The sequence below is a fragment of the Polyangium jinanense genome (assembly GCF_028435365.1).
Genome location: NZ_JAGTJJ010000006.1, coordinates 286,492 through 344,162 on the forward strand (window position 1 = coordinate 286,492; position 57,671 = coordinate 344,162).

General features: G+C 68.7%; 43 protein-coding genes and 1 pseudogene (2 of these 44 only partly in view). 33 read left to right on the forward strand and 11 right to left on the reverse strand.

What is annotated here, in order from left to right; all coding sequences use genetic code 11:
- Positions 1 to 253 carry the beginning of a PEGA domain-containing protein gene (locus KEG57_RS16230; protein ID WP_272418722.1) on the reverse strand. Its footprint begins 743 nt before the window's first position, so the window shows 253 of its 996 coding nt (coding positions 1–253); the start codon lies at positions 251 to 253; the stop codon falls past the left edge of the window.
- Between the two features lie 191 nt (positions 254 to 444).
- A complete protein-coding gene (locus KEG57_RS16235; RefSeq protein WP_272418721.1) occupies positions 445 to 1,644 on the reverse strand; it encodes a glycosyltransferase in 1,200 nt (399 codons plus the stop codon).
- Between the two features lie 141 nt (positions 1,645 to 1,785).
- Here KEG57_RS16235 and KEG57_RS16240 point away from each other — a divergent pair, with 141 nt between their 5' ends.
- From KEG57_RS16240 to KEG57_RS16260, 5 genes are all read left to right on the forward strand, one after another.
- Positions 1,786 to 2,601, forward strand: coding sequence for a metallophosphoesterase family protein (locus tag KEG57_RS16240; protein WP_272418720.1), 816 nt, complete (start codon positions 1,786 to 1,788; stop codon positions 2,599 to 2,601).
- Positions 2,602 to 2,755: 154 nt separating this feature from the next.
- Positions 2,756 to 3,967, forward strand: a complete 1,212-nt coding sequence (locus KEG57_RS16245; RefSeq protein WP_272418719.1) for a glycerophosphodiester phosphodiesterase — start codon at positions 2,756 to 2,758, stop codon at positions 3,965 to 3,967.
- A gap of 74 nt (positions 3,968 to 4,041) precedes the next feature.
- Positions 4,042 to 4,557, forward strand: a complete 516-nt coding sequence (locus tag KEG57_RS16250; protein ID WP_272418717.1) for a hypothetical protein — start codon at positions 4,042 to 4,044, stop codon at positions 4,555 to 4,557.
- A gap of 18 nt (positions 4,558 to 4,575) precedes the next feature.
- Positions 4,576 to 5,490 (forward strand): STAS domain-containing protein, encoded by a 915-nt coding sequence (locus KEG57_RS16255; protein WP_272418716.1) that lies wholly within the window; start codon positions 4,576 to 4,578, stop codon positions 5,488 to 5,490.
- Positions 5,491 to 5,536: 46 nt separating this feature from the next.
- The gene (locus KEG57_RS16260; protein ID WP_272418715.1) at positions 5,537 to 7,594 is read left to right on the forward strand and encodes a sensor histidine kinase; all 2,058 of its coding nucleotides are present in this window, start codon (positions 5,537 to 5,539) and stop codon (positions 7,592 to 7,594) included.
- A gap of 2 nt (positions 7,595 to 7,596) precedes the next feature.
- Here the strand turns inward: KEG57_RS16260 and KEG57_RS16265 are convergent, their stop codons facing one another.
- Entirely contained in the window at positions 7,597 to 8,964 is a 1,368-nt protein-coding gene (locus KEG57_RS16265) for a cytochrome P450 family protein (RefSeq protein WP_272418714.1), read from the reverse strand.
- Between the two features lie 14 nt (positions 8,965 to 8,978).
- Positions 8,979 to 9,632, reverse strand: coding sequence for a TetR/AcrR family transcriptional regulator (locus KEG57_RS16270; RefSeq protein WP_272457971.1), 654 nt, complete (start codon positions 9,630 to 9,632; stop codon positions 8,979 to 8,981).
- 124 nt (positions 9,633 to 9,756) lie between these two features.
- Here KEG57_RS16270 and KEG57_RS16275 point away from each other — a divergent pair, with 124 nt between their 5' ends.
- The 7 genes from KEG57_RS16275 to KEG57_RS16305 all read left to right on the forward strand — a co-directional run bounded on the left by KEG57_RS16275 (position 9,757) and on the right by KEG57_RS16305 (position 17,874).
- Positions 9,757 to 11,001, forward strand: a complete 1,245-nt coding sequence (locus tag KEG57_RS16275) for an HlyD family secretion protein (RefSeq protein ID WP_272418712.1) — start codon at positions 9,757 to 9,759, stop codon at positions 10,999 to 11,001.
- Between the two features lie 10 nt (positions 11,002 to 11,011).
- A complete protein-coding gene (locus KEG57_RS16280) occupies positions 11,012 to 12,595 on the forward strand; it encodes a DHA2 family efflux MFS transporter permease subunit (RefSeq protein WP_272418711.1) in 1,584 nt (527 codons plus the stop codon).
- Entirely contained in the window at positions 12,592 to 13,380 is a 789-nt protein-coding gene (locus KEG57_RS16285) for a sigma-70 family RNA polymerase sigma factor (RefSeq protein ID WP_272418710.1), read from the forward strand. Before KEG57_RS16280 ends, KEG57_RS16285 begins: the two co-directional genes overlap by 4 nt.
- A gap of 80 nt (positions 13,381 to 13,460) precedes the next feature.
- On the forward strand, positions 13,461 to 14,705 hold the full coding sequence (locus KEG57_RS16290) for an NAD(P)/FAD-dependent oxidoreductase (protein WP_272418709.1): 1,245 nt from the start codon (positions 13,461 to 13,463) through the stop codon (positions 14,703 to 14,705).
- A 30-nt stretch (positions 14,706 to 14,735) separates the two neighbouring features.
- Complete coding sequence (locus KEG57_RS16295) at positions 14,736 to 15,065, forward strand: 2Fe-2S iron-sulfur cluster-binding protein (RefSeq protein WP_272457972.1); 330 nt, start codon at positions 14,736 to 14,738, stop codon at positions 15,063 to 15,065.
- Positions 15,066 to 15,117: 52 nt separating this feature from the next.
- Entirely contained in the window at positions 15,118 to 16,353 is a 1,236-nt protein-coding gene (locus KEG57_RS16300) for a cytochrome P450 (RefSeq protein WP_272418707.1), read from the forward strand.
- Positions 16,354 to 16,437: 84 nt separating this feature from the next.
- Positions 16,438 to 17,874: a WD40 repeat domain-containing protein gene (locus KEG57_RS16305; protein WP_272418706.1), complete on the forward strand. Its 1,437-nt coding sequence runs from the start codon at positions 16,438 to 16,440 to the stop codon at positions 17,872 to 17,874.
- Between the two features lie 734 nt (positions 17,875 to 18,608).
- On the opposite strand, the gene KEG57_RS16310 is transcribed toward KEG57_RS16305, so the two are convergent.
- Together KEG57_RS16310 and KEG57_RS16315 are read right to left on the reverse strand one after the other, a co-directional pair.
- Positions 18,609 to 19,118 carry a DUF488 domain-containing protein gene (locus tag KEG57_RS16310; RefSeq protein ID WP_272418705.1) on the reverse strand — a complete coding sequence of 170 codons (510 nt, stop codon included), beginning with the start codon at positions 19,116 to 19,118 and terminating at the stop codon, positions 18,609 to 18,611.
- A gap of 54 nt (positions 19,119 to 19,172) precedes the next feature.
- Entirely contained in the window at positions 19,173 to 20,885 is a 1,713-nt protein-coding gene (locus KEG57_RS16315) for an HAD hydrolase family protein (protein WP_272457973.1), read from the reverse strand.
- Between the two features lie 598 nt (positions 20,886 to 21,483).
- Here KEG57_RS16315 and KEG57_RS16320 point away from each other — a divergent pair.
- Genes KEG57_RS16320 through KEG57_RS16365 form a run of 10 tightly spaced genes read left to right on the forward strand, consistent with a single transcriptional unit; the run spans position 21,484 to position 38,785 of the window.
- Positions 21,484 to 24,117, forward strand: coding sequence for a hypothetical protein (locus tag KEG57_RS16320; protein WP_272418703.1), 2,634 nt, complete (start codon positions 21,484 to 21,486; stop codon positions 24,115 to 24,117).
- A 60-nt stretch (positions 24,118 to 24,177) separates the two neighbouring features.
- Positions 24,178 to 25,266, forward strand: coding sequence for a DUF2169 domain-containing protein (locus tag KEG57_RS16325; protein ID WP_272418702.1), 1,089 nt, complete (start codon positions 24,178 to 24,180; stop codon positions 25,264 to 25,266).
- Positions 25,267 to 25,269: 3 nt separating this feature from the next.
- Positions 25,270 to 27,483 (forward strand): type VI secretion system Vgr family protein, encoded by a 2,214-nt coding sequence (locus tag KEG57_RS16330; protein WP_272418701.1) that lies wholly within the window; start codon positions 25,270 to 25,272, stop codon positions 27,481 to 27,483.
- Between the two features lie 13 nt (positions 27,484 to 27,496).
- A complete protein-coding gene (locus tag KEG57_RS16335; protein ID WP_272418700.1) occupies positions 27,497 to 29,677 on the forward strand; it encodes a type VI secretion system Vgr family protein in 2,181 nt (726 codons plus the stop codon).
- A gap of 10 nt (positions 29,678 to 29,687) precedes the next feature.
- Positions 29,688 to 31,898: a type VI secretion system Vgr family protein gene (locus tag KEG57_RS16340; RefSeq protein ID WP_272418699.1), complete on the forward strand. Its 2,211-nt coding sequence runs from the start codon at positions 29,688 to 29,690 to the stop codon at positions 31,896 to 31,898.
- Positions 31,899 to 31,906: 8 nt separating this feature from the next.
- Positions 31,907 to 32,668: a hypothetical protein gene (locus KEG57_RS16345; protein WP_272418698.1), complete on the forward strand. Its 762-nt coding sequence runs from the start codon at positions 31,907 to 31,909 to the stop codon at positions 32,666 to 32,668.
- A 33-nt stretch (positions 32,669 to 32,701) separates the two neighbouring features.
- Complete coding sequence (locus KEG57_RS16350; protein WP_272418697.1) at positions 32,702 to 34,495, forward strand: PAAR-like domain-containing protein; 1,794 nt, start codon at positions 32,702 to 32,704, stop codon at positions 34,493 to 34,495.
- Entirely contained in the window at positions 34,495 to 36,012 is a 1,518-nt protein-coding gene (locus KEG57_RS16355) for a hypothetical protein (protein ID WP_272418696.1), read from the forward strand. The genes KEG57_RS16350 and KEG57_RS16355 overlap by 1 nt, the downstream gene beginning before the upstream one ends.
- Positions 36,009 to 37,013 (forward strand): hypothetical protein, encoded by a 1,005-nt coding sequence (locus tag KEG57_RS16360; protein ID WP_272418695.1) that lies wholly within the window; start codon positions 36,009 to 36,011, stop codon positions 37,011 to 37,013. The genes KEG57_RS16355 and KEG57_RS16360 overlap by 4 nt, the downstream gene beginning before the upstream one ends.
- A complete protein-coding gene (locus KEG57_RS16365) occupies positions 37,010 to 38,785 on the forward strand; it encodes a HEAT repeat domain-containing protein (RefSeq protein WP_272418694.1) in 1,776 nt (591 codons plus the stop codon). The genes KEG57_RS16360 and KEG57_RS16365 overlap by 4 nt, the downstream gene beginning before the upstream one ends.
- Here KEG57_RS16365 and KEG57_RS16370 read toward each other — a convergent pair whose 3' ends face one another.
- Both KEG57_RS16370 and KEG57_RS16375 read right to left on the reverse strand, forming a co-directional pair.
- On the reverse strand, positions 38,786 to 39,283 hold the full coding sequence (locus tag KEG57_RS16370; RefSeq protein ID WP_272418693.1) for a hypothetical protein: 498 nt from the start codon (positions 39,281 to 39,283) through the stop codon (positions 38,786 to 38,788).
- A gap of 64 nt (positions 39,284 to 39,347) precedes the next feature.
- Positions 39,348 to 41,540, reverse strand: a complete 2,193-nt coding sequence (locus KEG57_RS16375; RefSeq protein WP_272457974.1) for a DUF2169 family type VI secretion system accessory protein — start codon at positions 41,538 to 41,540, stop codon at positions 39,348 to 39,350.
- A gap of 122 nt (positions 41,541 to 41,662) precedes the next feature.
- On the opposite strand from KEG57_RS16375, the gene kamD reads away from it, so the two are divergent.
- The 3 genes from kamD to KEG57_RS16390 all read left to right on the forward strand — a co-directional run bounded on the left by kamD (position 41,663) and on the right by KEG57_RS16390 (position 45,182).
- The gene (gene kamD, locus KEG57_RS16380) at positions 41,663 to 43,213 is read left to right on the forward strand and encodes a lysine 5,6-aminomutase subunit alpha (RefSeq protein ID WP_272457975.1); all 1,551 of its coding nucleotides are present in this window, start codon (positions 41,663 to 41,665) and stop codon (positions 43,211 to 43,213) included.
- Between the two features lie 2 nt (positions 43,214 to 43,215).
- On the forward strand, positions 43,216 to 43,971 hold the full coding sequence (gene kamE, locus KEG57_RS16385; protein ID WP_272418690.1) for a lysine 5,6-aminomutase subunit beta: 756 nt from the start codon (positions 43,216 to 43,218) through the stop codon (positions 43,969 to 43,971).
- Between the two features lie 203 nt (positions 43,972 to 44,174).
- A complete protein-coding gene (locus KEG57_RS16390; RefSeq protein ID WP_272457976.1) occupies positions 44,175 to 45,182 on the forward strand; it encodes a hypothetical protein in 1,008 nt (335 codons plus the stop codon).
- A gap of 24 nt (positions 45,183 to 45,206) precedes the next feature.
- On the opposite strand, the gene fghA is transcribed toward KEG57_RS16390, so the two are convergent.
- From fghA to KEG57_RS16405, 3 genes are all read right to left on the reverse strand, one after another.
- Positions 45,207 to 46,049 (reverse strand): S-formylglutathione hydrolase, encoded by an 843-nt coding sequence (fghA, locus tag KEG57_RS16395; protein WP_272418688.1) that lies wholly within the window; start codon positions 46,047 to 46,049, stop codon positions 45,207 to 45,209.
- Positions 46,050 to 46,090: 41 nt separating this feature from the next.
- A complete protein-coding gene (locus KEG57_RS16400; RefSeq protein ID WP_272418687.1) occupies positions 46,091 to 47,179 on the reverse strand; it encodes an aldo/keto reductase in 1,089 nt (362 codons plus the stop codon).
- A gap of 79 nt (positions 47,180 to 47,258) precedes the next feature.
- Positions 47,259 to 47,903 carry a class I SAM-dependent methyltransferase gene (locus tag KEG57_RS16405; RefSeq protein ID WP_272418686.1) on the reverse strand — a complete coding sequence of 215 codons (645 nt, stop codon included), beginning with the start codon at positions 47,901 to 47,903 and terminating at the stop codon, positions 47,259 to 47,261.
- A 190-nt stretch (positions 47,904 to 48,093) separates the two neighbouring features.
- On the opposite strand from KEG57_RS16405, the gene KEG57_RS16410 reads away from it, so the two are divergent.
- The 8 genes and pseudogenes from KEG57_RS16410 to KEG57_RS16445 form a co-directional block, all read left to right on the forward strand.
- Positions 48,094 to 49,023, forward strand: coding sequence for a hypothetical protein (locus KEG57_RS16410; RefSeq protein WP_272418685.1), 930 nt, complete (start codon positions 48,094 to 48,096; stop codon positions 49,021 to 49,023).
- A gap of 93 nt (positions 49,024 to 49,116) precedes the next feature.
- Entirely contained in the window at positions 49,117 to 50,394 is a 1,278-nt protein-coding gene (locus KEG57_RS16415) for a DUF1552 domain-containing protein (RefSeq protein ID WP_272418684.1), read from the forward strand.
- A gap of 32 nt (positions 50,395 to 50,426) precedes the next feature.
- The gene (locus KEG57_RS16420; RefSeq protein ID WP_272457978.1) at positions 50,427 to 52,799 is read left to right on the forward strand and encodes a DUF1592 domain-containing protein; all 2,373 of its coding nucleotides are present in this window, start codon (positions 50,427 to 50,429) and stop codon (positions 52,797 to 52,799) included.
- 57 nt (positions 52,800 to 52,856) lie between these two features.
- Positions 52,857 to 54,419, forward strand: a complete 1,563-nt coding sequence (locus KEG57_RS16425) for a glycoside hydrolase 5 family protein (RefSeq protein WP_272418682.1) — start codon at positions 52,857 to 52,859, stop codon at positions 54,417 to 54,419.
- Between the two features lie 255 nt (positions 54,420 to 54,674).
- Positions 54,675 to 55,961, forward strand: a pseudogene (locus KEG57_RS16430) (MEDS domain-containing protein); the annotation flags it as partial.
- Between the two features lie 12 nt (positions 55,962 to 55,973).
- Positions 55,974 to 56,525, forward strand: coding sequence for a sensor histidine kinase (locus KEG57_RS16435; RefSeq protein ID WP_372518168.1), 552 nt, complete (start codon positions 55,974 to 55,976; stop codon positions 56,523 to 56,525).
- Positions 56,526 to 56,546: 21 nt separating this feature from the next.
- On the forward strand, positions 56,547 to 57,341 hold the full coding sequence (locus tag KEG57_RS16440; RefSeq protein WP_272418681.1) for a PhzF family phenazine biosynthesis protein: 795 nt from the start codon (positions 56,547 to 56,549) through the stop codon (positions 57,339 to 57,341).
- A gap of 46 nt (positions 57,342 to 57,387) precedes the next feature.
- Positions 57,388 to 57,671 carry the beginning of a serine/threonine-protein kinase gene (locus KEG57_RS16445; RefSeq protein WP_272418680.1) on the forward strand. It continues 1,843 nt past the right edge of the window, so 284 of the gene's 2,127 nt are visible here — the first part of the coding sequence; its start codon is at positions 57,388 to 57,390; its stop codon lies off the right edge, out of view.

Sequence of the window (57,671 nt, forward strand, 5' to 3'; positions counted from 1 at the left end):
GCTGATAACAGATCTGCCCGATGTCGAAGAGGAGCTTGTAGCTCGGCGCGAGCTCGTACGCGCGGCGGATCTCGACGAGCGCGGCCGTGAAGTCGTTGTCCTCGTAAAGCTCGCGACCACGCTGGTAGCGACGCTGCGCTTCCTGCATTTCCTCCTTGGTGGGCTGCTTTTTCGGGCCGGCGGCGAGCGCGGACGGGGCCGCGAGCGCGACGCAGAGGGCGCAGGAGAGGGCAAGGAGAATGGAGGATCGCATCGAGGTCCAGGGTACGCAGGCAAGCTTCTGCGGTGGTTTGTTCAGGGTAGATGAACGACCGCGGAAACTTCAACCCGAGCCCCCTGCCCTGGGCCGGCTTTCACATGATTGTCACCCCATCGTTGCAGGGCCGTTTCATTCGAGGCTCGTCGGGGTTCGGGCCCACGGCAGGCGCCCCACACCGACGCGGATCACGCGGCCCATCGTTGATCGACGATCGTGGCGACCTCCGCTTGCTCGCTCACGTTCACAGCTCCGTGGATCGGTTCGAGCCGCGTGCCCTCGCCGATACGCATCCGGTTGCCCCGCCAATCCACCGTGCGCCGAAGTCCCCCGACGACCCACGTCCACGTGGCCAGCACATCCTTGAAGGGCACGAGGAAGGCACACCGCCATGACATACCCTCGCCACGCATTCGTGACCAGAGCGCCGCATCCAGGGCGACCTTCAGCGCGACGCCGAGCAGCGCGGTCCACGCGAGCGCGCCGCCGGCCACGATGGAAAGCAAGAGGAGAAGCGGGACGGGATTGAAGAGCGGCTCGACCAGATATGAACCGAGGTGCACGCGCCTTCGCATTTGGGTCCAGCGGACATGCCGACTCACGAACCGATCGAGGCGCCAGCGCTCGTTCACGGTGCGCACCGGCTCCGTCGACACGGCGACGCGAAAGCCCGCCTCCTGGAACGCTTTTCCGAGCAGATAATCCTCGGCGAGTACGTCGCGCACCGAGGCGAACCCGCCCACCGCGGCGAGATCACCGAGCCGCAAGAGCATCGATTTCCCGATGACGCACGCGTGCCCGATGAAGACGTTCGCCGCGAGCGTCGAGCGCACGATGAACGAGTTGAGGTGCAAGTTCTCGAGCGCGGCCCCGAGGGTTCGTTCCGCCGTGCCCACGATGATGCTCGTCACGAGGCCGACGCGTGGATCCGCGAGCTCGGCAGCCATCGCGGTCAAATAGCCCGGCCCCACACGCACGTTCGAATCCGAGATGAGGACGTGCTCGTGGCGCGCGCGGGCCGCGAGCGCTTCGAGGATGCTGACCTTGGGATTCATGCCCGTCCGGCGCGGGCAATGGATGATCCGGAACGGCGCATGGGGAACACGCGCCATCACCTCGCGCGCCGCGGCGAGCGCCGGGTCCTCCGCGTCTTCCGCGCCGAGCAGGACTTCGTATGTGGGGTATTCCTGGGACGCGAAGGAGAGCAGGTTGTCCAGTAGCCCATCGTCCACGCCCTTCAGCGGTTTCAGGATCGTGATCGGCGGCGTCGGCCGTTCCCCGGATGGGACCCGACCCAGAATCCGCAGCGCGGCCCATTGCGAGGCCACGGTCATCCCGATCGACGAGAGGGCTCCCCCCGCGAGGAGCGCCACCAGTGTGCTCTTCATCGTTTCACCTCGGGAGGGCACGCTAGCGGTCGTTCGTCACATTCCGGTGTCTGCTCGTGTGACAATCGGCGACGGAGCTTTCGCCGAGGTTTTTCGTGGCCGTCGCAGGAATGTCAACTTGGCCGTGCATGCTCGCGCGCCATGACGCGGATTGCTCATGTGACGGATCTGCATTTGCTGGAAGATCGCCACGACAGCCGCAGCGGTATGGAGCGGTGGAGGCTGCGTTATTTGACGTTCGGTCGATCGCCCTGCGCGCGTCGGCGGCGCGAGCGCGCGCTGGACGCGCTCGTACGCGCGCGCATGACGGACGCGGATCACGTGATCGTGACGGGGGACCTCACCGAGGATGGCGTGTCGGCGCAGTTCGAGGTGCTTTCGGAGGTGCTCGCCGAAAGCAAGCTCTCGCCGGAGCGTGTGACGCTCGTCCCCGGCAATCACGATCTCTACGACGATGGGCGGGCCTTCGCGCGTGCCCTCGAAGGCCCCCTCCGCGCCTATGCAACGACGAGCCGGCGAGGCGCCATGACCGAGCTCCGGGACGCGTTGATCGTACCCGTATCGACCGCCGTGCCCTTGCCCGTGACGCGATCGAGTGGCCTCATCGAGCAGGACACCCTCGAGCGGCTCGGCAAGCTCGCGGAGGATCCTCATTTCACCTGGAAGGTGGTCCTCTCGGCGCAACATCATCCTCCGGGGCGGCACGCGATCGCGGCATGGCACTGGGTCGACGGATTGCAGGCGCACGAGGCGATGGACACGCTGCTCGCGCGCTGCGAGCGGCTCTACGTGGCGCATGGACATGCGCATCGATCAGAGAATCGATCGATCCGGGCGGGCGCATCGCCGCGTGTTTTTGGTGCGGAAGCCGTGGTGGATGGGGAGACCACGGTGCGTCTGTATCGGGCGACGCACGGGCGGCTCTTGCCCGAGATGGATGTAGCGCTGGCGGCTTGACGCCGCTCAGGCGTTCCTGAAGCGCGCAGGCTCTCCGCGTCGCGCTCGCGAAGCCACCGTGACTTCGGCGTGAAGCGCCTTGCCATCGCCCCCGCATCGCGAGACCATCGGCGCGGCGGCGCTCCGCCGCCTGCAATCCACGGCGAGGATTCTCATGAAAACGAATTGCGTCGAAGCGAGGACGGCCGTCCTCGGCGTGCTCCTTTTGGCCTTCCTGGTCGGCTGCGGCAATGGGACGAGCAGCGGGGGTCCGGATGCGACCCCGCCCGAGGTCTGGAAGACGTTGAACGGCAAGGAACCGCTCGTCACCGGCCATCGCGGGGCCTCCGGGTACCTGCCCGAGCACACGCTCGCGAGCTACACGCTCGCCATCGAGCAAGGCGCCGATTTCATCGAGCCGGACCTCGTGGCCACGAAGGACGGTCACCTCATCGCCCGCCACGAGCCCGAAATCTCGACGACGACCGACGTCGGGTCGAAGCCCGAGTTCGCGGATCGGAAGACGACGAAAACCGTCGACGGCGCCCCCGTCGAAGGGTTTTTCGCGAGCGATTTCACCTTGGCGGAGATCAAGCAGCTCCGCGCCGTCCAGCCGCGGAGCTACAGGCCGCAGGAGCACAATGGCAAGTACGAGATCCCGACACTCGAAGAAATCATCGCGCTCGCCAAGCAGAAGTCGGAGGAAACCGGGCGCGTGATCGGCATCTACCCGGAGACGAAGCACCCGACCTACCACGCGGACCTCGGCCTGCCGCTCGAGGACAAACTCCTCGCGGCGCTCGAGCAGGCCGGGCTCACGGGCGAAGGCGCGAAGGTGATCATCCAGTCGTTCGAGGTCGGAAATCTGCAATACCTGCGGCAAAAGACGTCGCTCCCGCTCGTGCAGCTCGTCGACGCGGACGGCGTCGCGCTCGACGGGAAAATCAAGCTCGCGCCGCCTCACGACAAACCGTACGATTTCGCGAAGCAGAACGATCCGCGTACGTTCGCCGATCTGCTCACCGATGAGGGGCTCACGTTCGTCGCGACATACGCGGACGGTGTGTCGCCGTGGAAGCGGTACATCGTGTCCGTGGAGGGCGTCGACGCGAACGGCGACGGCGAAGCGGACGACGTCAATGGCGACGGGACCGTGGACGACGCGGATCGAAAGGCGCTCGCGCCGACGGATCTCGTCACGCGCGCGCACGCGAAAGGCCTGTTCGTCCATACGTGGACTTTCCGTAGCGAAGGAATGTTCCTCGCCGAAGACTACGGCGCGACCCCGGCGGCCGAGTACGAGGTCTTCTACCGCCTCGGCATCGACGGGGTGTTCAGCGATTTTCCCGACGAAGCCGTGAAGGCGCGCGCCCGTTTGGGCCTTTGAGAACTCCGCCCACCGGGATAGGATGGCGCCGGGGGGAATGAAGGGGCGCCACGCGGCATCCCGGGGGGAGTCACATGAACAAGTACGAGGGGGAATACCGGGGCGCTGCTCTGCAGTCGCTCCTGCTTGCGCTCGGCCATTCGGAAGCGCTCGTCGAGAAGATCCTGAAGAGCTGCGGCGTCGACCGCATCGAGCCCGACCGCTGGTACGATCTTCATTGGGGCTGCAACGTCGTCTACGGCGAGGTCGTCGCGCGGATCGGGCCGAGCGCCATCCTCGCGGTCGGCAAGAAGATGATCGAGGCGGCCGTGTTCCCGCCGGGCCTCGACGACGTCCGCAGCATGCTGTCGGGCCTCGACGCGGCATACCGCCTGAATGCGCGCGGGCCGAGCATCGGCGGGATCACGTGCACGTTCGACGACGACCGCAGCGCCACGCTCGACTGGACGGCGGCGGGTCCTTGCGCGCTCAACATCGGCATCATCCAGGGCTGCTGCAGCCGCGTCGGCGCACGTCCCCTCGTCGAGCACGGCGCGACGGGGTGCATGGAGCACGGCGCGCCCTCCTGCATTTACCGCGTGAGCTGGTGATCGACGCGAGGGACCACGATGAGCGCCACCTTGCTCGCACGGCTCGATCGCTCGGCCGACGCGCTCACGCAGGATCTGTCGTCGCGCCTCGTTTCGCGCGCTGGCACGATCTTCCGGGCCATCGGCCCGGACGCGACGCGCGATGCCGTGTCGCGCCTCCTCACGGCCCTCCGCAAGGACCTCGCGGCCGAGGGCGACGGGGAGGGACGCGACGTCCTCGGTAGCTTGATCGAGGACCTCGCTCCGAAAGGGCTCGGACATTACGATCTGCGCCTGCTCACGACCTCGCTGCGCAGCGCCCTGCTCGCGGCGATGGCAGAGGCCCCCGACGTGGATGCGAAAAGCAGGGGCCTCGTCGAATCATGGCTTTTCCAGGTCGCGCTCTCCGGCCCGATGTATCTCCTGGTCCAGCGCGAGCGGGTGTTCCAGGAACAGACCGTCGAAATCGAGGTGCGGCAAATGAAAGCGCAGCTCGACGAGCTCCAGGCGGCCTACGCGGACAAGACGCAGCTGCTCGAGCAGATCCGTCAAGCCTCGACGCCCATCGCGACCGTCCACGAGGGGATTCTCGTCGTGCCGCTCGTCGGGATCGTCGACGAGAATCGCGCGCAGGCGCTCACCGAAAAGCTCCTCGATAGCATCGTCGCGGAGCAGGCCCGGGTGGTGATCGTCGATATCTCGGGCGTCGGGGTGTTCGACGCGGCGACGGCAGAACACGTCCTCAATACCGCAAAGGCCACGAGGCTGCTCGGCGCCGAGCTCGTCCTCGTCGGGCTCTCGCCCGCGGTCGCACGGACCGTCCTCGCGCTCGGCGTGGATCTTTCGGGTTTGTCGACGCGGAGCAGCCTCGCAGCCGGGCTCGCGCGCGCCCTCGGGAAGCTCGGCTTGCGAATCGCGCCCACGGCTCCTCCGCGCGCATCGAGCGGGCGGTGAGTTTCACGCCTCGACGGTTGCCCTCGGGCGTACCAAGAGCTGCTGCATGATCGTGGAGTCCTTGCTCCCCTGGCCAATGATGAGGCTGACCAGCACGGGTGAGGTCCTGGCGAGCGCGTCCTTGAGCGAGCTCCTGGAGATGGAGTCACCGACCCCGGAACGGCTGTCGGAGCGCTTCGAGGTATCCCGGCTCGGCAGCCGGGCGGTCCTCCCCGAGAAAGAGTTGCCGTGGCGGCGTGCCCTTCGCGGCGAGTCCTTCAGCGACGAGGAGGTCTGGTACGATCAACAGACCGCCCGCCGTCTCCTGCTCCTGGTGCGCTGCCGCGCGGCGGCCGGCGAGGCGCTGCTCGCGTTCGAAAACGTCGCCGACGAGCCCTTCGCGATCCGGCTCGCCGACCTCGTGGCCAGCATCGGCGCCGCGCTTCTCAGCGCGGACGAACCCTCGGCCCTGGCCCATGGGCTGCTCGACGAGGTGGCCGCCGCCGTTCGCTCCGATGCCGTGTTTCTCATCGCCACCGAGGGCGGTGAACGTCTCAGGCTGGTCGCCTCGGTCGGGGTTCCCGCGGCATTCGCGCAAGATTACAATCTGAACCTGGCGACCACCGTCGCGGGGCTGGCAGCCGAGACCGGCGACATCCAGGAGATCGCGCGCATCGAGGATCTGCCGGAGGGCACCTTCCGCGGCACCCTGCGCCTGCTCGAGCTCGGGCTCCACGCGGTCTCGGCGTTCCCCCTGAACGCAGGGGGCGAGCTGGTCGGGGTGCTGGGGCTCGCGCGGCGGCAGCCGGGGAAGCTCAGCCCGATCGAGCGCCGCTTGCTCCGGGGCGTGGCGGGCGCCTGTGCTCTCGGGCTGCGGCAAGCCCGGCAGCGCGATGCCGAACGCCGCGAGGCCCGCCGGTTGCGCTTGCTCCGCGACGTGGCCATGGCCATCGAGGCCGCCATACCCCTGCGCGAGCTGCTGCGCCGCCTGGTGGAGCAGGCCTGCGAGCTGACCCGCGCCCGTTATGGCGCCCTGGGAGTGCTCGACGCCAAGGGCACCGGCCTTTCCGACTTTGTTTACGTGGGCGTCTCCGAAAAGGTCGCCCGCGACATCGGCAGTTTACCCGAGGGCCGAGGGCTTTTGCGCGCGCTCATCAACGAACCGCGGCCCAGCCGGGTGGCGGATATCCACGCCGATCCGCGGTCGGTCGGCTTCCCCGCGCATCACCCCGCGATGACGTCTTTCCTGGGCGTCCCGCTGCTCATCGGGCAAAAGGTGTTCGGAAACTTCTACCTTTGCGACAAGGACGGCGGCGTCGAGTTCACGGAGGAGGACGAGCGTATGGTCCGGCTCTTCGCCGCGCAATCGGCGCTGGCCATCGCCTACGCCCAGCAATTCGAGAGCACGCAGGAGGCCCATCGCGAAATGGACCGCCTGCGAGACGAGTTCGCCGCCGTCATCGCTCATGATCTCCGCAACCCCGTCGCGGCCATGACGCTGATTCTGGACGCGCTGCTCGCAAAACCCGAGAACGATTCGGTCGTCGTATCGGTGCAGCAACTCCAACGTTTGCGTCGAATCGGCAGCCGGATCTCGCGCATGACGCAGGACCTGCTCGACGTCTCTCGCATCGAGCTCAGGCGGCTATCTCTCGATCGCCTGCCCGTGTCGCTGGAGGAGGCGACGCGTTCGCTGCTCGCAGAAATCGAGCCGACCCTCGGACAGCACCCGGTGACCCTTCATGTGGAGGACTGTGTGCCCGAGGTTTTCGTGGACCCGGCCCGGCTGGCGCAGATCCTCACGAACCTGCTCGACAACGCCGCCAAGTACTCGGGCGCCGGCGCGCCGATCCGGGTGACCATCCGACCGGAGGCAGGAGGCGCGGGGCTCTCGGTCGAGGATCGCGGCCCGGGTATCTCGGCGGCGGATTTAGGCAGGCTGTTCGACCGTTTCTCTCAGGCCCAGCGAGCGCGCGAGAAAAACACGGGGCTCGGCCTGGGTCTCTACATCACGAAGGGGCTGATGGAGGCGCACGGCGGCACCATTGCCGTGGAGAGCGCGCAGGGCCAGGGCTCGACCTTCCGGCTGTGGTTTCCGGCGGCTCCATCCGCGCAGGCGGCGTAGGACTAGAACAGCACCGGCAGCTCCCGGAACCCGCGGAGCCCCGCGGCGCCGCCCCAGCGCAGCGTCTCGGCCGGTACGGCGAGGCGTAGATCGGGGAAACGTCGGAACAGCGTCTCGAAGGCGATCTGCCCCTCGATGCGCGCGAGCGGCGCGCCGAGGCAGAGGTGAATGCCTTTGCCGAAGGCGATGTGACGGTGGGCATCGGCGCGCGAGATATCGTACGTCTCGGGATGATCGAATTGCGCGGGATCCCGATTGGCCGAGCCGAGGCCGAGCATCACCTGCCCTCCCTTCGGGATCGACACCCCGGCGATCTCCATGTCCTCCTTGGCGGTGCGCACGGCGCCCAGGTAATCGACCGGCCCCCAGTACCGGAGCGTCTCCTCGACGACGCCTTTGGCGAGGCCCGCCGGATCCGCCTTGAAGCGGGCATGCTGCTCAGGGTGGGTCAAGAGCGCGACGACCCCGTTGCCGATGAGGTTCACCGTCGTCACGTGCCCGGCCAAATAGAGGAGGAACACCATCGAGAGCAGCTCTCTGTCATTGAGCTTGTCGCCGTCCTCCTGGGCCTGGATCATCTGGCTTATCATGTCGTCCGCCGGCGCGCGCCGCTTCCGCTCGAACAGCTCGACGAGGTAGTGGCTGAACTGCACGAGCTGCTTGCGCGTCTCCTGCATGGCCACGGGGTCCCGGTTTTCGATGCGGAGCTCCCCCAGGCGACTGACGGTCTCGCGATCCTCCTCCGGGATACCGAGCATGTCGCTGATCACCGTCACCGGCAGCGGGAACGCGAATGCCTTGATCAGATCCATCCGCCGCTCTGGCCCCGACTCGCCGCGCGCGGCGGCTTCTCGCTCGGCTTTGTCGAGCAGATCGTCGGTGAGGCGCTGGATGCGGGGCCGGAGCGCCTCCATCACGCGGGCATTGAAGCTCGGCTGGACCAGCTTGCGCAGCCGCGTGTGGTCGGGCGGATCGAGCATGAGGAGCGAGTAAACGATGGGCCGGAGCTCCTCCGGCACCGGCGGCATGTGCGCCCGCTGCTCCGGCGTCATCCGCGCGTAGGGGTCGGACGCGAGGCGATCGTCGAGCAGCGCGCCCGCCGCCTCTTGGTAATGGCTCACGAAGAGCACGTCGCCGACCGGGCGATGGCCCGAAGCGACGCTCTTGCGCTCTTCTTCGTCTCGGGGGAAGGGATAATGACGGGCGCGCACGACGGGCCCCTTGGCCCGCGCCTCCGCGTAGATCTCGGGAGATCGGGCGAGAAATTCGGGATCGGATCGGTCGAGCACCACGGACTCCAGCACGGGCACTTCCTTCGTGTCCGGTTTGCCCGCGTGCTCTGCGCTCGTTTCGTTCGATGACGTGGTCATATCGTCCTCTCTGGCTACTTCTGCTGCTGTGACTCGTTCGAAAGGCGCGCCGCACCTGCGCATGCGCCCGCGATCACGGTGTCGATGGCCGCGGCGGCGTAGTCCTCGCTGACGTCCTCGCCGCGATGGATGAGGCGCGTATAGATCCCCCCGAAGATCAGGTCGATGATGAGCTCCGTATTCACGCCCGCGGGCAATTCGCCGCGCGCGATGCCGCGCTCGAGCAAGGCCGTGTTACGCCGCCGGCGTTGATCGCGCAGGATCCTCGAGAGGGCCTCGACCTCCGGATCCGCGCGCTCCATCTGCATCATCCGCACGATGCCCCGGCCCGTGGGCGTCTGGCACGTCCGCACGGTCCTCATCACCACGGTCAGGAGATCCCCGCGCAGCGTGCCCGTATCGAGGAACTCCTCCTCCTCGGCGGCCGCACGCATGGATGCTGCGACGAGCTCCGCCTTCGTCGGCCAGCGCCGGTAGATCGTCGTCTTGTTCACCCCTGAGCGCGCCGCGACATCCTCGATGCGCAGCGCGCCGTAGCCCACACGCCCGAGCTCCTCGTGCGTCGCGGTCAGCACGGCCGACACCACGCGCTCCGCGCGTCCACGGACGCGGGTGCCCTCGGTTCGACGGGTTCGTTGAGCGGGCGGGGGGGTGCTGTCGTGACGCATGGGCTGAGTCTACCGAACGGTTCCTCCAGAACTTTCGCGCTGTTCCGCCACAAAGGCAACTTGTTGTTGCCATGCACTCACAGATGGGTACTATGGCAACAACAAGTTGCCTTGAGGGTCACGCATGAGCACCGCGACATCCCCTTCCGACGTCGTTCCCCAAGCCCCTGCCGTGCAGGGAAGCGCTGCTGCGGGCGCCTCCGCAAAGCCGAAGAGCAAAGGGCGCGCGCTCCTGTTCGTCCTGCTGTTCGTCGCCGTCCTCGGCGGAGGGGGGTACGGGTGGACGCACCGCACCCTGGAGAGCACGGACAACGCGCAGGTGGACGGCGAGGTGATCGCGGTCCCGGCGCGCACGGGCGGGACGATCGCGCAGGTGCTCTTCACCGAGAACCAAGCGGTCAAGGCCGGCGATACGCTGGCCGTGCTCGACGACGAGAGCGCCAAGGCGAAGCTCGCGCAAGCCGAGGCAAACGTGGAAGCCGCCGAGGCGGCGGCCGAGGCGGCCGAAGCCGACGCGCGCGTGGCCGAGATCAACGCCCTCGGCAACAAGTCCGTCGCGGAGGCGTCGCTGCAGACGGCGCAGGGCGGCGTGGTGTCGGCGGCCGATCAGCGCAAGGAGGCCGAGGCGTCGGTCAAGTCCGCGGAGACGGCCTTCAAGCAAGCCGAGGCCGATCTCAACCGCAACCGCAAGCTGCTCGAGCAGGGCGCGCTTCCGCAAGCCTCGTTCGAAAAGGAGGAGACGAGCTTCGCCGTGGCGCAGGCGAACCTGGAGGCGGCGAAGGCGCGGCTCGCGACGCTGCGGGCAAACATCGCCGTGGCGCAGAGCCGCACGACGGAAGCCTCGGCAAAACTGAAGCAATCGAGCAACGTCGACGCGCTCGTGGCGCAAGCGCATGCGCGGGCCAAGACGGCGCGCGCGCAGGTGGCCATCGCCAAGGCGACGCGTGATCTCGCGAAGCTCGAGCTTTCGTACACGCGCATCGTGGCCCCCGCGGACGGCGTGGCCTCGAAGAAGACGATTGCCGTGGGGCAACAGGTCGCGGCGGGGCAGGCCATCGTGCAGCTCGTGACGCCGCTCCTTTGGGTCACGGCGAACTTCAAGGAGACCCAGGTCGCGAAGATGCACGCGGGCCAGCCGGCGCGAATGGTGGTCGACGCTCTGCCCGGCGTCACATTGCACGGCGAGCTCGAGAGTTTGTCCGGCGCGACCGGCTCGCGCTTCACGCTGCTGCCGCCGGACAACGCGAGCGGCAACTACACGAAAGTGGTGCAGCGCGTGCCGGTACGCGTGAAATTGCGTGACGTGCCGCAGGGCCTCGTGCTCCGGCCGGGCATGAGCGTCGAGCTGTCCATCGATACCCGCGGATAGGAGGTTCGTCGTGGCCCAGCTCGCTGTTGCAACGCCCGCGCTCACCGCCGCCGCGCCCAAGAACAACAAGTGGGCCGTGGCCATCGCGGTGGCCATTGGCGCGCTGCTCGAGGTGATCGACACGAGCATCGTCAACGTCGGGCTCGCCGACATGCAGACCTCGCTCGGCGCGTCGCTCAGCCAGGCGAGCTGGATCGTGTCGAGTTACGCCGTCGCGAACGTCATCATCCTGCCCCTCGCCGCGTGGCTCGGGCACAGGTTTGGCAAGAAAAATTATTTCCTCTTCTCGCTCGTGGGCTTCACGATCGCCTCGATCATGTGCGGGCTCGCGACGAGCCTGCCGATGCTGGTCATCGCTCGTGTTTTGCAGGGGATCACGGGCGGCGGCCTCATGGCCAAGGCGCAGTCGATCCTCTTCGAGACGTTCCCCAAGGAGGAGCAGGCCACGGCGCAATCGTTCTTCGGGGCCATCGTCATCGCGGGCCCCGCGATCGGCCCCACGCTGGGCGGGTACATCGTGACGAACATCGGCTGGCGGTGGATCTTCTTCATCAACCTGCCGCTCGGCGTGCTCGCCGTGATCCTCTGCCTCTCGGCGCTCCCGCCCGACGAGCCGCATCAAACGCCTCCGAAGAGCATCGACTGGGCCTCCATTGCCATGCTGGCCCTCGGGCTCGGTTGCCTGCAGACGTTCCTCGAGGAGGGAAACTCCCACGACTGGTTCGATGATCCGATGATCGTCGTCCTGTGCGTCACGTCGATCGTGTCGCTCGTGCTCTTCGTGCGTCGCGCGCTCGCCTCGGACGAGCCCGTCGTGGACCTGCGCGTGCTCCGGTACCGCTCGTTATGGGCAGGCAGCATCCTCTCGGTGGTCGTGGGCATGGCCCTGTACGGCGGGCTCTTCGCCGTGCCGATCTTCGCGCAATCGATCCTGCGTTACACGTCGCAACAGACGGGCCTCATGATGCTGCCCGGCGCGCTGGCCACGGCGGTGATGATGCAATTCGCGGGGAGGCTCGCGCGCAAGATGGATCCGCGGCTCATGCTGGTGATCGGGGCGCTCATCCTGGCGAGCTCGCTCGTGATGTTCTCCACGATGAACCCGATGACGAGCGGCGACGATCTCTTCTGGCCGCTCATCGTGCGCTCCCTGGGCACCGTGTTCATGTTCTTGCCGCTTTCGATGGCCTCGCTCGGCCCCATTCCCCGCAAGGACGTCGCCTCGGCGACGGGGTTCTTCAATTTGACGCGCATGCTCGGGGGCAGCGTCGGCGTCGCGCTGCTCTCGATGATGCTGACCCGGCGGCAGGCGTTTCACATGGCCGTGGTCGCGGAAAAGCTCGTGTCGAACGATCCCGTGACGATCGAGCGGGTCAACATGCTGACGGGCGCGATGATGGCCAAAGGCGCGTCGGCGGCGGAGGCCAAGCAGCGCGCACTTTCGCTGCTCTCCGGGACGGTGGCGCAGCAGGGCTCGATCATGTCGTTCGCGGACACGTTCTGGCTCGCGGGCATGCTCATCGTGCTGTTTTTGCCCCTGGTGATGCTGCTCGGAAAACCGCAGCAAGGGGTCAAGGTGGAGGCAGGGCATTGAACGCACAACCCGACGCGTTGTCGATGTACCGCGCGGAGATCGCGAGGCGGCGAATCCTCTCCGCGGAGGTCGAGCGGGAGCTCGCGATCCGCTGGAAAGCGGGCGATCGTGAGGCCGGGCGGCTGCTCATCGAGGCGTGCCTGTCGTACGTGATGACGATCGCCCGCGAATATCGGCAGTGGGGCGCGCCGTTCGAGGACCTCGTGCAGCAGGGCAACATCGGCCTGCTCCAGGCGGCCCAGCGCTTCGATCCGACGCGCGGATATCGGCTCGCGACGTTCGCGAATTACTGGATCCGCGCGGAGATCCGCGATTACGTGACGCGGAACTACCGGATCGTGCGCCTGGGCACGTCGAAGGCGGAGCGGCGCGCGGTGCGCTTCTTCCGCCGGGCATTCGTGAGGGATGCGGCGACGCTCGCCGCGAGGACGGGTTTGTCCGAGCAGCGCGCCCACGAATTGATCCCGCTCCTCGCGGGGCCCGACGCGCCGATCGACACCGGGGCCCAGAGCGACGGTCCTGCGGACAGCGCGCTCTCGCCCGAGGCGGAGGTTTGTCGGGCCGACGAGCGCGCGCAGATCACGCGCGCCGTGAAGTCCGCGCTTTCGGAGCTCTCGCCCCGGGAGCAGCAGGTGCTCGAACGCCGCATCATGTCGGACGAACCCGCGACATTGGCGGAGCTCGGGGCGGCGTTCGGCGTGAGCAAGGAGCGCGTTCGGCAGGTCGAAGAGCAAGCCAAACAGCGCATGCGTGGTCACCTGCGCACGCTCGCGGGGAGCCTCTGAGCGGCTGCATTCGAAGGTGATCGGAGCATCGAGCGGAATCCCCGGAATCCCGGGCGCACGGAGAGAGGAGCGTCGCGGTCATGGAAGAGCGCATCGTCATCGTGGGAGCCGGCCAGGCCGGTGGCGAGCTTGCGGCTGGATTACGAAAGCAGGGCCATCAAGGGCGTATCGTCCTGCTGGGAGACGAGCCGCATCCGCCCTACCAGCGCCCCCCGCTCTCGAAAGGATTTTTGCAGGGAAAGGTGGCGCTGAGCGACCTCTACCTGAAACCGCTTTCGACCTATGAACGCTTCGACATCGAGCTCAGGCTCGGCACGCGCGTCGAGGCCATCGATCGCTCCGCGCGGGAGCTCTCCCTGCAGGATGGGAGCCGGCTCGGCTATGACAAACTCGTTCTGGCCACGGGCGGCCGGGCGCGTCGCTTGAGCCTTCCCGGAATGGAGACGGCAGAGCTCGAGAACCTGTTCTCGGTGCGATCGATCTCCGATATCGAGACGATGCGCGCGAAGTTCGTCGCGGGCAACCGGCTCCTCATCATCGGCGGCGGCTACATCGGGCTCGAGGTCGCGGCTGTGGCCGTGCAGCTCGGGTTGCAGGTGACGGTGCTGGAGGCGGCGCCGCGCCTGCTTTCCCGCGTGACGGGTCCGGAGGTGTCCACGTTCATCGAAGAGCTTCACCACGAGCGAGGCGTGGAGTTCCGGCTCTCCTGCGAGGCGCGGGGCCTCGAGCTCGACGAGGCGCGGCAAAAGGTGCGCGGCGTCCACGTCGCTCGTCACGGCGTGCCCGAGCGGCTCGATGCGGATCTCGTGCTGGTGGGAATCGGCCTCGTCCCGAACACGGAGCTCGCCTCCGGGGCAGGCCTGGCCGTCGACGACGGCATTGTCGTCGACGAATACGCATGTTCGGCCGATCCGGCCATCCTCGCCATCGGGGATTGCGCGAATCAGCCCAGCGCCTACATGGGCGGACGTATCCGGCTCGAGTCCGTGCCCAATGCCATCGAGCACGCACGCGTCGCGGCCGCCACCCTGATGGGCAAGCGGGAGCCTTATGCCGCCATTCCCTGGTTCTGGTCGGACCAGTACGGCTTGAAGCTGCAGATGGTGGGGCTCTCCGCCGGCTACGAGCAATGCATCACGCGAGGCTCCGCCGGGGGCAAGGAATTCTCGGCGTTTTATCTCAAGGACAAACGCGTCATCGCCGCGGACGTCATCGGCCGCCCCGCGGATTTCATGGCCGCGAAACGGCTGGTTTCGAGCCGGGCGCAGGTGGAAGTCACCCGCCTGGGCGACGCGGCCGTCCCGCTCGCGAGCCTCGCCGCTTGAAGACAATCCATCACCCAAATCCAGGAGGACATGATGCCGAAGATCAAATTCATCGAGGCGGATGGGAAGGAGTACGAGGTCGAGGCAGAGGAGGGACAATCCGTCATGCAGGCGGCGATGGACAACCTCGTGCCCGGAATCGTCGCCGAGTGCGGAGGTTTCGCCAGCTGCGCGACCTGCCACGGCTACGTCGACGAGGCCTGGCTGAAGGAGGTCCCCCCGCCCGATGCGGCGGAAGAGGGAATGATCGCGTGCGCCTATCACGTCCGGCCCAATAGCCGTCTGACCTGTCAGCTCAAGGTGACGCCCGCGCTCGATGGTCTCGTGGTCCGTCTGCCCGTCTCGCAGACGAGCGATTGAGAACCTGGTAGGCCGCCTCCTTTTTTCTCCAACCCCCGAAAGAGGTTCGAACATGCCCCCGTTCAGCGGACAGAAATTGGACACGATTCCCGCGCACGTCCCCCCGGAGCTGGTCTACGAATACGACAGCACCAAAGATCCGCGGATGCTCGAGGATCCGCACGCCCGGATGCGCTCCCTCATCCTCGAGGCCCCGCCCATCTTTTTCTCTCCCCACAATGGGGGGCATTGGTTCGTGACCCGGAAGCAGGCCATCGTGGACATCACGATGAACCCGGAGGTCTATAGCAACGCCCTCTTCGGTGCCTCGGAGGCACATGGAGGCGAACACGAGGCGCCGAAGCCGGCCTTCATGATGCTGCCCATTGCGGTGGATCCGCCGCAGCACACGGCGTACCGCGCACCGCTCAACCAGCCGCTGGCGGCCAAATCCGTCGCCGGGCTCGAGACGGCGATTCGGACCATGACGAACGAGCTCATCGACAAGGTGCTCGACGCGGGACGCTGCGATTTCCTCTCGGACATCGCCGAGCCGCTGCCCGTCACGCTGTTCATGAAGCTGGCCGGCATGCCGACCAACCGCCTCGCCGAGTTCCGTGAGCTCGCCACGCAGGCCACGTCCGCCGCGGTGGATCACGCGACCCGCGAGGGGATCTTCAAACAAATTGCGGGGATCCTGGCGGAGTCCATCAAGGCCCGGCAGGAGAAACGCGAGGATGACCTGATCAGCCGGCTGCTCGACGCGAACATCCAGGGCCGCAACCCCACGTTCCCGGAGATGTTGGGCTACAGCATCACCCTGTTCCTCGGGGGGCTCGACACCGTGGTGAATGCCCTGAGCTTCGGCGTCCGGCACCTGGCGCGTGATCAGGAATTGCAGGCGAAGCTCCGGGCCGACCCGAGCCTCCTGCCGGGAGCCATCGAGGAGCTCTTGCGTCTCTATGGCGTCGCGTGCACGCCCCGGCGGGTGACGCGTGACGTGGTTTGTCACGGCGTGAACCTCAAGCAAGGCGACGCGCTCTTGTTGCTCCTGCCGGCGGCCAACTACGACGACGCGGCGTTCCCGAACCCCGAGCAGTTCATCATGGGCCGGACCGAGCAACACATGACGTTCAACACGGGCCCGCACCGGTGCGTCGGTCTGAATCTGGCCCGCCTGGAGATGAAGGTGTTCTACCAGGAGTGGTTGAAGCGCGTTCCGCCGTTCCGGCTCGACCCCCAGGCGCCGCCGCGGTTCACGGGTGGCTTCAACCTGGCGGTCACGAGCCTGCCGCTCGTCTGGGATTGAGCAGCGCGGGCAGCGCGGCGGGCCGGATCCGCGGTTTGGGCTTGACGCGAGAGGCGGGTGCGCACCCAATCCCACGCGATTTCGATGAAGAAGTACCTTCACAGACCGGGCACGAAGCTCACCGGCCATTCCACGCCCATCCTCGCCGCGGACTTCACCCGAGACGCGTCGCGGCTCGTCTCGGCGGCGTCGAAGGACCCCACGGTTCGCGTGTGGGACGTCGATTCCGCGCGGACCATATCGAAGCTCGAGATCGCGAAGGGCGTCAACCAGGCTTGCCTGTTCCCGACCGGGGACCGGCTGGCCGCCACGTTCGACGATCGGGTCGTTCGTGTATACGCGCTTGAAAGCGGCGAGGAGCTCGCGCGCGCGCGCCAGATGATGCGCCATCCCCGGGCGCTTTGCGTGTCTCCGGGCGGCGGGGTGTACTGGGCGGGCTTCGGCGACGACAACACCGTCGTCTGGTCGTGGCGCCCCGGCGAGGACCCGAAGCCGCTCCTCCGGGACATTCCCTCCTTCGAGCCCGAATGCAGTTTGTCGCTCGCCCGGGATGGCGAGGAGCTGTGGTGCTTCTTCGAGTGGGATCTCGTGGGCTTCGACACGCGGACGGGCGCGGAGATCGCGCGGTTCAAGGAAGACCGAGACGTGGCCCTCGGGGAAGGCTTCGTGCTCTCTCCCGAGCGATGCGCCGTGGCCGTGAAATCATCGCTCAACCGTGATGACGATCCGGTCCGGCCGCGCCTCTACAAGTGGGACCTCGATTCCGACGTGCATTGCTGGGACACGGAAATCCTGGGATATCCCTATGGCGACAAACCGCTGCTGACGATGGCCCGGAGCAAGCGCTGGGTCGCGAGCGTCGGCAAAGCTTCCGTGATGTTTCATTCGCTTCGCAGCGGGCGAGCGCTCGGGATGCTGCCCTGCGAGGTGCCAGCGGCGACCCTTTCCTGCCAGCGTTTGTCTCCGGACGACCGCCTCCTCGCGGTCGGTGCTTCGAACGGCGACCTTTTCCTCTACGACCTCGGCGATTCCTTGCTCGAACCGAGCGTGGCGGCGTCGCACATCGCCACGCGCTCTCGTCAGGGCAGCCCGCTCCTCTTGCGACTGCAGAAACGGCCGGGGCTCTGGCTACGGGTGCACGAGGACGGCAGTCTCGAGCGGGCCGAAGGCGATGCCCGCGCCGACGCGCTCATCACGCCGCTGGCCGGCCAGGCCAGCCATGGAAAGAACGTGGCGGTTCATCCCCTCCGCCTTCGCTGGGAGCTTCGCAGGCGCCTCTGGCAGCACGACCTCACGAAGCCCTCGCCCTTTCACGCGTCTCGTCCCGTGCAGGTCTTCCTCGGAGCCGACCTGATCGTCGAGGGCTACCTCGGCGTCGGGCGTGACCCGGGAGCGGGGCAAGACATCCTCGGCGTCGACAGCGACCCCGACGGCGTCGGAGAGCGGGTCGCCGGAGAACTCGGCGCCCGGACGATCCTCGCCGGCATCGACGACCTCTTGGCGTTGCTCCCGACCGACTGACCGCGCGGAGGTTCGTCGCGCCGCGGAGGTGATCCGGCCCGCTCCCGCTCCCACGGAAGCTTCCTGCCCGTCCACCACTTCCTACCTCTCCGGCGCCCGCTTCCGGTACACTCGCGCCCATGGTGGCCCCCTCCCCGTAGCCCGCCGTCGAAGCGGCGATTTGGCTCGCCTTCGCTCCCGGCGGCGGCCATTTCACCGCCGTCGCGATCGGCCCCCACCACCTCCTCACCGTCGCGCGCGTCTGCGAGAACGCGCCTTACGTAGCCGAAGCGCACGGGCGCTTGCCACAGCCGTCGCCGAGGGCAGAGCCGGATCGTCGCGCACCGATGGCGGTAGGCTTTGGCTGCTTCACGCAAGCGCCCCGCGGCGCGCTCGCGGTCCCCGAGCTTGAAACCGTAGCTCCACGTCCGCCGAGGATGACCCGTCCGAATGAAGGCTCAACGGTCGAGTAAAGCGAACCATGAAGAGAGGCACGCAGGTGGCTTGCGATGGTGTCCGCAGACAGCAGGCTTCCCGCCCATGGCGCACATTCTCGCACTCGTCGATCATGGCCCCGGCGTGCTCGAGGCCGACGCTCCGCCGGAATCGGCACAGCAGCGGCTGACAAAGCCGAGGAGCGTCGGCAGCTCGTCCGGTCCGCGAGAATCCGGAGACATCTTGGAGCGGGTGGATCGAGAGTCCGATCAATCGTTTCCCGCAAGCGATCCGCCGGGCTGGATACCCTCGTGGACTGGCTAGAGACGGGTCGACGCCTTGCGCGAAGCCGTGGAGGCGCCGGACGACGTCGACCTCACACCGGGCCCCGACGAACGCGACGCGGCCTTGACGGTCCCGCGGAACATCCGAGCGATCACGCCGTGGAGGACGACCGCCTGGTTGTGGTGCTCGTCCTTGGCCCCGAAGACGAGCGTCACCGTCCCCCGCTTTGCCCGCTCCACGAGCTCGTCCACGAGCCTCGCAGCCGGCTGCTGGCGGAGCTCGGCGCGATAACGCACCGCGAACTCCTCCCATCGGGCCTCATCGTGACCGAACCAGCGCCGAAGCTCGGCGCTCGGCGCGATTTCCTTCATCCAGGCATCGATCGCAAGCGCATCCTTGCGCACGCCCCGCGGCCATAGGCGGTCCACGAGCACCCGGTACCCGTCGGCCGCTTCAGGTTCCTCGTATGCCCGCTTGAGCCGGACCGCGCAGATCGTATTGCCGCCGCCTCGTGCCTGTCGCGTTCCGCCCCGTGGACCGGTCATGATCAAAACCTTCCTCGACGAAACATGAGAACGAAACATGGGAGACTTGCACGACTACGGCCTGGCAGGCAGCGTGTAGCGGGTCGTGATGGCTTCGGAGATCAACGCGCGGCTCTGCCGGGGCGTGAGATCCGTGCGCGCGGCGATCTCCGCGGCCGTCGCTGACAAGGCAGGGTCCTTGACCGCTTCGGCAAACCAACGCGTGTAATCGCCCTGCGCGAGGTGGTAGAGCCACGTCTCGTCGTCGACCCCGTCTGCGATCTCGACGAATACGGCCAGGTTACGGGCACGAAGGTTCAGCCGTTCGTCCGGGCCCCGGAAATAAAAGCTCTTTTCGCGAAGGTTGCCCTCGGCGTACTTCCGAAGGTGCCTCAGGTGCTCCCCCCGCCCTGGCGCCGGCGTCACCCAGCGCGGCTTTTGACCCGCGCCGCGATTCCATACGAGCACGTCCCCGGGGCGCGGAGGCTCGGTCACCGGAGGCGGTGGGACTCCGATCGCCACGCTGAAGGCCACGAGCTCCGGTTCAGGCATCGGCCCGACCGAGATCACGACGTCGATACGCTCGAGGATCGGGACGGCAATCTCGTCGGCATGGAGGGTGACGAGGACGAGCTCGCCCACCTCCTGCGGAAACGTGAGGGACACGGGTCCCCAAGCGGACGGCCAGACATGATGCGCCTCGTCTATCAGGATCCAGTGGGGTCGACCCGTCCGCGCGCGCATCGATTGCAGCCGGGGGAAGAGCTGCTCGAGGAACGCAGGCCTGTCGCCGAGCGCGATTGCAAGGAGATTGACCGACACGTCCGTGTCGGGGTTGTCGAGCACGCGCAGAATTTCGTCGATGCTCGGCGGACGACGCATGTCCCCGAGCTCGATGGCGTCTTCGAATCGAGAATAGTCACCCTCGGGATCGATGGCGATGAACTGGTACGATTGCTCCGCCAGCCGTTCGAGCAGCGCCATTGCGAATGTCGTCTTGCCGCTGCCGGACGGGCCCACCACGAGGACGTTGCCTCCGTACGGAGGGATGAGCAGCGGCTGGCCGTCGTCCGTCGTACCGAGCAGCGCGTGCCGGCGCGTCAGGCGGGGCTCGACGTGGCGCAGGTCGTCGTCGAGGAGCCCGTCGACGAGCTCGATGACCCCCCGCCCGTTTTCGCCTTTCGTTACGAGGTCCGCGCGCTCCCTGAGCGATGGAACGGCGTCGGCCGTGGCCGCGGAGCACTCGCAGAGCGCGAGGAAGGCGTGATCGTTCTCGGCATTGCCGATGCCTACGACCTCGTGCGGCGACATTCCGAGCTCTTGCAAGGCGACGCGGAGACCGCTGCCTTTGCCGACCTCCGCAGGGAGCACCATCAGTGCGTCCTGGTTATACACCATCCGTAACTCCAGGCCGCTCTGTCGAATCACGTCGAGCACCGCACGATCCTGCGAGGCATGCGTCGCCACGATGGCGCGACCCACAGAGAGAGGACCCACTCCCGTTTCGCGAAGCCTATCGACGAACCACGGCGGCGGTGCTTCCGCGAGGACGCGTTCCTCGCGCCCGATGGGACGATAAAGGACGGCGCCGTTCTCGGCGACGATGCGATCAAAAAGCTCGGGGCGAGGGAGAATGGCCAACAAGTCGCCGAGGACGCGTCCGGTCACGAGCACCACCTTCCGGCCGGTCGCGCGCAGGCGCTCCAGCGCTGCGAAGGTCTCGTCGGTGACCGCGCCGTGCTTGGCGAGCGTGCCGTCATAGTCGCACGTGAGCGCGAGGTATCGCATGCGCGCTCTCTTGCGCGGCACCGGAGGACGTCAATCGGTGGCGCATGGCAACGCAGGTATGACAACACCCATCAACTCGACCGGTAACGCTCATGTTTCGAGCTCGTCCGCCCGGCGCTGGAGCGCGGTTGAGTTGACATCGACCCCCAGCCGGAGACCACTGCGAGGTCGGCAAGCCGACATCGACCCCCAGCCGGAGACCACTGCGAGGTCGGCAAGCCGACATCGACCCCCAGCCGGAGACCACTGCGAGGTCGGCAAGCCGACATCAACCCCCAGCCGGAAGGCTCGGGAAGGTCCGCGTGTCGGCATCGATATCGCGCCGATGACCTTCGGGAGGTCTCCGAGGAGGGGTCAAGTACGAGCTTTCGGCCTGGAGGTGGCTTCCGCGCGGGTAACTCCACCCGCTCTTGAACCTCTTGCAGGATTCCCCGTGGGTTCTTTCCATGACCACGCACCCGCTTGCGCTGCCGGCGGCGGTCGTGGCGTACGACGAGCGTCGCGAAGGTGATCTCTCCCGCTCCCGCTCCCACGCCCGCTTCCTGCCCGTCCATCACTTCCTACCTCTCCGGGGCCCGCTTCCGGTACACTCGCGCCCATGGTGGCCCCCTCCCCGCAGCCCGCCGTCGAGGCGGCGATTTGGCTCGCCTTCGCTCCCGGCGGCGGCCACTTCACCGCCGTCGCGGTCGGCCCCCACCACCTCCTCACGGTCGGGCGCGTCTGCGAGAACGCCCCTTACGTAAAACTCCTCCGCGCCGGCGAGCAGGTCCGCACCGCCGAGATCGTGCAGGTCCTGCCGCCCGAAGAGGGCGACCTCGCCATCCTCCGTTGCGCCGAGGAGCTGCCGCACGTCCTGCGGCTCATGCCGGCCGACGAGTTCAAGGACTTCGACCTCGACACCCCAGTCACCCTCGTCGGCTTCCGCGACAGCGTCGAGAACGCCCTCGCCAAGCGCGCCGTCGTCCTGCACTGGAGCAGCGTCTCGCTCATCGCCGGCGAACCCGAAGAGCCGCCGCCTCGCAAGTCCCAGCCCGACACCCTCCCGCCCCTGCCGCGCCTCCTCCAGGTCGTCCACGAAAACGAGGCCGGCGGGCCCCTCCTCGACAGCCGCCAGCGCCTCATCGGCATCGCGGGCCGCCACGAGGGCGAGGGCGGCACCGAGGGCATCGTCACCACCATCGACCGCTTCTACGAGCACAACCGCAAGTGGAAGATCCTCCTCGGCCCGCCGGCCGCCACGCGCGTCGCGAAGGCGCCGACCATGGCGCAGTCGTTCGTCCTCATGCACCTCGTCGCGGCCCAGCACGAGGAGCACGAGGGCACGAATCCCGCCACGCTCGTCGAGCACTACCGCGCCGCCCTGCGCCTCGACGCCTCCTCCGGCGCCGCGCACCTCGGCCTCGCTCACGCCAAGAGCGTCGCCGGCGAGATCGACGAGGACGTCTTCCGCAGCATCGGCCGCGCCTGCGGGCTCCTCCCGGCCTCCGAGTGGTCGCCCGAGTGCGCCGACGCGCGCCTCGCGAACCTCCTGCGCTCCTCGAAGCACCTGCACGGCGTCGTCACCGCCCTCCGCGCCGACCTCAAGAAGGGCCGTCCCCTCGCCGAGTGGGCCGCGCTCGGTCGCGCCGTCGCCGACCTCGTCCACGCCCCGCCGCCCGACTCCGAGGACCCGAACCGCCCGCGCCCGCCCGAAAAAGCCGCCGGTCGCCTCCTCCTCTGGGCCGGCCAGCCTCGCAGCGTCATCGCCATCCCCTCGCGCGAGCAGCCCGACATCCTCCGCGCGGCCGCCTTCCTCCTCGTCAACCACGCCGAGCAGGCCCTCTTCTGGCTCGACGATCCTCAGGAGGACGAGGAGGTCGAGTCGAGCCGCATGGAGACGACCCAGCAGCTCGTCCTCGCGCTCCGCTGGATCGCTCGCTGCCGCGAGGGCACGTACGACGGACTCCTCTCGCGCGAGGTCGCCGAGAAACACGGCGCCATCCTCGGCAAGCTCATGCCCGGCGGCGACGTCTTCTCCTGGCACGCGCACGCCGTCGCCAAGGCGTACCACGGCGAGATCGAGAGCGGCCTCGAGGATCTCGACCGCGCCATGCGCCTCCTCTCGCCGATGGCCCTGCCGGGCCGCTGGTCGCGTGAGTTCCCCGGCCTGCTCCCCACGCCCGCGCAGCTCGCCGCCGTCTTCGGCCGCGTCGTGCTCGATCAAGGTAAGCCCGAGCTCGCCCGCAAGGCGCTCGAAAAGCTGCCGATGCCGGGCTCGGACGACGCCCACGGCGCCGAGCTCACGAGCATCGAGAAGAAGCTCCGCGCCCTCGCCGGCGTCGACGCCGAGGTCGAGGTCTCGCCCGACCGCGCCCTCCTCAAGGCCAGCCGCAAGGATCCACGCGCCGTGCGCCTCGCCCGCGTGCTCGCGTTCTTCGCCGAGGCGGACCTGCCGCGCGAGCGCCTCGGCGATCTCGGCGAGGCCCTGCCGGTCCTGCTCAAGCTCGGCTTCTTGCGCGAGGAGGCCGATGTCGTCTCCTACGAGCCCACGTTCCGGGCACGCGTGCGCGACTTGCTCTCGCCCGATCAGCGCATCGCGGCCCTGCACGAGGCGCTCGACCTCCTGCTCATGGCCTACCTCGAGGCGAGCGCGCGCGAGCGCACCGAGCTCTGGCCGCACGTCCAGGAGACCACGAAGGCCGCGGTCGAGCACCAGATCGAGTTCGTCCCCGCGGCCGAGCTCCTCGCCCGCGTGGGCAACCAGCGCGCGCGCGAGCTCTCGTATGCCGAGGCGCGCGAGCTGCTCGAACAAGCCCACGACCTCGGGAGCCGCGGCTCGGCGCCCGCCGATCTCTGCGCCGAGATCGACATGGATCTCGGCTGGGTCGAGGTCCTCTCGGGCACGACGCCGCGTTCGCAGGAGCGGCTCGAGCGGGCTTTGAACTTTTACAACGAAATGGCCATGACCTCGACCGGCGCGACCCCGCACCGTCGAATGGCGCGTATCCATTACAGCCTCGCGCGACTCGCCGTGAGCAAGAGTGATCGCGACGCCGCATACATGAACGCGTGCCGCGCGCTGGAGGAGGCCGATCGCGGCTTCGAGCCGGGCACGCGCAAGGCCGCGCAGATCTATACGAGCCTCGCCCACCTCTTCCTCGACCTCGGCGATCACCTGCGCGCGCGCAAAGCCACGGCGCGGATCTCGCCGCGCGAGCGCGAGACCCGCACCGATCTCGCGTTCGATTCCTGATTCGTTCACGCCCGGAACGCTTGTGGCGCGGCGCCTTCCGCGTTTACCATCCGTTCCGCAATGAATTTCGAAACGCTCGTCGAGAACATCAGCTGGGCGAGCGTAGACGGCGAGACGATGATGGACCGTCACGGCCGTGACGTCGCCGTCGTCGTCGCCAAGGTCGCCTACAAGGTGAGCCGCGAGGGCGCGCCGAGGCTCGCGCTCGCGCCGGTGCGTCGCGTGGACGAGGGGGACGGCGGCGGGGGCGTGCGTTTTCCCGCGGATCTCGTGGCCGACGAGAAACCCGGCACCGACGTCGGCCTCGTGGGCGTCGCGTATCCGCCGCCGCGCTCAGCCGGGACCAAGGGGCGCGTTTATGCGTGGCTCCAGGTCGGCACGCTGCGCAAGGTCGTCGTCGTGCACGGGCCGCGCGTGCACGTGAAGAACTGGCGCGGCGCCGTCGCTCCCTCGGATCCCGCGCCGTTCGTCGAGCCCGTGCCGCTCCGCTTCGACAAGTGTCACGGCGGCCTCGACCCCATCACGGGCGCGTTCGAGCCTGCGAATCCCATCGGGATGGGTTTTTCAAGCCAGCCCACCCGCCTCCTCGGCGAGCCCGCGCCGCCGCTCGAACCGGCTTCGATCGAGGAAGGCGGCGCCCCGTGTCACGCCTCGTACGGCGCCTTCGCGCCGATCCCGGCGCACTGGGAGCCGCGGCGCTCGCGCATCGGCACGCACGACGCGGCGTGGTCGAAGAGCCGCGCGCCCGTGCGGCCGCGCGATTTTGATCCGATGCACCACACCTGGTCGGTCCCGGGTTTGCACAGCGGAACGCCGCTCCTCGGCGACGAGCCGGTCGAGGTGGGCGGCGTCTTGCCGGACGGCGTCTGGCGCTTCCGTTTGCCCCGGTACGCCGTGCAGTTCGGCAGCCAGATCGACGGCAAGAAGGTCGCGTACGAGACGCACCTCGACGGGTTTCTGATCGATACCGAGACCCGCGCCGTGGAGCTCACGTGGCGGGCGTCGATCGTGCTGCCGCGAAAATGGGAGCGGCTCGAGCGGATCTACGTGCTCGGGGTGGGCACGCTCCCGGAGGACGTGATCCGCGACCCGAGCCGGAGCGTAGGGGCGGGACGGGCCGCGGATCCGACGCGCGCGAGGAGTGTGTAGGCCATGAGCAAGAAAGCGTTGCGGATCGAAGTCTTCTTGAGCATCGGCGACGCCTCCTGGCCGGCGCTCCGGCTGCGCGTGGACGAGGGCATGAGCGAGCTCGGCGGGGCCTGGGTCGAGGTCGCGGTGGGCTCGGATCTCGACGTCGAGGGGCTGCTCGAAGAGCCGGCGACGGTCGTGATCTTCTGGGACGGGCAGGAGAAGCGGCGGTTCTCCATGCAGCTCGCGCGGGGCCGCTTCCTCGACGAGAAGGACGGCCACCTGCACTACGAGCTCGAGCTCCGGCCCTCGCTCTGGTTCCTCGGCCTCGACAAGAACACGCGCAAGTGGCGCGACCAGCCCGCCGAGCCGATCGTCTCGAAGGTCCTCGGCGAGGGCTCGGTCAAACACGCGTGGCGCACCACGCGGCAATCGGCGTCGCAGCCGTACTGCGTGCAGTATCGCGAGACAAACCTCGCATTCGTGTCGCGGATGCTGGAGTTCGAGGGTTTTTATTACACGTTCGATCCCGACGGCACGATGATCGTCGGCGACGCGTCCTCGGCCTCGCCCGAGGTCGAGGGCGGCGCGGAGTTCGAGCTCATCGATTCGGCGGGCGCGCTCTCGCATGGCGACTTCGGCGTCACCTCGTTCGAGCGCGGCGCGGTCGTGGGATCCGGCAAGGCCACGGTCAACGACCACAACTGGAAGACGCCGGCCCTGTCACTCCTCGCCTCGGCCACGGGCGCGAAGGACACGCACCTCGAGGTGTACGATTACCCCGTCGGGTATCGTGATCCGGCGGCGGGCGAGGTTTTGGCCAAGCTCCGCGTCGAGGCGCTCTGCGCGGAAAAGCGCTTCGTGGAGGGCACGAGCACGGTCTTTTCGTTCGCGCCGGCGCGCATCTTCTCGTTCACGCACGAGGAGGGCGCGAGCTTCAGCGGCCGCTACCTGCTCGTGCACGTGGAGCACGAGTATCGCGAGGAGGCGGGCGTCGCGCACTACGAGAACCGCTTCCGGGCCATCCCCGCGGACGTCCCGTTCCGCCCGGCGGTCCGGACGGAGCGCCCGGAGATCGAGGGCAACCACACGGCGATGGTGCGTGGCCCCGCGGGCGAGGAGATCCACACGGACGCCTACGGCCGCGCGAAGGTGCAGTTCCACTGGGATCGCGAGGCCAAGGGCACGGACGAGGACTCGCGCTGGATCCGCATGACGCAGGAGATCTCGACCTCGATCGCGCTCGCGCGTGTCGGCTGGGAGATCAGCGTCGGCTACATCGACGGCGATCCGACGCGCCCCGTGGGCCTCGCGCGGCAGATCAACGGGCAGATGGTCCCGATGTACAACCAGCCCTCGTTCCGCAACCGGATGACGATCCGCACGGAGACGTACCCGGGCAAGGCCGGGTTCAACGAGCTGCGCCTGGAGGACTCGGCCGGCTCGATGCACATGGACTGGCACGCCCAGAAGGACTTCAAGACCCTCGTCCAGCACGACCGGACCGAGACGATCGGCAACAACCAGACGGTGCTCATCGAGAGCAACTCGACGCGTACGGTCGAGAAAAACCAGACGATCGACATCGGCGGCAATCAGACGCGGACCGTGGGCCGGCACGTCGTGCACAAGGTCAACGTGGACCGGGACCACACGATCGGCGGGGAGGAGACCATCGACGTCACGCTCGGCGTCGAGACCTCCGTGATGGAGAACGACGTCGAGACGGTGGGCGGGACCCGCTACACGCGCTCGGGCAACGACGAGACCGGCTCGATCGATCGCTCGATCCAGAAGACGCTGACGCGCATCGTGGGCGGCTCGTCGATCTCGATGGCGGGCGGCTCGGTGGCCCACGAGGGCGGCGAGATGCTCTTCGAGTACGCCGGCGGGTCGAAGATCACGATCGGCATGGAGGAGAGCGTCAAGGAGGCGGTGGCCGAGAACCTCGGCACGTTCGTGAGCGGGTTCGTCCTGCGCAAGTCGAAGAGCGACATGAGCGTGTCGGCGAAAGAGACGAAGGTGAACGTGGGCGGCTCGGCGCTCTTCCGATCGGCGGAGCGCATGGAGCTCCGGAGCCGCGTGATCGAGCTCGTCTCGTCGGCCTCGATCGCGCTCCGCGCCGGGGCGCTCTCGATCGAGATGACGCCCGGGAACGTGACCATCACCGGGCCGCTCAAGCAGGAGAGCGAGACGAAGATCACCCTGCGTGGCAACCCCGAGAAGCTGACGCCCTGAAGGAGAACGCGCGATGGAACTTGCATTCGCCGAGGTCGTCGTCACGGGGATCGAGGTGCGCCGCGTGCTCTCGCTCCGCGGAGAGGAGGCGCTCTCGACCCTCTTCCGGTACGAGGTCGAGGTCGAGGTCGAGCTGCCGCTGCCCGACGTCGACGTGGTGATCGGCGCGGAGGCGACGCTGACCCTGCGGGATCAGGCGCACAAGGAGCGCGTGGTCACGGGCGTGGTGGCCGAGGCGAGCGCACGGGCGCTCGATAGCGAGCGCGGGCGGGCGACGCTCGTCCTCCGGCCGATGATGTGGCGGCAGTCGCTCGGGCGTGACTGCTACGCGTCGCAGGACGTCCGTGTGCAAGACGTGGTCGACGATGTGCTCGCCGACTACACCGGAAAATACCGCTGGGCGCTCACGCGCAGCTACCCGCGCTACCCCTACCGCGCGCAGTACCGCGAGGACGACTGGACCTACGTGAGCCGCCTCCTCGAGGAGGAGGGGATTTACTACTGGTTCGATCACGACGCGGGCTCGATCACCGTCTTCTCGGACAACTCGACGGCCGCGCCGGAGATGCCGGGCGGCGCGCTCCTGCCGTGGGTGCGCGAGAGCGCGCTCCAGCCGAAGCAGGACGCCGTGACGCAGCTCGGCTCGGTGAGCGCGGCTTCGACGGGTCGGTTCGCGGCGAAGTCGTACGACCTCAAACGTCCGCTCGTGCCGATCAAGGCGCAGGCCGGCGCGGGCCGGCACGAGGTGTACGACGCGCCGGGCGGGGGCACGGGGATGGAGGCGATCCTCGCGGTGCGGGTGCGAGATCAGCGCGACGCGGCCGTGGCCGCGCGGGCGGGCGTGATGGGTTTGTCGACGAGCGTGCGCCCCTACCCCGGCGTCACGCTCGAGATCGACGGGCACCCGGTCGGCAAGCTGAACGGGCGTTACCTCGTGACGCGCGTCGAGGTCGACGGCGACGAGCATCAGCCGTGCGACACGCGCTTCTGGGCGATCCGGGCCGAGGTCGCGTTCCGGCCCGAGCGAGCGACGCCGGAGGCGAAGCAGGCGGGGCTCCAGCTCGGGCAGGTGATCGGGCCCGACGGGCAGGAGGTGCATCCGGACGAGCTCGCGCGGGTGCGGACGATCCTGCACTGGGATCGGCTCGGCCCGCGCAACGAGAAGGGCGGCACGTGGATGCGCGTGGCGCAGCGCGCGGCCCCTGGATCGATGCTGTTTCCGCGCATGGGCTGGAACGTCGCGACCTTCAACGAGGAGGGCGGCGTCGACGCGCCGAGCGTGATCTGGCGCATCCACGACGGCCAGCGCCTGCCCGAGTACAAGCTGCCCGGCAACATGACACGCGTCGTGTGGAAGACGGCGACGGTGCCCGCGGACGGCACGGCGAACGAGATCTACTTCGAGGACCGGATGGGCGCCGAGGAGATGTTCATCAACGCCTCGCGCGACATGAACTACATCGTCCTCGATTCGCGCTGGGAGAGCATCCAGAACGACTCCACGCGCACGGTCGCGGCAAACCACGACCTGACGATCCACGCCTCCCAGGAGGAGCGCGTGATCCGCGATCAGCAGATCCGGATCGGCGGCAACGAGACGCTGACGGTCTCGGGCCTGCGCATCAAGTCGGTCTCGGGCAACGAGACGGAGACCGTGGGCGGCTCGCGGACGATCCGCGTGGGCGACGCGCACCGAACGTCCGTGAAGGGGGATCGCACGCTCTCCGTCGGCGGGTCGCTGATCGAGATCACGCCGAACAACATCAACCGGACCTCGCGCGACATGGTGACGGTCGTCGGCGGCAGCGTCGTGAAGATCGCGGGCGAGGACGTCTCCGAGGTCGCGCGCAAGGACTCGGTGCAGGTCATCGCCGGCTCGAAGATCGAGGTGGCGAAGAAGGACCGCGCCCTCGACGTGAACAAGGTGTGGAACGAGGAGGTCGGCGGCTCGATCGTCTGCGTCTCGAACGAGAAGTACCTCGACAACGCCGACACGACGTCGACGTGGAAGGTCACGTCGTCGGTCCTCGGCAGCGCGCCCGTCGTGCACATCGAGGCGGTCGAGAGCATCCGGTTTTCGTGCGGATCGAGCGTGCTCACGATGACCACGGAAGCGATCACGATCACGACCCCGAGCCTCGATCTGTCGGGCGCGACGTTCGACGCCGACAGCGGGATCATCGAGCACAACTGAGGAGGACGCCGTGGCAACCGAGGATCCGCTTCGTTATTTCATCGAGCTCGGCGGCGCGACGTACCCCGTCAAGACGATCACGGGCGAGGAGGCGCTCTCGCGGCCGTACCGCTTCGAGATCACGCTCCAGGTCGAGCCCACCGATGCGCTGGATCCGGACGCGCTCATCTTCACGGACGCCACGGTCACGCTGACGCGCGCCGCCGACGAGCGGCGGATCCAGGGCGTGGTGACCCAGATCAAGCGCGCCGCGACGCGCAAGGGCAACGCGGGCACGGGCAAGGTGACGCTCGTGCTCGAACCGCGCCTCGCGACCGCGCGGCACCGCGTCGACATCCGGATCTTCCGCGACAAATCCGCGCCCGAGATCGTGGCCGAGGTGATCGGCGCGCACGGCGTGACCGTGGAACCGCGGCTCGTGGGCTCGTACGTCAAGCGCCCGTACTGCGTGCAGATGCGCGAGTCGGACCTCGATTTCGCGGCGCGGCTGCTCGAGGACGAGGGGATCTTCTACGTGGTCGACGACGAGGGCCGCATGGTCCTCGGCGATTTCACGAGCGCGTATGTCGAGGGCCCGGGGACGCTCGCGTTCCACCATGACTCGGGGCTGCACGAGAACCGCGACGCGATCTTCGAGGTCGGCTGGGCGGGCCGCGCGACGGCGGGCAAGGTCTCGCTGCGCGACTTCAACCCGGAGCGGCCGCGCCTCGACATGGACGTCTCGGCCAAGGGCCCGACGGCGTGGGGACCCGAGTGGTACGACTATCCGGGCGAGTACGAGCTGCCCGCGCAGGGCCAGGCCAAGGCGAACCTCCGGGCCGCGGCGCTCGCCTGCGTGAAGCGCCGCCTCGCGGGTCGATCGACGGCGGGGCGCATGGCGACGGGCACGATCTTCTCGCTCCTCGACGCGCCCTCGGGGGTCGCGGACGGCGCGTACGTCCTGACGAAGGTCGTGCATGCGTGGGATCGGACCGCGTCGTCGTTCTCGGTCGCGTTCGAGGCGCTGCCCGCGGACGTCGTGTATCGCCCGCTCTGCGAGACGCACGTGCCGACCTTGCCGAACCCGCTCACGGGCTTCGTGACGGGCCCCGCGGGCGCGGACATCCACACGGACGCGTGGGGCCGCGTGAAGGTGCATTTCCCGTGGGATCGGCTGCAGCCCAAGGACGACACCTGCTCGCACTGGATCCCCGTTTTGCAGGACAACACGGGTCGATCGTCGGCGATGCCGCGCATCGGCTGGGAGGTGCTCTGCCAGTTCCTGGAGGGGGATCCGGACAGACCCGTCATCCTCGGACGTGTCTTCAACGCGGCGGATCCCTTCCTCGAGGAGCTGCCGATCCGCAAGATGCGCACCTCGCTCCACTCGCTGACCTCGCCGCGCTCGACGGACAAACCCTCGGGCTACAACATGATCCGCTTCGACGACCTGGCCGGCGCGCAGGAGATCCACGTCCACGCGCAGAAGGATCAGAACATCGTCGTCGCGAACAACCAAGACGAGAAGGTCGGCAACGTCGAGCAGCGGACCGTCAAGGGCAACGAGGCGATCCGGATTGGCGCGAACGAGACCATCAACGTGACGGACGACAGCGCGTCGAAGGTCGACGGCAACCTGACCGTGAACATCGGCGGCAACCGTACCGCGACCATTTCGGCCTCGCAGACGGACACGGTCCACAAGGACCACACGATCTCGATCGGCGGCTCGCACCTGCGCGACACGCACGCGGACGACAACGTCGCGGTCGAGCAGAACATGACGGAGCTCATCGCCGGGCACGTCTTCGAGCAGTCCGGGCACACGAACGCGGTCACGGCCGGCAAGACCTCGACGCTCGTCGTGGGCGGCTCGATCGTCGAGATCGGCAAGCTCAACAAGGCCGAGAACACGGAGAAGGTCCGGAACGAGACCGTGAGCGGCCTCGTCTTCAGCAAGGCCGACGAGAAGCACGCGTCGCGCGCCGAGGAGTCGCGCACGACGACCGTGGCGGGCGACTACATCGGCGTGTCGCTGAAGGAGCTCTTGCTCGCGGGCCTCGAACGGCTCCGCATCGAGTCCACGAGCACGACCCTCTCCGCGCCCGAGATCACGCTGAAGGTCGGCGACACCGAGATCCACCTGAAGAGCGGCCGGATCGACATGAAGGCGCCGAGCGAGATCACGATCGACACGCAGCAGGCCAATAACCTCGCATCGACGACGTCGTCGCAGAACTGAGGAAGGCGATGGCCCACACGAACTACCTCTATCGCATCTTCCACAGGCCGGCGTCGCACGCGCGTGCCCTCATCAACGGCATCCCGATCTACGACCGGATCGTCCCCGACAACGTCGCGCCGGTCGGCCCCGTCACGCACTGGCTGGTCCGCGGCGAGAACACGATCACGGTGGAGCTCTCGCCCTCGCCGCGCTCGCCCCTCACGCCGGATCTCGGGCCGCATTTCGAGATCTCCGTGCGGCTCGCGGAGGACATCGATCACGCCATCTTCACCTGGGACTACCCGAAAAGCGTCGCTGCGCTGGGCCTGCCGATCGATCTGCCGCTCGTGGGCGGCGGCGTGCTCCGCATCGACGACGACCTGCCCGATCCCGTGTATCGGCGCGGCTCGCGCGAGGAGTTCCCGGTCGAGGGCACCCTCGATCAACGCGCGGCCGTGCAGGAGCTCTACGACGCGTTCGCGACGCGCGACGCCGGGCGCTTCGAGACGGCGATGGACCTGAAGGTGCGCGAGTTCGAGCGTTATTACGGCCCGCAGCCCCTCTCGCGCGCCGAGGCCTTGAAGCGGATGAACGAGCCATGGCTCATGGAGCCCTTCGACGCGCACGACCTGCGCTTCGACCGCTACGCCGACGGCCGCGTCGCCTACGTGCGCCGCGCCTCCGGCAAGCCCGCCGTGCGCGCGCAGCACCGCGACGAACCCACGCTCGGCTGGGGCTCGAACTTCTACATGACGCGTCTCGATGGGCGCTGGCGCATTTTCTGTTGACGGACCGATCTCGAGGCGACGGAGGAACGAGCGATGGGCGCGACCGTTACGAACGAAGACCGCGGCGTCACGACGAAGACCAGCGAGCACACCGCGATGACGATCGGCCCGACGGACGTCTGCTTCGATCCGCCGAAGCAGAAGCCCGTGCCGCACATCAACCACGTGACGACGGACAAGGCCGTCGAGCACACGTCCGGAAAAACGCTCTTCCAGAACGGCAACGTCGTGCGCGTGGGCGAGGCGATCACGCCGAGCGATCCCGCGCACGGGGACTCGGGCGGCGGCGTCGTCAGCGGCACGTACCGCGAGGAGGCGCGGGCCACGGCCGGCTCGCCCGACGTCCGCGCCGAGGGCAAACCGCCCGCGCGGACCGATGATCCCACGACGCAGAACCACTCGAACACGACGGGCAAGATCCTGCAGGACGTGCCGCCGGAGTTGCTCACGGACAACCCCGAGGAGTTCTTCAAGCGCTGCTCCTACGACACGTCGGAGATCAAGGGCGGAGACGAGGAAGCCCCGTTCGTCGGCAACATGCCGCAGATCGACATCAAGCGCGGCGACGAGATCAAGATCGTCGCGAAGCGGAAAAACGCGAAGGTGCCCGACGCGCCGCCGGATTGTGTTCAGCCGCCGCACATGAAGTGGCTGCTCACCCGATCGGGCGGCCTCACCGCGCTCGGCGCGGCGATCCCCGAGAAGACGGGCGAGATGGAGGGCGACGAGATCACGCTCGGCGAGGATTGGAACCCGCCGTATGGCGGCCCGATCGAGTTCTCCGGCGAAATTTCGCAGAACGATTCGGACGCGACGAAGCGCCGGCGGATCAACGACAAGAACCGCTACGCGCAGCAGAACGCGGCGGCGCGTGGCTCGTCGCGGGTCGAGAACCAGGACGGGCGGCAGGCGTACCAGCAGGTCCAGCGCGACAAACAGCTCGAGGAAGCGGCGCTGAACAACCTGCGCACGCTGGCCGAGTTCCTCTGGGCCTGGCGCGCGTACCAGAACCCGGTGCGGATCCTGATCACCGGCCGCGCGTGCAGCGGCGGGGTCAGCTACGAGGTGCACTGTTATCCCGAGGGGGAGTTCACGTTCGAGCTCCCGCTCGAGCCCATCATTCGCGTGGGCCGCTGGATCAACCGCAGCCTCGAAACCGTCCAGCAGTTCGCGCGCCTCGGCAGGGTCGAGACCGAGGGCAGCATCAAGGCCCCCGGCGACGACTTCAAGGTCGAGATCCAGTTCAAGTGGGAGCCGGGCGAGGACGCGGATCTCTACCGGATGGTGCGCACCGCGGAGGTCAGCGTCAGCGGCCTCCTCTTCGAGCTCACGTTCGAGGCGAGCTGCCCGCTCACGAACTTCCTCGCCATCGTCCCGTTCGTCGGCGGCGTCGCGGCGAGCGCGGTCGGCTGGATCATCCAGCGCATGGGCGCCGAGGCGAGCATCGGGTTCGGCGTCGAGGTGAGCATCTCCGCCGCGGCGTACATCTCGTTCAAATGGACGAAGGCGCGCGGCTGGCAATGGGACACGGCGGGGGTGAAGCTGCCGGTCGAGGTCAAGATCTACGCCTTCATCCGCGTCCAGGTGCGTGATTGGCTTCAGATCGAGGGCCGCATCCAGGTCCAGGCGGAATGGGCGCTGCTGCTCGAGGCGAGCGACGCCGGCCTCGCGCTCAAGTCGGACGACGGCGAGCTCAAGGCGGGGCTCACGGGTCTCATCAAGATCGACGTCTGGTTCTACAGCTACGAGCAGACCGGTGAGTGGTGGCCCGATTGCCTCAAGACCGAGTTCAAGAAGACGGACCTCGCAACCCTCATCAGCAACTGATGCCCAAGGCCGAGCCTTTTCGCCGCATCCTCGTCGCGGAGTCGCCGGTTCGTCCCGCCGGAGAGCGCCACGCCAAACCCCTGCCTTGTCACGTCGGCGTCTTGCCCTGGGCCGTCGATCGGAACTGGCTCACGATCTTCGTCGTCGCCACGTTCCGCTTCGATCGGAGCGCGACGCATCGGTCGATCCCGCTCGAACCCGCGCCGCCGCGGCGCCTGCACGCAGGTCCGAGCGCGCCCGGTGAGCCCGTGCGGATCGACGATTTCGTTCCCTTGCGCCTCGCGGTCGATCTGACGCTCGCGGGGCACGTGGAGATCGTCCCCATGCCTTCGGGCACGCTCGGGCCGAGCGCGCTGCCGCGCCTCGCCGAGGTGGGCCTCGGGGCGCGGCGCCTTCCCTTCCTGGTGCAAGCGGACAAACCCGGGCGGATCCCGCTCCGGCCGCCGTATACGCGGACGCCGCACGGCCGTGAGATCGATCTCGGGCCGGAGGCCTGTCACGACGGATCGAGGCACGATTTCCTGCACCCGGAGAAGTTCGACCTGAGCGTCTACCAGGCGGGGACGCCGGAGATTTCGTACGAGGTCGAAGAAGTGACCTCGATCTACCTCGCGGGGCTCGGGCCGGATCCCGCGGCGACGTGGGAGATCGCGCTGCCGGCGTACGTGCCGCGCGCGCTCGTGGACTACAGCTCCGCCCGCGTGCGCCGCGGGGACGTGCAGCTCTTCCTCGACGGCGTCGCGATCGACCTGGATCAATCGACGGTGGACGTGACCTTTCGCGGGCTCGTCGAGACCACGGACAAACCACACCTCGACGTGGACCGGATCGTGATCGGCTGGGCCCCTCCCCGGCGCTGGAGCGAGGACGCGGCGGGCGCGTGGGACGATGTTTTGCGGGAGCTGCCGCGCGGGCGGTTCCGCTTCGCGGTGGAGCGCGAGGATGTGCTGAAGGGCGAGGATCCGCCCGCCCTGCGGCAGGAGGAGCTCCTGATGGCTCGCTACGAAACGTGGGGACACCCGAACGCCGCCGAGCCGGAGATGCAGCCGCACGAGGCCGCGCAGGTCGCGGCGGAGCTCGCCGAGCAGCGATGGCCTCGCGGCGAGGTGCTCGCGAAGCACAGGATCGACGAGTACACCTGGGGGATCGAGGAACGCGCGTGGGCGCAGCGGCTCGCGAGCGTGCGCGAGGAGGCCGACGGCGGGCCGAGCGGGGAGTACGTCCGGGCCTACCGGCGCGCCTCGCAGGCGCTCGCGACGCCGCGGGAGGCCGCGATCACGCCCAAGGAATTCGTGGCGATCGCGGCGAAGATGAAGCGCGAGGATCCGACGCAGGTGCTCGCGAAGGCGGGGCTCGGGATCGCGGCCTTCGGGCGGCTCGAATGGCGCTTCCGCGAGAAGGCGGCCGAGGACAAGGCGTTCGCCGCGGAGCTCGCGCGCCTCATGGCGGAGGAAGAGACACCGCGCGAAGGGCCGAAGCTCGGTGAAGGCGGGGCGCGTGAGGAGGGCGGTCGATGACCACGATGGGCCTCGTCGCGGGCGTGGGGATGTCAACGCCGCTCGGGCTCGACGCGCGGCAGTCGGCGCTCATGCTGCGCGCGCGCAAGCTCTCGCCCGGGAAAACCGGGCACCGGGATCGGCGCGGAAACTCCATCGGAGACGTGCGCGCGATCCGCATCGACGACGCCTGCAAGGGGCGCGAGCGGCTGATCGAGCTCGCGGCGCCGGCGCTCGTGGAGGCGACGCGCGGGATCGGCGCGGCGAAAGGGCCGATCCCGCTGTTCCTCTCGCTGCCGCCGCGACGCGCGGAGGAGGAGGAGCCGCTCGGGCCGGACTTCCTCGACGTCCTCGGCAAACGCGCGGGCGTGGCCGTCGCGCTCGCGGCCTCGGAGGCCGTGGTGCTGGGGCACGCGGGTTTCGCCGCGGCGCTCGCGCGGGGCCTCGCGGCGCTCGCGGCGCCGGGAGCGGGCCCGTGCGTGGTCGTGGGCGGCGTCGACAGCCACCATGATCCGGCCGTGCTCGCGGCGCTCGACAAGGAGCGGCGGCTGCACGCCGAGGGGGCGTGGAACGGCTTCATCCCGTCGGAGGCCGCGGCGTTCGTGGTGCTCGCGCGGCAGGATGCGGCCCCGCCGATCGCGCGCGTGCTCGCAGTCGCGACGGGGATGGAGCGCGAGGACGGGACGGAGATCGGCGAGGCCGCGACAGAGGTCGCGCTCCGCGTCGCCGGGGCGATGCGCGCGCCCGTGCCGTGGGTCCTGCCGGACGTGAACGGGGAGCGGCACCGCGTGAAAGAGTGGAGCTTCGTGCGCATCCGGAACCGATCGGCCTTCGACGAGGCCAAGACGATCGAGACGCGCCTCTACGACGAGCTCGGCGACGTGGGCGCGGCGAGCGGTGCCGTGCACGCAGCGTACGCGTGCATGGCGTTTCGCCTGGGGTTCGCCCCGGCACCGGAGGCGCTCGTCACGCTCGCGTCCGAGGGCCCCGCCCGCGGCGCCTTCGCCCTGGGGGCGCCATGATGCTGCAAGGTTTGCCCGGAACGACATCGACGCGCCCGCTGCTCGAAGGCGTGCGGTCCGCGCTCGAAGACAGCCTGCTCGCGATCGCCGATCGATCGGACACGGCCGAGCTCGCCGAGGCGCTCCGCGAGGGGATCGCGCTCCTGACCCGCCTCGTCGCGGACGAACCGCGCGACCTGGACGCGCTCGAAGCCCTGTCGCGCACCTCAACCGCGCTGAAGGCGGCGCGCGAGCGGATCTCGCTCGACGAGGTGGTGGCAAACCGCATCGAGGGCGCGGCGCGCTGGCTCGCAGACGCGAGCGAGCGGCTGCGCGGACGGCTGCCGGCGCGGGCCCTGGGGGCGGCCGCGGAAGCCACGCAGAACGAGGAGATCGTCGCGAGCGTGGGCGTCCCGCGGGCACATCCGGTCGTCGTGCCGCCGCCGCGGGTGCTCTCGCGCGAGGAGGCGACGGCCGCCGAAGGGGCACGCGGGCGGGCCCTGCTCGCAGCGTCGCGGGGCGCCGCGGGGGAGCTCGCGCAGATCCGCGCCCTCGCGCGCGACTGCTTCGAGGACATCGCAAGCCTCGGCAGCCTGCGCAGGCTCTACGATCACGAGCCCTGGGTCGACGCCGGCCCCTTCGAGCAGCGCCTGCTCGACAACCTCGACGCGCTCGTCGCGCTCGAACGGCCGCTCGATCCAGCCGCGCCCTCGCTCGGGCTCGTGGAGTCGCTCTTCGCATACGCCATCGAGTGGGTCGTGCCCGATTTCGGCCGGACCTTCGCGCTCGCCTTCACGCTCTCCTGTCTCGCCTCGGAGACGGCGATGCGCTGGGTCGTGCTGGCACTGCGCCGCTCGCACCCACGGACGTACCCGGCATTCGTCGATGCATTCGCGCTCGGCTCGAACGAGGCGATCGATCGCACCCTCGTCGAGCTCTGTCGCGAGGACGATCCCGCGCTCGTCGAGGTCGCGCTCTCCGCGATGGCGCGGCGCGGCCGCGTGGACATGGCGAGCGCGGTGCTGCTCCTCATGCGGCCCTCACCTTCGCCGGCCGTGCTCGACAAGGCGATCGACCTCGCGGCGCGTTTGCCCGCACAGGCGGCCACGCCGCTGCTCGCGCGCCTGCTCGACAGCCCGGACCCCGACACCGGCGCAAGCGCCGCCGCGGCCCTCACCACGCTCGGCGACGCCCGCGGCCCGAAGCACCTCCGCGCCTTGCTCCAGCGTCCCCGCACGGACGACGTCGCGGCCTTGCGCGCACGCCGCATCGCCCTCGAAGCCCTGTGCCTCCTCGGCAGCCCCTTCGATCGGAACCTCCTCGGCACCGAAGCGAGCCTCGATCGCGAGGGTTTGCCCTGGCTCGGCTGGCACGGGCACCCCGACCACGTGCCCGTTCTCATCGAAGGCATCCGCCGCGCAGCCGCGAACGGGGCATTCGACGAGGCAGATCGAATCGGGCAGGCCCTTGAGCGAATCGGCGGCGGCTCGGCACCACGCCCCGGCGCGCTCGCGGGCGGCGACTTCGAGGAGCGGCTCGCAGCATGGCTACGCGCGTTCGAGGAGCGACGGCCCCTCGACAACCCCCGCATGCGATTTGGCCAGCCGTGGACGCCGTCCGCGATCCTCACCGAGCTCACGGCGCGCGGAACGCGCCAAGGCGAACGGCCGATCCTCGCACGCGAGCTCGCGCTCGTGACCCGCAGAGCGGTGCACCTCGACGTCGCGGGCTGGATCGTCGTCCAGGAGCGCGCGCTCGCGGCGGCCCGCGATGCATTGCCCCGGCAAACCTGATCAATTCAAGCGCAGCATGCGCCCGACGATCTTGTGCACGCCTTCCGCGCGCGACAGGATCCGCTCGGCGTACGTCTCGACCTCGCCGATCGCGCGCAGCACGACGGCTGCGGTCTGCGCCGAGAGCGAGAGCTCCTCGCCGGCGTCGAGCGCGATCCGCTTCGCCTTGATGGTGTAGCTCTCGGCCGCGTCTACGCCGGGCGTCGGCTGCGTGCGTAGCGCGCCGATCACGACGAGCGTGCCGTCCGCGCCTTCCTCGACGAGCACGCGCTCGCATCGCGCGCGGGCGCCTTCGATCACGGTTGGGTGGACCGACGGATCGAGCTTTGCGGGTGCGGTCGTGGAGCCGATTCCGAGCACGACGCCGTCCTCGCGGAGTGCGTGCACCTCGGCCGTGAACAATGCCGGACGCCGGGCCGGCCCCGGCACGGGCTGGAGCCGCGGCCCCCGTTTCGCCGACGCTGCTTCGATCCCGCGCACGTTGGTGGCACGCTTCATGGCTCCTCCAGAGGCCTCGGATTCTATACGAGTCCGCGGCGCGTGCGGATCGCTTCCTCGCGCATCACGCGATCCCGCCGAGGGGTGGCGGCGCGACGCCTGGGGCCTTTGCGGCCTCGAACGCGGCGCAGAGCGCGAGGGCGAGGTCACAGCGGCCCTCGCGCGCCTCGCCCGCGAGTGCTTCTGCTTGCTGCCGCTCGTGCACGCGCCACGCGACCTCGTCGATTCCGTAGCGCGAAAGCACCTCGTGCAGCGCGTCGCGCGCGCCCCAGAGATCGACCTTGATCCGCGCATATCGCTCGATCGAGAGCTCCCCGCGCGGCGCGGCTGCGCTCGGGGAGGTGACCATGGCTCCGGACGGCGTGACCATGGCTCCCGACGGCGTAACCATGGCTCCCGAAGGCGTAACCATGGCTCCCGACGGCGTGACCATGGCTCCCGACGGCGTAACCATGGCTCCCGACGGCGTAACCATGGCTCCCGACGGCGTGACCATGGCTCCCGACGGCGTAACCATAGCTCCCGACGGCGTAACCATGGCTCCCGACGGCGTAACCATGGCTCCCGACGGCGTAACCATGGCTCCCGACGGCGTGACCATGGCTCCCGGCGCCGAGAGGACGAAGAGCGGCGTCGCCGTGGGGCTCGGTTTTCCGAACGGCAGCGCTGCATCGGGCGGAATCTTCGGCTTTCGCTCGGTCTCCGGCTCGGGCTCGTCCGCCGCCGGGGCCGGCGTGGCTGGGCGAAAGGGCAGCGCGGGCGACGCCGCGGGCTTCGCCGTGGGGACGAGCGTCCGCGTGCCATCGTCGTCCGGATCGATTGCGCCCGCCGCGACGAATGGCAGCGGCGCGGCCGCCACGGCCCTCGCCTCCGGGACACGCGTCTCGGTCCCATCGTCGTCCGGATCGATCAGCGGCAGGGTCTTCGCCACGGCGGGCGCGGGCGCCGGATGGCTCTCCGGGAGCGGGCGCAGCGGCGAGCGCTGGAACGGCAGGGTCGAAAACCCCTCGGGTTTGCTCACGTTTCCGGTCAGCGTCGGCTCGTCGTCGTCCCGCGTGAACGACACGGGCGGGCGTTCACGCCGCGGCTCGGGCGGAGGCATCGCCGGCGTGCTCGAGGGCGTGAAGGGAAGCGCGGCCGCAGGCTTCGGGGCCGTGTCGGTCAGCATCGTGATCGTGCGTGGGCCGCGAGGCCTCTCGGGCATCGCCGGGGCCTGCGGGACACTCGGCGGAACGCTTGGCGGGACGCTCGGCGCCGGGCTCGGCACGACACTCGGCACGACACTCGCCGCCGCGGTCCCCCGCGTCGGCGCAACCACCACGACCCCATCTTCCTTCGCGTGCCGGAGCGGCACCGCCGCGCGCCACGTCACGCTGCAGACCCCTCGATCCGTATCGATCAGCAGCGTATCCGCGCGCAGCCACACTTCCTGCGGGCCGCCCCCGCTACGCGTCACCATCGCTCGCGGCCGGACATCCTCGACCACCGCGATCATCCGCGGCAGCTCCGGGTGCAGGTGTTCGAGGAGGATATGCGCCTGGGCCGGCAGCTCGGTGATCTGCTGGTCCTTCGGCGCCGCGTTCCAGTACGACGCATCCACGCCCGCGGGCAGCGGCTGCTCGTGCCACGCCTCGTGCGACCACGCATTGCGATGCGCGCGCAGGTGCTCGGCGCGCGTCGGCCACCGCGCCGCGATCGGCCCGAGCCCGACCGACGGAATCTCCTGCGTGGGGCTCCGCAATACGAAACCCACCGGCTCGAAATTCGGCGGATGTCCCGGCGTCGTCGCATCGACGCACGGCGGGATCCCCACGGGATTCCACGATCTCGGCCCGCCCGCCGCGCGCATCCAACGCAGAGGCATCCGCGTGAACGGCACCGCGTCCGAAAGCCTGCCTTCCGGCAGCCAGTACCGATCGCCGTACACCACGATCGCCTTGTTCACGCCGCCCACCGCGAGACGCGCGACGAGCGACGGCACGGCCTGGCCATGGGGCGCCCACGCATGCCCCACGACCATCACGTCCACGTGCCGCTTGAACGGCGCGAGATCGTTCGGCAGGCGGATGCTGCGCGGCGAACCATCCTGCCAGTACACGTCGATCGTCTGCGGCGCGTCCGGCGTACCGAGGAGCTCGCACGGCCCGTTTCGCAGCGCGTACGTGGCCTTGCAGAGGACCGTCATCACGAAGGCGTCGGGGCGTGGCTGCCAGACGAGCTTTGCCACGGCGAGCGGGGGTTTCGCGGAGACGTGCACGGCGTCAGCTTACCATCGCGCCGCTCGCTCGATGAGGCCTCGGATCACGCGCTGCGGCGCGGCTTCCGGGCCCGAGCGCGCGTCATTGACAATCGACCCCATCCGCGCCATCTCGGAGCGCCATGGCCAAGGTCCCCCTCGATCACGCGACCGTCGACGCGTGCCGCGCAGCGGCGGCCGCGATCGCCGACGACGTCCAGCGCTTCATCGACCGCCACACCACCGTGGGCCTCGAGCGCACCGTCGCGCGCGCCTACGGCGTCACGGGCGCGGATCCCGAGGGCACGCCGCTCGCGAACGCGCTCGTCGACCGCATCCACAAGGCGGGGCACACGGGCCGCGGCGTCGCCTACTTCCTCGGACGCGCGCTCGTCGAAGGCGCGAGCTCCGCGCAGGAAGCGGCCGAGCAGATCGCCTACGGCGGCGCCTCGCTCGACGTCGAGGGCGGCCCCACCACGAACGAATGCCGCGGCGCCCTGGAGCTCGAAACGCAGAAGGCGATCGCCCGCATCGACGAAGCTCGGCACGCGCGCACGCGGTTCAAGAGCCGCTTCCCCGAGCCCGAGCTCCCGCTCAAATACGTCATCGTCGCGACCGGCAACATCTACGACGACGCGGTCCAGGCCAAGGCCGCGAAGTTCGCCGGGGCGGACATCGTCGCGGTCATCCGCGCGACGGCGCAATCGCTCCTCGATTACGTGCCCGAGGGCCCGACGACCGAGGGGTATGGCGGGACGTACGCCACGCAGGAGAACTTCCGCATCATCCGCAAGGCCGCGGACGAGGCGAGCGAGGAGACCGGCAAATACCTCGCCCAGACGAACTACTCGTCGGGCCTGTGCATGAGCGAAATCGCGTGGATGGCGGCGGTCGAGCGGCTCGACATGCTCCTCAACGACGCGATGTACGGGATCCTGTTCCGCGACATCAACATGGAGCGGACGTTCGTCGATCAATACTTCTCGCGCCGGATCGTGGCGAGGAGCGGCATCGTCATCAACACGGGCGAGGACAACTACCTCACGACGGCGGACGCGGTCGAAAAAGCCCACACCGTGCTCGCCTCGCAGTTCATCAACGAGGCGTTCGCGCGGCGTGCGGGGCTCTCGGACGAGCAGATGGGCCTCGGGCACGCGTTCGAGATCGACCCTTGGCTCGAGGACAGCTTCCTCTTCGAGGTCGCGCAGGCGCAGCTCATCCGACAGATCTTCGACAAGCACCCGATCAAGTGGATGCCGCCCACGAAATTCAAGACGGGCGACGTCTTCCACAGCCACGTGCACGACGCGATGTTCAACCTCGCGGGCATCATGACGCACCAGTCGATCGAGCTGCTCGGCATGTTCAGCGAGGCGATCCACACGCCCCTGCTCATGGACCGATTCCTCGCGCTGAAGAGCGCGAAATACATCTTCGGCACGGCCAGGCACCTCGGCGACGAGATCCAGTGGAAGCCCGGCGGCATCGTGGAGCGGCGCGCGAAGGAGGTGCTGCACAACGCGCACGAGCTTCTGGCCCAGGTGAAGGGCGAAGGCATCTGGGACGCGATCGGCCGGGGTGCGTTCGGCGACGTGAAGCGCAAGCGCACGGGCGGAAAGGGGCACGCCGGCGTGGTGGCGCGTGATCCCGAGTATTTGAACCCGATCCTCGACGAGCTCGAAGGAGGCCGCTGACCATGGCGAAATGGCTACGCGCTTACGGAGACCGTGAAGGCGACGGGATGGTGCAAATGACCTTCACGCTCGCGCTCCTGCCCGGGGATCGCGCGCGGGAGGCGGCGAAGCGCTTCGCCGAGGCCCACGGCCTGAAAGACCCGCTCATCACCACGATGGAGCAATGCTCGCAGCAGCACACGTATTTCGTGGCTTACGGGCACTCCGCGCACCAGATCGACGTCGACACCATCGACGTCGCCGAGCTCGCCGCGAAGCCGCTCTCCCGCGAGCAGATCGAGGCCATGGGCAAGGAGCTCGGCCGCAAGATCGTCGTGGTCGGCGCCTGCACCGGCTCGGACGCGCATACCGTCGGGATCGACGCGATCCTCAATTACAAGGGATTCGCCGGGGAAAAGGGCCTCGAGAGCTACAAGTGCTTCGACGCGCACAACCTCGGCGCGCAGGTCGAGAACGTCGAGCTCGCCGAGCGCGCGAAGGCGCTCGGGGCCGACGCGATCCTCGTCTCGCAGGTCATCACGCAGCGCAACTGCCACAAGGAAAACGCGGCGGCGCTCATCGATCTCCTGAAGAAACAAGGCGTCCGCGACAACTTCCTGCTGCTGCTCGGCGGTCCGCGCATCGACAACAAGCTCGCGCTCGAGCTCGGCTACGAAGGCGGCTTCGGCCCCGGCACGAAGCCTTCGGATGTCGCCGCCTTCGTGGCCGAGGAGGTTTTACGTCGCGCCCGTGGGAAACAGGTCGATCCGAGGCGGTAGAGGACGACCCTGTTGCGCGGTCGTGACACTGGTACGCCGCCGTGACGCCCGCCGTCACGCGGGCGTGACAACGCTCCCCTGCCGGCGCGCGCGCGCCTCGGAAATCGGCTTCTTCGACGGGTCACGCGCTCCGGCACGCTCGTTGCGATGCACTCGGTCACACGGGCCACGATGCAATGGCCACAACCGGGAGCACGATTCCAATGAGCAAGACGACCCTCACCAAGGCCGGCAGCCTCGCATTCACCTTCCCCCTGCTTCTCGCAGCCTCCACGATGGCCTGCGTCGGCGTGGACACCTCGGAGAACGAGGCGTTCGTCCCGACGATGGCCGATACCGAGTCCGCTCGGCTCAATGGCGACGGTGATTTCTACGGGCCGTCTGCGCGCGCCCTCCCGGAGCCGGAGGCCCGCGACAACAGCGCCCCGTGTGGGGATCAGACCCTCGCCGTGGTGCATGCCCGCTCCGGCGCCACGTACGTGTTCTGCGCCATGGGCAATGGGAAAACGGGCGTCCTGGAAGAGCTCCCCGCCGATGGGAGCGCGGTGAGCGTGCTCGATACGTACACGACGCCCACCGAGGTCCTGCGCGCCGTGGCACCCGAGAACATGGCGTTGCCCGACGACCTCGTCGCAGCCGTCGATCGGGGCGCCCGCACGATGGAGGAGTACCGGCCGCTGAAGCCGTTCACGCTCGGCGTCCCGAAGACGCCGTCGCCCATGACGATGGTGGGGAGCTACTACTGCGACAACCCGACCGAGTGGTCCTATACGTACGGCTGGAACAACTCCTTCGTCCCGTTCATCGAGGAGTACGTCGAGGACTATGCCGATTGCTCGCTTCACCTCTGGACGAGCTCCGACACCGTGACGGCGCACCAGCACACGGCGAGCACCAACCCGGTCGCGGACGACTACGGTCCGCCGTACGCCACCGCGTGCGCGGCCAAGGAGCACGTCCTCTCGTGTAATGGCCAAACGCTGTTCGAGGCGTTCCAGAAGGAGACGCCGTCGGATCCCTGGGAGACCAAGCTCACCTACTGGGTCTCGGACGGGGGCGTCGCGACGTGGAAGCTGTTCGCGTCCGACTGCCAGGCGAGCCACGACCGCGACGATATGCGTTACAAGGGGACCAGCGAGCCGGGCGCCTACCACAAATACTCGAACATCTTCATCAAGTGGCTCGGGGGCACTTCCTGCGTCTTCAAGTGAGCCGCCTGGTAGGCGGGATCGGACTCATCGCAACGCCGCCGCGTGGTGCTCCACGTGGTCGCGCATGAACGTCGCGATGAAGTAATAGCTGTGGTCATACCCCGGCTGCATCCGCAGCGTCAGCGGATGCCCCGCGGCCTCGCACGCCTCCCGGAACAGCTCCGGCTGCAATTCCCGCGCGAGGAATTGATCCGCGTCCCCCTGATCGATCAGGATCGAAAGCCGCTCCTTCGCCTCGCGCACGAGCGCTGTCGCGTCCCACGCCTTCCACACCTCCCGGTCCGCGCCGAGATACGCGGAGAGCGCTTTTTCGCCCCAGGGCACCCGGCTCGGCGCCACGATCGGCGAAAATGCCGACACCGATCGATACCGGCCCGGATGCTTCAGCGCGAGCACGAGCGCGCCGTGCCCGCCCATCGAATGCCCGAAGATCCCCCGACGGTCCGGGAGCGCCGGCAGGTGCGCCTCCACGAGCGCCGGCAGCTCCTCGGCCACGTATTGGTGCATCCGATAATGCCGCACCCACGGCTCTTCGGTCGCGTCCACGTAAAACCCGGCCCCTTGCCCGAGGTCGTAGGCCGGATCGTCCGCCACGCCCTCGCCGCGCGGGCTCGTGTCCGGCGCGACCACGATGATCCCGTGCCGCGCCGCGTGCTCCTGCACGCCTGCCTTCGTCACGAAGTTCTGCTCCGTGCACGTGAGCCCGGAGAGCCAGTAGAGCACCGGGCAACGCCCGGACTCGACCTGCGGGGGCAGGTAGACGCCCACGTTCATGCTACAGCCGAGCGCGCGTGATTCGTGCCGCAGCACCTTCTGGTGGCCGCCGAAAGAGCGATTCGTCGAGACCTGGGTGAAGGGGTTCATCATGGCGGCTGCGAGACTACCCGAACAAGCCCCTGCCGCGCAATTCAGAGCTCCGCGGTCGTCAGCCACTTCGGGTTCTTCTCGGTCCCGTCGAAGCGCTCGGTATTCTTGAACGGCTCGTACTGCCCGCTCCGGCCCGCCGGCGCCGTCCGCGCGAGCAGCGTCTCCTTCTCCTCCTTGCGCAACGGCTCGAACGTATAGGCCGTATGCAGCGCCTGCTCCAGCACGCCCGCCGTGTCACAGCCCGTGATCACCACTGACGTCGGCAAGGACATCGCATACCGCAGGCATTCCGGCGCGCTCACCAGGCCGCTCTCGAGCAGGATCCCCGACGCCAGCGGCTTCATTCCGAGCACGCCGATGTCGTGCTCCACGAGAACCGGCAAGACATCCTTCTCGAAGCTCTTGTAATGCGCATCCATCGGGTTCAGCGGCATCTGCACCGTGTCGAACGTGAACCCGTGCTCGAACCCCGCCTTCAGCATGGCCACCATGTACGCCGGATCCTTGTGCCCGGTAAAACCGATGTACCGCAGCTTTCCGGCCTGCTTCGCCGCGAAGAGCGCCTCCATCATCCCGTCCGGCCCGAAGACCCGCGCCGGATCGCTTCCGCGGATCACCTCGTGGATCTGCACGAGATCGATCACGTCCGTGCGCAGCCGCTTCAGCGATTGATCGAGCTGCTCGGCCGCCGATTGCCGCGTGCGGCCGTCGAGCTTCGTCATCAGGAACGCCTTCTGCCGGTATCCATCCTGGAGTGCCACACCCATGCGGCGCTCGCTCTCGCCGTCGTTGTAATCCCAGCAGTTGTCCAGGAAATTGACCCCGTGATCCAGCGCCATCCGGATGATGCGGATGCTCTCCTGGGGGTCTTTTTGCATCCCGACGTGGAACCCCCCGAGCCCCACCACGCTCACGCGCTCGCCCGTCCGGCCGAGCACACGCGTCGGCATCGTCGCGCCGGCCGGGAGCGGGATGTCCCCTTCTCGCGGCGCGCCGGGACGCGGCCCGCGCGGCGGCGCATCCGATGAACCCGACCCGCCGCCATTGTCTCGCGTGGATGCACATGCGGTGAGCGCGAGGCCCACGCCGACCGAACCGATGAACGTGCGCCGCGTAAATCGTGCCACCATGCGAGCCCCCGACGAGGCCGGCATTGCAGGGGACGTGCCGCGGCGCGGTCGGGCGAGCCCGGGCCGCGGGCGGAATCGATTACTCCGTCCGCTCGATCGACACGAGCCACGCCTCCGCGTATCCCTTGCCGCCGAGCATGTGCTCGAACCGCGCCGGCCGGATCTGCCGCACCTTCCAGCCGGACGCGAATGCCGCGCGAAGATCCGCCTCCGAGAGCCGCCGCGGCCCCTCCGTGCCCGGCTCCTTGTCGCTCCAAACGAGCGCGTGATACATGCCGCCCGGACGAACCACGTGCGAAAGGCTCTCCACGTATCGCGGACGCATCTCGCTGCCGAACACGTGGAGCAGCCCCGAATCCAGCACCGTATCGAACGTCCGCCCGAGCATCTCGAGCTCCAGCGCATTGCCGCGCACGAATTGCACGGGCACGGAGCTCCGCTCTGCGCGCGTCCGGGCCTTCGAAAGCGCGTTCTCCACCATGTCGAGCCCCGTCACCGCGTGCCCCCGCGCCGCGAGGAAAATCGCGTTGTCGCCCGGCCCGCAGCCCACGTCGAGCACGTCGCCGTGGAAGGCCCCCGCCTCCGCCAGCGCCACGATGTCCGCTTGCGGCCGGCCGATGTCCCAGGGCGCGTGCACGCCCTCCTCGTAGGCATGGTGGAACGCCGAGGGCTCCGGTGGAGCCGTCACGTCCCTCGTTCCTTCGCCTTCGCCTTCGCTTGCCATCACACCTCTCCTCGGTGTTTCCGGTTGGTCCCTCTCCATGCGGCGGCGCCTCCTCGGCGGCAAGGTTTTGCGCGCGCGCTTTCGTGCGCGGCTTCTTCGCGGCCTGCCGCGGGGCGCTTCGACCGGAAGGCTCGACGCCGGCGGACACGAGCGGTAGGAAAGAAGGATCCGCCGTCGTCGACCTCGCGCCATGCGTCCCTCCCAAGCGCCCCTTTGCCTCCTTCCCTTTGCCCTCGCGGGCCTCGTCGGGGCCTGCCCGCGCGCCGCGGCGGCCGCGCCTCCGGGGCCCTCCGACGAGCAAAAACAGGCCTGCGCCGACGCCTCCGAGCAAGGCCAGGAGCTGCGCGACCAGGGCAAGCTCCTCGCCGCGCGCGAGCGCTTCCTCGCTTGCGCCGCGGAAGCCTGTCCGCCCATCATCCGCAAGGACTGCGCCGACTGGCTCGCCGACCTCGACGAGCGCACCCCCTCCATCGTCCTCGAGGCCCGCGGCCCCGAAGGCCAGGACCTCACCAACGTCCGCGTCCTCGAAGGTGAACGCGAGCTCGCCGCGTCCCTCGACGGCAAAGCGATCCCCCTCGATCCCGGCGAACACCGCCTCCGTTACGAGTGGCCGGGCGCCCCTTTCGTCGAGGAGCGAATCGTCCTCCGCGAAGGCGAACACCGCCGTCGCCTCTCCGTTCGATTCACGCCCCCCGCGCCTCCTCCGCCCAAAACCCCTGCGCCCGCCGCGCCTCCGCCGCGCCCCCTTCCCCTCGCGCCCCTCGTCCTCGGCGGCGTGGCCCTCGCGGGCGCCGCGGCATTCACCGGCCTCGCCGTGAGCGCGAAGAGCGATTACGATCACCTCGACAGGACCTGTGCGCCGCGCTGTACGGACGACCTCGTCGATCCCGTACGTACCAAGCTCATTCTCGCCAACGTCTCCCTCGGCGTGTCCGTCGTCTCCCTGGGCGTCGCCACGGTCCTCTGGTTCACCCGCCCCCAGAATTCGCCCGGAAAAACCCCCACGACCGCCTTTGCCATCACGCCCCTGCCCGGCGGCGCCGCGGCCTTCTTCGGCGGCCCCCTCCCGTTCGACGGATCGTCCCGCGCCAGGGTGATGGCCCCGATCACCCCCCCATGAACGAGCGGATCACCCCTCTCCCCCGGGCGCTTCGTTTCCGGCCGATTTCCTGATCCTCTCGCCCCGGCATGCCCGTTGCGATGGGGCCGGGGCATGAAGCACTGGAACCGTCGACGCTTCCTCTCGGGCATGGGCGCGGCCCTCGTCGCCGCCCCCGTCCTCGGCCTCCTCGAGCGTGATATTCGCGCCGAAAACGCGACGCCGGCCCGTCGCCTCGTCGTGTTCTTCTCGCCAAACGGCACCATTCACAAGCACTGGCGCCCGAGCGGCAGCGGGTCGAACTTCTCGTTCCCCGCGGGCAGCATCCTCGAGCCGCTCGCCGCGCACAAGAGCCGCCTCATCGTGTGCGACGGCATCGATTTCCACGGCGTCGACAACCACGAAGCCGGCATGGGCGCCATGCTCACCGGCGGAGGCACCGTCGGCACGGAGACCGCGGGCAAGAGCCTCGATCAATACGTCGCCTCCCGCATCGGCCAGAACGATCGATTCTCCTCCCTCGAGCTCGGCGTGCAGACGAGCGCCTGGGGCGGCGGCATCCAGACCCGCATCTCCTACGCGGGCCCCGGCCAGTTCGTCCCGCCCGACGACAGCCCGAAGAGCGTTTATACCCGCATGTTCGGCGACGCCGTCGGCGGTCCGGGGGAGCTCGACGCGGCCCTCGCCCGCAAAAAGAGCATCCTCGACCTGCTCCGCGGCGAGCTCGGCACCTTGCGCGGCCGCGTCGGCTCGCAGGAGCGCGAGAAACTCGACGAGCACCTCGAATCCCTGAAGAAACTCGAATCCGGCCTCGAAGGCCCGCTCTGCGCCCCGCCCGCGGCCCCGCCCTCGGTCGGCACCTACGATAACGACGCGTTCCCCACGATCGGCAAATCCCAGATGGATCTGCTCGTCCTCGCGCTCGCCTGCGACATGACGCGCGTCGCGTCCGTGCAATGGAACCACACCGTCGGGCCCGTCGTCATGAGCTGGCTCGGCGTCGCCGAGGGCCACCACGGCCTCTCCCACAGCGACGACAGTAACTCCAAGGGCGTCGCCGAGTTCATCGCCACCGAGCGCTGGTATGCCGAGCAGTTCGCCTACCTCCTCGAGCGCCTCGCCACCACGCCCGATCCGCAGGGCGGCATGCTCCTCGATTCCACCGTCGTCCTTTGGTGCAAGGAGCTCGGCGACAGCCGCCTCCACGATTGCAAGTCCGTGCCGTTCGTCCTCGCGGGCGGCGGCGGCCTCTCCACGGGCCGGTATCTGAGCTTCGGCGGCGCGCCGCACAACCGCCTCCTCGTCTCCGTCTGCCACGCCCTCGGCCTCGACAACAAGACCTTCGGCGATCCGGCAAAAGGCTCGGGTCCCCTGCCGGAGCTCTTCGCGTGAAACCCTTTTTTAGAAACGTGGGAGCCATGGCCATGCTGCGCACTTTCCTTCGCTCGAATTCGATCCGGATCACGGGCGCCCTCGCCCTCACGGCCGCCTTCGCCGGCTGCCTCGGCGGGGAAGACGAAAAAGAGGGGGCGCCCGGCGTAGTCGGTTGTCCGGACGACCTCGCGTTCTTCGAGAACAACATCTACGAGCCCCTGCTCGAAAAGAAATGCTTCGTCTGCCACAGCGCGACGGGCATGGCCGGCAAGAGCCGCCTCGTCCTCACGCCGCGGAGCGAGCCCGACGCCCTCGAAAAGAATCTCGAAGTGGCTCGCGCGCTCGCCGTCGACCAGCCCGCTGGCGTCTCGGTCCTCCTCTCGCGCCCCTCGGGCCAGCACCCGAATGGCCACCCCGGCGGCACCATCGTCGAGCCGGGCAGCCCTGATTACGCGACGCTCTCGCTCTTCATCACGCGCACAACCCGCGGCGAAGGCTGCGCCGCGCCGTCCGCCGCTTGCACCACCGTGCAGCCAGGACCGCGTGTCCTCCGGCGCCTCACCCGCGGCGAATACGACGCCACGATCGCGGAGCTCTTCGGCATCGAGTCGCAATGGGGCGCCTCCTTCGTCCCCGACATCGTCATCGGCGGCTTCGACAACAACGAAGACGCGCTCCGCGTGAGCCCGCTCTTCGCCGACCAGGTCCGCCGCGCCGCCGAGGAGATCGCAACGCTTGCCCTGACGAACCCTTCGAGCATCCTGCCGTGCGACCCCGTCGCCGCCGGCCCCGAGGCCTGCGCGAAGACGTTCGTCGAGACGTTCGGCAAGCGCGCCTTCCGCCGCCCGCTCAGCGAAGACGACAGCAAGCGTTACCTCGCGCTCTACCAGACGATCGCCTCCAAGGAGGGCTTCAACGAGGGCATCGAGGCCGTGATCACGGCCATGCTCCAGTCGCCGCATTTCCTCTATCGCACCGAGCTCGGCGACGAATCCGTCACCAGCGAGGGTGGCCGCGTTCGTTTGACCCCCTACGAGATCGCCACCGAGCTCTCCTACATGCTCTGGGGCACGATGCCGGACGACGAGCTCTTCGCCGCCGCCGACGCGAATGCGCTCGGCACGCCGGAGCAGATCGAGGCCCAGGCCAAGCGCCTCCTCGAGGATCCCCGGAGCGACGAGATCCTCGAGCGGTTCGCCATTGCCTGGCTCGAGCTCGATCGGATCGAAGCCGCGCCCAAGGACTCCGCCACCTACCCCGAATGGAACGCCGAGATCCGCGCCGCCATGATCGAGGAGACGCGCATCTTCGTGCGCCACGTCATCCGCAATGGTGAAGGCACGATCGCGGAGCTGCTCGATGCCCCCTACACCTTCGTGAGCCCGAAACTCGCGGCTTATTACGGTTTGCCCGCGCCCGCGGGCGCCGGGGGCGAAAACGATTTCGGCAGGGTCGAGCTCGAAGGCTCCGGCCGCGCCGGCATCCTCTCGCACGGCAGCGTCCTCGCCACGCACGGAAAACCGGCCGGCTCCTCGCCCGTCCATCGCGGCAAGCTCGTCCGCGAACGCCTGTTTTGCCAGCCCTTGCCGCCGCCGCCGCCCGGCGTCGTCGCCGAGCCGCCGCCTGTCGATCCGACGAAGAGCACCCGCGAGCGCTACGCGGCGCACACCACCGTCGAGCTCTGCAAGAGCTGCCACGACCTCGTCGACCCCATCGGCTTCGCCTTCGAGCATTTCGATGGCATCGGCCGGTATCGCGCCGACGAGAATGGCCTGCCGATCGACGCCTCTGGCGAGATCCTCTCGGCCCCGTCCACCACGGGCTCGTTCGTGGGTGTCCCCGAGCTCGCCTCCGTCCTCGCGGGCAGCGCCGACGCGCAGGGTTGTTATGCGCGCTCGTGGCTTCGTTATGCGTACGGACAGCTCGACGAGGGCCGGCTCGCTTGCCTTTCCAGCCAGGTCGCGGACGAATTCCAGAAAGGAAACCTCCGTGTCCTCGACCTCCTCGTCGCGCTCACGCGCACCTCGCATTTCACCGAGCGCGTCGCGGATCCCCCGGAGCCCGGCGGCAATCCCACGGGCGCGGGCGGCTCCGGCGCCGGCGGCGCGGGAGGTGGCGATCCCACCGGCTCCGGCGGCGCGGGCGCGGGCGGCGGTGATCCCGGCCCCACGCTCCCGTACGTCGTGGCGACCACCGTCGACAGCGATTGGGGCAGCGGGTATCAGCTCACGGTCGAGGTCACGAACATCGGAAAAGAAAGCCTCACCTGGTCCATCCCGATGCAGGTCGACGGCACGATCGACAACATCTGGAATGCGGGCTATACGGTGACGGACGGCACGACACACTTCGTCGGCGCCGCACACAATGCCACCCTCGCGCCGGGCCAGGCCACGAGCTTCGGCTTCGTCGCGACGCGCTGAACGACGAGAAGGCCGACTTTCGATCCGGACGGGCGGGCCCTACGGTTCGCGGAGACCATGGTCCCCGCGCCGCCCGCCCTCGCCGATCCCGTCGTGGATCTCCCCACGACCTGGTACGGCCCCGCCGTCGCGCGATTCGAGGCGGCGTTCCCGGGCAATCCCTACGATCCTGAAGAAAACGACGTCCGCGTCGTCTTCATCTCTGCGAACGGCGAGCGCTTCGAGCGTATCGCGTACCCGGACGGGACCTCCGCCTACGCGGCCGTCCTCGTCGCGCCGCGGCCCGGGCCGTATCGCCCGCTCCTCTATCGCAATGGGGTCCTCCAGCCCATCGAGGCCCGGAGTGCGTACGTTCGTCTCGACGACCGCCTGCCGCGCGGCTTCCTCCGCATCGACGCGCGCAATCCAAACCGCTTCGTGTGGGACGACGGCACGCCGTATTACCCGCTCGGCTTCAATCTCGGCTGGCAGATGCCGGACATGCCGCCCATGGCCGAGCAGCTCGCGCGCATGGGCGCGGCCGGGATCCAGTGGACGCGCATCTGGGCGAGCTCCTGGGACGGGAAAAACCCGTTCTGGCCCGTGGATGATCCGGCGGCGCCGCGGGATCGTCTCTGGCCGCCGGCGCTCGCGAAATGGGATGCCCTCTTCGGGGCCTGCGAAAAGGCGGGCATCTCGATGCAAATGGTCCTCTTCAATCACGGATCCTTCAGCACCCTCGTCAACCCGAACTGGCCCGATCATCCGTGGAATGCGGCCCGCGGCGGCTTCTTGACGGACGCGGCCGACGTCTTCGCGGACGCCGAGGCGAAGCGGCGCATGAAAATGTGGCTCCGCCACGCCGTCGCCCGCTTCTCGCATTCGCCGTCCCTCTTCGCCTGGGAGCTCTGGAACGAGGTCGAGTGGACGGATGCCTCGTTCGCCGGGCGATTCTCGGACATCACGGCGTGGCACGACGAAATGGCGCACTACATCCGCGCCCTCGATCCCTACGGCCATCCGGTGACCACGAGCGCGCTGCTCGCGCCGCCGTCGACGTGGCGCGCCATGGACTTCCTCCAACCCCACCTCTACACGGACGCCGTCACGCTCTTCGCGCGCCTCGGCTGGCTCCCGACCCGCGCGCCGGCCTTTTTTGGCGAGATCGGCCCGTCGCACCCCGCGCAGGTGAACCTTCGTGCCTTCGTCCGCGACGCCATCTATGCCGGCATGCTCCGCAATCAGGCCGGCACGCCCATGTTCTGGTACTGGGATCTCGTCGAAAAGCATGATCTTTACGGCGAATTTCGGACCGCGGCGAAAGTGCTCGACAGAAGCCGCCTGGCCCTTCATCCTCGCGCCGAGAGCCGCCCCATCGTCGTCATCCCGCCCTCGCCCGCACTCGCGCTCGGGGAGCGAAATTGGCTGACGATCCGGATCACGGCCGCTTCCCCGAGGAGCATTCGTATCCTCGGCGCTCGTCTCGACGAAGGCGCCTACCATCGCACGACCATCGACCTCGAAACAGGGCAATCGTTCGAGGACGTGGTGCATGCCGGACAAACCGGAGTGGAGGTCGCTCTCCCGGGGGCCGACGTGGTCATGGTGTTCGACAAACGCGCCTCGCCGTCAACCCTTTGACCTCGTACATTCGCTCGCTACCCCGACATTCATGACAAAGCGTACAGCGCCCCCTTCGAAAAGCGCGGGCCTTTAGGAAGGACGCCCATCACCGGAGAACCTGGAGCCCCTTTGCCAAATATGGGCGTTGCCGGGCTCTTGGTATTTCCGTACCATTCTCCCATGGCTGTCCCGATGCCCAAAACGACGCTGCGCGCGGCTTCCGCTGGGGCTCCTCCGCTCGGCGAGCTGCCGTGAGGCGCGCACGTCTGCCAGTTCTATCGGGGCCAAAAGGAGCTTCTCGACACGCTGATCCCCTACTTCCAGTTCGGGCTCGCCCATGGCCAGCAGTGCCTCTGGATCGCCGCAGAGCCCCTGCGGGCGGCCGAGGCGCGCGAGGCCCTCCGCGCCGTGGTTCCCAACCTCGAAGATTACGAGCGCAAGGGCCAACTGGAGATCCTGGACCACACGGATTGGTATCTCCGCGAGGGAAACCTCTCCCAGGATGCCGTCTTGCAGCGCTGGCTCGATCGCGAAGCCGAGGCCCTTCGCCGCGGCTTCTCCGGCCTCCGCCTCACCGGAAACACGAGTTTCGTCGAGCCCAAGGACTGGGACAGTTTCGTCTCCTACGAGGCCTGCGTCCACCAGGGATTCCACGGCCGGCGGATCATCGCGGTTTGTACGTATTCGCTCAGCCGCTGCGCGCCCGACGCAATCCTCGACGTCGTCCGCAATCACGACATCGCGCTCGCCCGCCGCACTGGCTCGTGGGATTCCGTGCAGTGCGCCACGGCCGCGCTCGCACACCTCGCGGAAGGTGCAGGGGCGAGCGCGGCGGCGGAGCCGGCCTTCGAGGAGCTCACGCAAAAGGAGCACGCCGCACGGAGGATCGCCGAGCAGCTCGCGCGCCTGCAAACCATCACGGCGGCGCTCTCCGAAGCGGGCGATCCTGCGGCCATTGCGCAGGTGATGGACCGCGACATCCGGGCCAGCGTCGGCGCCGATTTCTGCGCCCTCGCGCTCATCGACGCGGAGATGGCCGAGCTTCGCTTTCTCGGGGATCGCATCGAGGACACGGAGCCACTCGTCGCGACATTCCAGGCTGGGACCGCCTCGTTTCTTTCGACGCCCCATGCCATCGCCGAGCGATTCCCTCCGGCGGTCGCCTCGACGCCTCGGGCCCTTGCCGTCCTCCCGATCAGTGCCGGCGGCCGCAGGCTCGGCGCGGTCGCTTTTGGTTACCACGACGAGCGGACCTTCGCTTCGCACGAGCGCGCCCTCTTCGACGACGTCACGCGTCAGCTCGGCATCGCCCTCGATCGGGCGCGCCTCTATGAAGAGGCGAACCAGGCGCGCCGGCGGGCCGAGCAATCCGACCGCGCCAAGGACGAATTTCTGGCCATGCTCGGCCATGAATTGCGCAACCCCTTGTCGCCGATCGTGACCGCGCTCGAGCTCTTGCAAATGCGGGGCGCCTCCGGCGCCGAAAAAGAAGTCACGGTCATCAAGCGGCAGGTCCGGCACCTCGTGAGCCTCGTCGACGACCTGCTCGACGTCTCGCGCATCACGCGCGGCATGGTGGAGCTCTCCCGCGAGCCTATCGAGCTCAGCGAGGTCGTGGGGCGGGCCGTCGAAATGGTGAGCCCGCTCCTCGAGCAACGAGCGCACCGCCTGACGCTCACGGTCCCGCGCGAGGGGCTCGCCGTGCATGGGGATCCCCGGCGGCTCGCGCAGGTCGTCTCGAACCTCCTCACGAATGCGGCGAAATACACCGAGCCCGGCGGGCGGATCGTGGTGACGGCCTCGCGCGAGGACGCGGACGTCGTTTTGCGTGTGAAGGACAGCGGCATCGGGATCGCGAAGGAGATGCTCGCGCAGGTCTTCGACCTCTTCACCCAGGAAAAACAAGCGCTCGACCGCTCGCAAGGCGGGCTCGGGCTCGGGCTCGGGCTCGCGATCGTGCGCAGCATGGTCACGCTCCACGGCGGGAGCGTCACGGCCCATAGCGACGGCAAGGACAAGGGCAGCGAATTCGTCGTACGTTTGCCGGTGCACGGGGCGCATGTGCCCGAGGCGCTCGCCCTCCGCGCGAATGCGGCCGGTGTCTGCTCCGACGTATCATGGTAAACGTCTTTTCGGAGGAGACCCGTGACCGAGATCCCGCTCTACCAGATCGACGCCTTCACGCTCCGCCCCTTCGCCGGCAACCCCGCGGCCGTGTGTCCCCTGCCCGCGTGGCTCCCCGACGAGACGCTCCAGGCGATCGCCGCGGAGAACAACCTCTCGGAAACCGCATTCATCGTGCGGAAGGACGAGCGCCACGAGCTGCGCTGGTTCACGCCCTCGGTCGAGGTCGACCTCTGCGGACACGCCACGCTCGCCGCGGGATACGTGGTCCTCGAGCTCCTCTCGCCGGACCTCCCTTTCGTCTCGTTCCACACGCGGAGCGGCCAGCTCGTCGTGCGACGCGCCGAGGGCCTGCTCTCGATCGACCTGCCCGCGCGCCCGCCCGCGCCCACGCACGTGACGGACGCGCTCGCCGAGGCGCTTGGCAAGCGGCCGATCGCGGCCCATGCCGCGCGTGACATCGTGGCCGTCTACGAGAGCGCCGAGGACGTGCGCGCGCTCCGGCCCGACATGGCGAAGATCGCGGCGCTCGAGACGTTCGCGGTGGGCGTCACTGCAAAAGGCACGGGAATCGACGCGGACGTCGATTTCGTGTCGCGCTTCTTCGCGCCGGCGAAGGGCGTCCCCGAGGATCCCGTGACGGGATCGCTGCATTGCACGCTCGTGCCCCTCTGGGCCTCCACGCTCGGCCGCGCGCGGCTCCGGGCGCGGCAGGTGAGCGCGCGTGGGGGCGAGCTCGACTGTACGCTCGCCGGCGATCGCGTCCTGCTCGCGGGGGGCGCGGTGCTCGTGATCGAAGGCCGGATGCGCTTCTGAACCGGCTTCCCTGACGCCGCGCGGCAAGGTATCGTGCGGGCGGCTCATGATTCCCGTTCTGCGGTGCACCGACCTCGAGCTCACCGATCTCGCCGACGACAAACCTGCGCTCGTCGACCCCGAGACCGGCGAGCCCTCGGGCCTCTCCCTCGTGCAGTGGCTCGGCTCCGGCGGAATGTCCGCCGTATTCCTCGCCGAGCGTGACGCGGATTTTGCGGCGCCCGGGCTCTCGGAGCTCGCGCCCTCGCGGGTCGCGGTGAAGCTCGTCAAGCCGGGGACCGAGCAGGGCCTCTCGCAGATGGGCATGACGAGCCGGGATCTCGCCCAGCG

Excerpts from the sequence above, each read along its gene's own strand:
- KEG57_RS16235 (WP_272418721.1), bottom strand. The coding sequence starts at position 1,644 with ATGAAGAGCACACTGGTGGCGCTCCTCGCGGGGGGAGCCCTCTCGTCG.
- KEG57_RS16240 (WP_272418720.1), top strand. The coding sequence starts at position 1,786 with ATGACGCGGATTGCTCATGTGACGGATCTGCATTTGCTGGAAGATCGC.
- KEG57_RS16245 (WP_272418719.1), top strand. The coding sequence starts at position 2,756 with ATGAAAACGAATTGCGTCGAAGCGAGGACGGCCGTCCTCGGCGTGCTC.
- KEG57_RS16250 (WP_272418717.1), top strand. The coding sequence starts at position 4,042 with ATGAACAAGTACGAGGGGGAATACCGGGGCGCTGCTCTGCAGTCGCTC.
- KEG57_RS16255 (WP_272418716.1), top strand. The coding sequence starts at position 4,576 with ATGAGCGCCACCTTGCTCGCACGGCTCGATCGCTCGGCCGACGCGCTC.
- KEG57_RS16260 (WP_272418715.1), top strand. The coding sequence starts at position 5,537 with ATGATCGTGGAGTCCTTGCTCCCCTGGCCAATGATGAGGCTGACCAGC.
- KEG57_RS16265 (WP_272418714.1), bottom strand. The coding sequence starts at position 8,964 with ATGACCACGTCATCGAACGAAACGAGCGCAGAGCACGCGGGCAAACCG.
- KEG57_RS16270 (WP_272457971.1), bottom strand. The coding sequence starts at position 9,632 with ATGCGTCACGACAGCACCCCCCCGCCCGCTCAACGAACCCGTCGAACC.
- KEG57_RS16275 (WP_272418712.1), top strand. The coding sequence starts at position 9,757 with ATGAGCACCGCGACATCCCCTTCCGACGTCGTTCCCCAAGCCCCTGCC.
- KEG57_RS16290 (WP_272418709.1), top strand. The coding sequence starts at position 13,461 with ATGGAAGAGCGCATCGTCATCGTGGGAGCCGGCCAGGCCGGTGGCGAG.
- KEG57_RS16295 (WP_272457972.1), top strand. The coding sequence starts at position 14,736 with ATGATGCCGAAGATCAAATTCATCGAGGCGGATGGGAAGGAGTACGAG.
- KEG57_RS16300 (WP_272418707.1), top strand. The coding sequence starts at position 15,118 with ATGCCCCCGTTCAGCGGACAGAAATTGGACACGATTCCCGCGCACGTC.
- KEG57_RS16305 (WP_272418706.1), top strand. The coding sequence starts at position 16,438 with ATGAAGAAGTACCTTCACAGACCGGGCACGAAGCTCACCGGCCATTCC.
- KEG57_RS16310 (WP_272418705.1), bottom strand. The coding sequence starts at position 19,118 with ATGACCGGTCCACGGGGCGGAACGCGACAGGCACGAGGCGGCGGCAAT.
- KEG57_RS16315 (WP_272457973.1), bottom strand. The coding sequence starts at position 20,885 with ATGCGATACCTCGCGCTCACGTGCGACTATGACGGCACGCTCGCCAAG.
- KEG57_RS16320 (WP_272418703.1), top strand. The coding sequence starts at position 21,484 with ATGGTGGCCCCCTCCCCGCAGCCCGCCGTCGAGGCGGCGATTTGGCTC.
- KEG57_RS16325 (WP_272418702.1), top strand. The coding sequence starts at position 24,178 with ATGAATTTCGAAACGCTCGTCGAGAACATCAGCTGGGCGAGCGTAGAC.
- KEG57_RS16330 (WP_272418701.1), top strand. The coding sequence starts at position 25,270 with ATGAGCAAGAAAGCGTTGCGGATCGAAGTCTTCTTGAGCATCGGCGAC.
- KEG57_RS16335 (WP_272418700.1), top strand. The coding sequence starts at position 27,497 with ATGGAACTTGCATTCGCCGAGGTCGTCGTCACGGGGATCGAGGTGCGC.
- KEG57_RS16345 (WP_272418698.1), top strand. The coding sequence starts at position 31,907 with ATGGCCCACACGAACTACCTCTATCGCATCTTCCACAGGCCGGCGTCG.
- KEG57_RS16350 (WP_272418697.1), top strand. The coding sequence starts at position 32,702 with ATGGGCGCGACCGTTACGAACGAAGACCGCGGCGTCACGACGAAGACC.
- KEG57_RS16355 (WP_272418696.1), top strand. The coding sequence starts at position 34,495 with ATGCCCAAGGCCGAGCCTTTTCGCCGCATCCTCGTCGCGGAGTCGCCG.
- KEG57_RS16360 (WP_272418695.1), top strand. The coding sequence starts at position 36,009 with ATGACCACGATGGGCCTCGTCGCGGGCGTGGGGATGTCAACGCCGCTC.
- KEG57_RS16365 (WP_272418694.1), top strand. The coding sequence starts at position 37,010 with ATGATGCTGCAAGGTTTGCCCGGAACGACATCGACGCGCCCGCTGCTC.
- KEG57_RS16370 (WP_272418693.1), bottom strand. The coding sequence starts at position 39,283 with ATGAAGCGTGCCACCAACGTGCGCGGGATCGAAGCAGCGTCGGCGAAA.
- kamD (WP_272457975.1), top strand. The coding sequence starts at position 41,663 with ATGGCCAAGGTCCCCCTCGATCACGCGACCGTCGACGCGTGCCGCGCA.
- kamE (WP_272418690.1), top strand. The coding sequence starts at position 43,216 with ATGGCGAAATGGCTACGCGCTTACGGAGACCGTGAAGGCGACGGGATG.
- KEG57_RS16390 (WP_272457976.1), top strand. The coding sequence starts at position 44,175 with ATGAGCAAGACGACCCTCACCAAGGCCGGCAGCCTCGCATTCACCTTC.
- fghA (WP_272418688.1), bottom strand. The coding sequence starts at position 46,049 with ATGATGAACCCCTTCACCCAGGTCTCGACGAATCGCTCTTTCGGCGGC.
- KEG57_RS16400 (WP_272418687.1), bottom strand. The coding sequence starts at position 47,179 with ATGGTGGCACGATTTACGCGGCGCACGTTCATCGGTTCGGTCGGCGTG.
- KEG57_RS16405 (WP_272418686.1), bottom strand. The coding sequence starts at position 47,903 with ATGGCAAGCGAAGGCGAAGGCGAAGGAACGAGGGACGTGACGGCTCCA.
- KEG57_RS16410 (WP_272418685.1), top strand. The coding sequence starts at position 48,094 with ATGCGTCCCTCCCAAGCGCCCCTTTGCCTCCTTCCCTTTGCCCTCGCG.
- KEG57_RS16415 (WP_272418684.1), top strand. The coding sequence starts at position 49,117 with ATGAAGCACTGGAACCGTCGACGCTTCCTCTCGGGCATGGGCGCGGCC.
- KEG57_RS16420 (WP_272457978.1), top strand. The coding sequence starts at position 50,427 with ATGCTGCGCACTTTCCTTCGCTCGAATTCGATCCGGATCACGGGCGCC.
- KEG57_RS16425 (WP_272418682.1), top strand. The coding sequence starts at position 52,857 with ATGGTCCCCGCGCCGCCCGCCCTCGCCGATCCCGTCGTGGATCTCCCC.
- KEG57_RS16435 (WP_372518168.1), top strand. The coding sequence starts at position 55,974 with ATGGTGGAGCTCTCCCGCGAGCCTATCGAGCTCAGCGAGGTCGTGGGG.